This is a genomic window from Nitrosopumilus piranensis (genome assembly GCF_000875775.1).
Classification (GTDB): Archaea; Thermoproteota; Nitrososphaeria; order Nitrososphaerales; family Nitrosopumilaceae; genus Nitrosopumilus; species Nitrosopumilus piranensis.
Genome location: NZ_CP010868.1, coordinates 57,672 through 115,342 on the forward strand (window position 1 = coordinate 57,672; position 57,671 = coordinate 115,342).

Here is a 57,671-nt window from a genome sequence, read left to right on the forward strand (position 1 = left end):
AAGCATAGATTTTGGATAAAAAATTGCGGCATTGTTAATGATTATATCAACTGTGCCAAAGTCGTGTCTGATTTTTTTGATGAGTTTTTGTATATCAGAGTTTTTTGTGAAATCAGCAACAAATGATGAAGTGCGCACATTAGAGAAATTTTGAATTTTTTTTTCTAATTTTATAAGAGACGATTTTCGAGTTGATGTCAAAAATAGATTGAACCCCATTTTTGCCAATAACAGAGATAATTCTGTACCTAAACCACCTGTGGCACCAGTTATAAGACAATTTTTTCCTTTAAAGTTCATATTTTTTTTCTGTGTCACAATATAAAAAAATGAATTAATTATATAAAATTCTAGCACATTATATCTCAGTATAAATAATCAATTTATACGCACAATAACATGATTATTGTTACTGGTTCAGAAAGTTTTGTAGGTAGAAATTTAATTAAAAAATTATTAGAAAATAATAAAAAAATAATGGGTGTTGATTTAGTTGAAGATAAATCTCAACATTATGAATATGTAAAAAAAGACATACGGGACAAAACGTTACTTGATTCAATCCCAGATAATGCAGAAGCATTAATTCACTTAGCAGCATTATCAAGTGATCCAATGTGCAAAGGGAAAAGTTATGATTGTTTTGATGTTAATGTAATGGGTACACTTAATTTAATTGATATAGGAAAAAAGAAAAATATCAAACAATTCATTTTTGCTTCAACAGAATGGGTTTATGAAGGATTCCAAGGTAATGAAGAAAAAGATGAAAATTCAAAAATCGATATTTCAGAACATACATCAGAATATGCGTTGTCAAAACTAGTTTCAGAAATTAATCTTAAACAAGAAAATCAAAATGGCCTATCTAATATTACTATTTTGAGATTTGGAATAATTTATGGTCCTAGAAAAAATAATTGGTCAGCATTTGAATCTATAGCCAGTGCGGTAAAGAATTCAGATAATGTTTCTGTAGGTTCATTAAAAACTGGAAGGAGATTTATTCATGTGAATGATATTTGTGATGGCATAATTAGTTCTTTGAATCTTACAGGTATCAATACAATAAATTTATCCGGAAATAAAATTATAACTTTAGAAGATATAATAGATACATCTCAAAAAATTTTTAAGAAAAAAGTGAAAATTAGTGAAAAAAATTCTGAGAATGTAAGCATACGTAACCCTTCAAATGAAAAAGCAAAAAAGTTGTTAAAATGGGAACCAAAAATAGGACTAGAAGAAGGAATTAAAAACATAAAGGAATTTCTCTAAAAAGATATGGAACAAAATGAAAGAAAGAAAATAGCAAAAAATGTGTTATATATTAGAATTTCACAAATGTTAATCAATGAAGATTATAAAGAAAAAAAATTTAAAATTCCGATTCATTTAGCCTTAGGACATGAATCTATTAGCATAGCAGTTTCAAAAATTATGAAAGAATCAGACAAACTGATTTTAACTCACAGAAACGTAGCTTACAATCTTGCAAGATCCGGAAAATTAAAGCCAATTTTAGATGAATACTATTTAAAATCAAGTGGACTAATGCAAGGGAAAACTGGATCTATGAATTTAACAAATCCTAAAGAGGGAATAATTTATTCTTCAAGTATCTTGGGAAATAATTTTGCAGTAGCAACTGGAATTTCATTTGCTGAAAAAATGAAAGATGGAGGAATAACAATAGTGTTGGGAGGAGATGGATCATTAGAAGAAGGTACATTTCATGAAAGTTTGCTTATGTTCAAAAGTTTGGATTTGAGTACATTAATGATAATTGAAAATAATGAATGGTCTATGTCTACACGAATACATGAACGTAGACATCCAATAAATTTAGAAAAATTTGCTGAGGCATATGACATAAAATTTGTACGAATTTCAGGTAATGATCCTTTTGACTATATTGAAAAATTAGAAAAACTAAGAGATATTTCATTGAAAACAAAATCACCTATATTAATTGAGGTTATGGTTAATACGTTAGGGGATTGGATTTTAAAAACTCCAGAAATTCCAGATGGAAAATTTGTAAACTATCATGCAGGACCAACTCCAAGTATTGATCTGAAAAAATGTCAAATAAAAATTAAAAATAATGTAGATGATCCAATATTTGTATTAGAAAAATATTTTGATGAAAATGAAATATCAAAAATTGCTGAAGAAACACTCAGAGAATTGAAGGAAGAGATTAAATGAAATATATTGAAACTGTAAATGATCAAATAAAAAATATTGTTTCCAAGGAAGATAATTTAGTATTATTTGGACAGAATATTAGTGCAGGTTCTTGCATAGGGGGATTAACAAGAGGAATGAATGTCAAGACAACAAGTAAAGTGATTAATTCTACAAATTCAGAAAATACATTATGTGGTTTTGGATTCGGATTGATGCTAAATGAGGTTTCATCAGTTTTTTTTATGAAACAATTAGATTTTTTACTTCTAGGCATAGATCAATTAGTAAATACATTCAACAACATAAGAAACACAAATTCCGATCTTAAATCATCATTCACCATTATGCCTGTAATAGTCGATAATGGATTTCAAGGGCCTCAATCTAGTTTAAACAATTTTGCAGATTTTTGCTCCATAGCTAGAATTCCAGGATATGCTATTTCTACAAAATATGAAACAGAAAAAATTATTGGAACTAAATTGGTTTCCAAAGGATTCAGAATTCTAGGAATAAGTCAAAGATTAGTAAATACTGAAATTATAGACATAAATCCAATAAAAGAAAATTCAGATTTTTCAGTAGTTAAATATACAGATGGATGTGATGTTACAATTGTTTGTTTCAATTTTTCATTTGAAAAAGGAATAGTAATTCAAAAAGAATTAGAAAAAAATGGAATATCATCAAGTATATTTAATGTTACATCAATGACTCCATGTAATTGGAAACACATAATAGATAATGTGAAAATTACAAATAAAATAATAGTAATTGATGATAGTAAAAGTGAAAATTTACTTTGTTATAATTTAATTTCAGAGATACATGATAAATGTCATTTAAAAAAGAAGATTATCTTAACAAAAGAAATTTTATCAAATTGGTTATGTCCCATTCCAGATGAAATGAAAGTAGATGTAAAAGAGATCGTAAACATATTAAAAGAAAAATGATAACTGAGATAGAAAAAAAAATTCTTGAAAAACAAAATAATCTTAATAGTAGATCATTAATAAAAATGGGATTTAATAATCCAAAAATAGCAACAAAATTACTTTTTGAGAGATTAAGATATAGATATTCAAAATTTCCAAAAAAAGTAGAAATTAGTCTTTTTTCAAATGATAAAATGATAGTAGTGTTACCAGAAAGAGTTTCAGAATTTTTGTATTATTTTAAATTTTTTGAATATGGATTAACACGTATTTTATTAGAATATTTAAAACCTGGAATGATTTTTTGTGATGTAGGAGCTCATTTTGGTTATTTTTCAATTTTAGCCTCAAATATTGTAGGAAAATCTGGTCAAGTACATTCTTTCGAACCAACAAAAAGTAGTTTTGATATTCTTAGAACTAATCTAAAACAAGAAAATAATTTTGTTAATAACATAGCATGTTGGTCAAAAAATTCAGAATTAGAATTTAATGATTTTGGAATAGTTCATTCAGCATTCAATAGCTTTACAAAGCCAAAACTAAAAAATAATGACATAAAAGAAAATAAAAATAAAATAAAATCTGTCAGATTAGATAGTTATTTTGAAAATCAAGTACCAGATTTTGTTAAAATTGATGCAGAATCTGCAGAATTAGAAATTTTAAAAGGAATGGAAAAAATTTTTGTAAAAAAACTACCATTAATCACAATTGAGGTTGGGGATTCATTTTCAGAAATTCCAGAAAGTAAAAAAACTATTGAGTTTCTATTGGAAAAAAATTATAATTGTTTTGAATTTAAAAATGGAAGGTTTTCCAAACATAAAATTAAAGAGACGTATGGTTATGATAATTTGTTATTCACACCACAAATGAAATAATTATTTAACAAATTGTAATTGTTTATCTTTTTCAGAAATTATAGTTGGAGTAAGAGGCCAACAAATATTTAATTTTGGATCATTCCATCTAATCCCATTACTTGATTGGGGAACATATTCATGAGACATTTGATAAAATAATTCAGTATTATCCTCTAATGTTTGAAATCCTAAAGCAAAACCTTCCGGGACATATAACATTTTGAGATTTTCTGATGACAAAGTAATTCCAAACCATTGTAAATAAGTTTTTGAATCAACACGTAAATCGACTGCAACTTCATATACACTGCCTTTCACACATCTAACTAGTTTTGATTCCTCATGAGGTGCTTTCTGAAAATGCATGCCTCGGATAGTGCCTTTTTTAGCATTAAATGAAATATTGCATTGGACAAGATTTGAATTAAGTTTGTTTTGTTCAAATATTTTTTTATCCCAAGATCTAGCAAAAAATCCTCGTTCGTCAGTCAGTTTTTTAATTTCTATAACAAATACATCTTTAAGCGGGGTTTCAGTAAAAATCATGAGATTATTTCAACCTCAGGAATCAGTACAATAAATTTTCCACCCCAATTTCGAATAAATTGCAATTGTTCAATAATTTCATCTTTTAAATTCCATGCTAAAATAACTACATAATCAGGGTTTGTTTCTGAAATTTTTTCAGGTGAAAAAATTGGAATTCCCGTTCCAGGTAAAAACAACCCTTGTTTATATGGATCTAAATCAACAGTATAATCTAGAAAATCAGTTCCAATTCCACAATAATTCAACAAAGTATTTGCTTTTGCAGGAGCGCCATAACCAACAATAGTTTTAGATTCATTTTTAATTTGTTTAAAAAATGTCCAAATATTCTGTTTAATATTAATAATATGGTCCTGATAATTCTCATATGTAATTAATTTTGGAATACCAAATTTTTCTTCTAACTTTAATTGCTTTGAAACAGATGTCTTTAAAGAAATTGTTTGGTTATTTTTATGCTTGATAAATAGTCGTAAAGATCCCCCATGAATAGTAAATTCTTCAACATCAAAAATGTCCAAATCACAATGTGAGAAAATTTTTTGTAATGTGAATAATGAAAAATATGAGAAATGTTCATGATAAATCATGTCAAATTCTGTTTTTTCAATCATTTGTGACAAATAAGCAGAAAATTGAATTATCAAAACACCATTATCGTTTAATAATTTTTTTAATCCTTTAACAAAATCTAACAAATTAGGAACATGAGGTAATACATTAAATGCAATCAAAATATCAGCTTTCTGTTTTACAGAAATTACTTCAGAAGCAGTTTGTTCACCAAAGAATTTTGAGATAGTGGGAATACCTTTTTCTTCTGCAATTTTTGCAATATTTTTTGCAGGTTCTATTCCTAAAACAGGTATACCATTATTTTTGAAAAATTGCAACATATACCCATCATTACTTGCAATCTCTATAACATGATTTTTTTCATCTAGTTTAAATCTTTTAATTGTATTCATGACAAATTCTTGAATGTGATGGATCCATGTTTTTGAAAATGATGAGTGATATGCATATTCTTCAAAAATGTTTTGAGGTTTTTCAAATTCATCAGTTTGAACCAAAAAACAGTTTTCGCACACATATGCTTTAAGAGGATAAAATGTTTCAGGTTTTTCTAAATTATCTGAGTTAAGATAAGAATTTGCAAGAGGGGTTTTCCCTAGATCAGCAAAAATATGTTTTAATGAAGAATTACAAAAACGACAATTCAATTCCACAATCTCCATTTTGCATTGTTTGAGTCCCATAATTTATTCAAATAATTTTTATCACTTAATGTGTCCATAGGTTGATAAAAATCAACATGTTTAAACGCAGAGAGATTTTCTTCACAAGCCAATTTTTCTAAAGGAGTTTTTTCCCAAACAGTATTATCCCCTTCTATATAATCAAAAATATCAGGTTCTAAAACAAAATAACCACCATTAACCCAAACATTTTCTAAAGGCGGTTTTTCTCTAAACTCAACAACAAGGTTTTCTTTTAATTGTAAAATTCCATATTTTTCATTAGGATGACATGCAGTTACTGTAGCAAGTAATTGATGTTTTTTATGAAAATTTATCAAATCAGAAATATTTACGTTGTTTAATGTATCACCATAAGTAAAACAAAAGGTATTTTGATCAACATATTTTTGAACTCTCTTTAATCTTCCACCAGTCATTGTTTCAAGTCCGGTGTCAATAGCAATAACATTCCAAGACTCATCAAAAGATTTTACATATTCTTGAATCATATTTGATTTATAACCACAACATATCACAAAATCATTTATTCCATAAAACGAATAAGATTTCATAATATGCCAAAGAATAGGTTTTCCACCAATTTCTACCAGAGGTTTTGGTTTTGTCCTAGTTTCTTCAAAAATACGAGTTCCAAAGCCTCCGGCAAGTATAACACATTTCATAGGTACAGTTTTTTTAAACAATATTTAGGTTATATTGATATTGATATGAAGAAATCAAAATAATGAAAGATAAAATATTATCATTTTACATTTAAAGATTCAAAAAATGATAATCATTTATTTTAATTAACATCAGATTTTTGAATTGCGTTTTTATAAATTTCTAAATATTTTTTGGATGTTGTTAATTTTGAAGTTTTTTCTGAAACTTTAATCATTTTTTGTTTGAATTTCTCTCTGAGATCAGAATTTGTTGCCAATTCAAAAATAGAATTTGAAAGTTGATTTTCATCTCCATGTTCTACAAACAATGCATCATCATAATCAAGAATTTCTGTAAAAGTTTCACTATTAGAAACAATACAAGGAGTTCCATGATAAATTGCATAAAATAAAGCTCCTGAAGAATCAGGATAAGGACGATAAATGTATAATGCAATTTCTGCCATATCAAACAAATCTTCAGATTCATCATCATTAACATAGCCAACAAAAAATACACGGTTTTCTAAATTCAGTTTTTGTACCAAATTTTTCAACATTTTCTCATAAGGTTTTGCATCATCATCTGCCAAACCTGCAATAACTAATACATGATCTGGTATTTTATGATGGATTTTACTAAAACTTTTGATAATTATATCATAAGATTTTCTTGAAGTAATAACACCAAAACATAAAATTATTTTTTTGTCAGAAAATTTTGTGCTAATTCGTGTTTTTTCTAAATTAGTAGATTTTTTTTGTGGTGGAAGAATTAATGTATTAACTTCAATTTTATTTGATTCAATTCTATAAAAATCAATTAAACCATCTTTGTTGCCTGGAGCATCCACAATAATTTTATGGCTAAATCCACAAATCATTTTAATAAAAATTTTCATGAATAATTCTATTACAGGCTTGGGAAGTTTTACAGGAATAATATCATTCATTATTTCCCATTTTCCTGATTGTTTAGAAACTAATGGGGCTCGTAAATCTACAATAATTTTTGATTTTGTTTGTGTTTTTAATAGAAATAACAAAAGTGGAAGTTTTAATGATGCAAAAATAGGTCCAAACATTCTCCATTCAAATGAAAAATGAACGATAAGGGGTTTTTCTTTTTTAATATAAGAGAATAAACTTCTAACAAAATGACCATAATGCCATATTCGTTTAGAATCTTTTACATTTTGATCAGATAACCATGTACGTAGATTTTTTTTTTGTGGACCTACGAAAAAAATTTCATAATCATGTCCTTTGTTTATTATTTCTTGTAAACCCTCAAAGATTTGAGCAGTCCAATTTGTGAATCTATCAATATAAAATATTTTCTTTTTAATTTTATTTTCTTTTATAGTTTTAATAATTTGTAGAGCAGCTCGTTCAGAATTTTTGCCATCAAATCTTCCAATATATTTTTCAATATAATCATCACAATCTTTTTGAAGGATTGTTTTTTGGTATGCAGTTTCAATAGAAGATTTCAATGATTTTAAGTTATAGCAGGAAACAACTATGTCTTTATGAGTAAACAAATTTTCTCCAGTAGAATCATTTTGAAAATCTAAATTTACTATAGGTTTTTTTAGAAAAGCTGCATAGTGAATTGCTCCTGTTCCACCATATGTTAACATCACATCATATTGATTAACAAGTTCTGCCAAATCTTCATTTTTGTATAAATTGATTTTATGAGATAATTTTGGTAAAATTTCATTTTCATATTCGCTCCATGAAGCACTTGAGGGATGAATTTTTATTGCTATTTCAAAATTATCAAACTTTAAAATTTCATTTACTGAGTTGATAATCATTTCTTGTTCGGAATGTTTTGAACATAATCCATGTTCGTGTCGTGCAGAGGGACAAAATAAAATTTTGATCTTTGAATTTTGTGGGGTATTTTTTGCTTCTTGTTTATTTAGATTAAAAAACATAGTATCATAATATGGATCTCCAACAACAAATATAGATGAAGAATCAAACCCTGCAGAAATTAATTTTTCAGGCCAATTTGAGGTAGTGCATAAATTTGCATTTCCGCTTATCATCTTATCTATGGGACTATAGGAAAACAATCCCAGCTTAGTATATTTTAAAAGAAATAGAATAGTATGAGGAAAACTGTAATTTATAGATCTTAATGTTCTAAATAAGTAAGAATATTGTTTTAGAAAAAAGATTGTAGAGCTGGTAGTGGTAGTTTTAGTAGAAATACTTTTTATACCTTGATTTTTGAATGCATTTCTAACACGTGATCTAAATGTTTCAAATGTAGAATGAGCATTTAGGCGTAGATAACTTCTAAAAAACAGTACAATTAAAGGAATTTTTTTAAATTTTGAGGACAATGCGAATTCAATATTATGAAAATCTAATGAGCTGTTTACCATCACGCAATCAGGATTTATTTCATTCAAAATTTCTAATGCATTATTATATTTTGTAGAATCAATAATTTTTGGATCATTCATCTCAGAGGTTTTTAATTCATCTGTAGGAAATTTAACCCAAATAACTTCTAGTTGGGTATTTTTGCTTAATTCAGCGCATATGTTTTTACATTGTTGTGTTAATAAGTCATGGAGATGTGGTGATTTGTTATGAGGTATCAACACAGTGAATTTCTTCATAAAATGCCTTCCAAATTTTTATTCTTAAAGTTAATGTTTGAACATAATCGTAGGTAGTTTTTTAAAAATAAAAAAATCATCTACATTCTAAAAATCTAATAATTAATTTTTAACACATTAGAAAAAATTTGCATTATTTATTCAAGTTGGTTTATAATATGATGCAGTAATTTTCAATCCCTGATCTAGTGTAACACTTGGTTTCCATTTTAAAAGCTTGATAGCTTTAGAATTAGACATTTGCAATTTTGGAATCTCCATTGCCCTTTTAGGAAAGCTGTTCCATTGAATTTTACCTTTGTAACCGGTAATTCTTGCAAGTTTCAATGCTAGTTCTTTTATTGTTACTGCTCTTCCAGTAGAAATATTGATGGACTCACCATGTAATTTGTTATTTTTACTTTCTGCTGCTAAAATATATGCAGCAAGTAAATCAGGTTCAAAAACAAAATCTCGTGAAGGTCTAGGATCACCTAGTTTAATCAATGATTTGTTATTATACATTTGATGAATAATACTTTCAATTACAAATTGATGGTTATGTTTTCTACCATAAGAATTCGCATTTCTAAAAATTATTGCAGGGAACCCATATGCATCATACAAATACTTGAGAAATTTTTCAGAAGCAATCTTTGCTACAGCATAAGGACTTGCTGCTTGTAATTCAACATTTTCTGGAATTGGGAATTTGGTTTGTACACCATATTCTTCAGCAGAACCAGAAAAGATGAAATGTTTTAATTTTGGGAGTGTACGTCTGGCTGCTTCAGCCATATTTACAACACCCATGAAATTTACGTTAAGTACTTCAGTTACATGTGTGAAACTGTATGCAACAGATGTTTGAGCACCTAAATGAATTATAACATCAGGTTTGAAACTAGATAATGCATCTTGAATCGTAAGATAGTCTGTTAAGTCACCATAAAAGTATGAAATGCCTTTTTTCTTGTCACCTCTAATCATAGATTCAGTATTTGGGGCTAATGCACGATCAGAGGAAGATACATTTCTAACTAAGGTTCCAAGAGTATGGCCTTTTTGAAGTAATTTTGAACCAAGTTGATCCCCAAGAAAACCAGTCATACCAGTGACGAATATTTTCATAAATAACGCAACTTTTACAGTTTTATAAGTTTGTCTGACTTTAAAATTCTCAGTTAAGAAAGAAATTGATTTCTTAATTCTTAAAACAATTAAAAATAAAAAAATTTAAAAAATGAAATTATATGAAAATTAAAGAATTAATTATTTTTAATATAATTTACAAAACTATCAATAACAGTATTAGTTGCATGATTTAGATTGGAATCAGGAAGATATGCAAAAGGTATGAGTAATCCAGTTAAATGCATTTCAGATTTTATTGATACTTTTGTACCATAATCAACATCTTCAAAAATAATTGTGATTTTTGTTCCTTTAGCATCACCATCAAGAATTTCTAAAACATGATTTTCATATGGTGTTACTATATGTTTTACAGTTAATGTTGCAGTAATACCATTTTCATATATAGTTTCTTTAGCAACTAAAACATTAGAATTTTGTTCAATAATTTCTACATCTAAGAAATTTTCTCGAAGAACAGAAGGATAGTTTGAAACATCTGCCATTAAGTCAAATAATTGTTTTTTTTCTATATTTACAATTTTAACAAAATTCTTTTCTGTAGTAATTTCTCGATATTCTGTAGGCAAAGTCACATAAATTACTAGAGATATGAATATTGCAGAATATATGCATAATAGAAGAGTTTGTTGTTTAGAAATCAATTTTTCAAATTCCGAATCTCAAGAGAGTTTTTTATCATTTCTTCTACCCAGGTTATGGATCTACCTTCATCAAGTATAGCATTTTTCCAATGTTCTAATCCTTGAGGATCAGGTTCTCTAAACAATATTTGATTATAAACTTCAGTAATTTGTTTTGTTGCTATTCCCTCAGGAGAAACCAATAATTCTTCTTTAACATCATCAATGGTTTTTGTATTATTTAGAATAATATTTTTTAAATGTTCTATCTCATTTTGAGAAGGTTCTCGTTTAAGTATTAATTCATATAAGTGGTTCAGTTCAGATTCAATTTGAAATTCATTAATTTGTGTATGAGATTGCATAATAAATAATATCAAAACAGAACAAAGTATTGAAAGTATAATTATTTTATAAAATATATTTGATTTATTCCAAAATTTTTTGGCATGATTGTATAATAAAAATAGAGTAAAAAGTGAAATTAAAACGGATACAAAAATCCAAAAGAAGGGGTTTTCGTTAGGCCAAATGTTAATAACATATCTTACGCCTACATCTGGAAATATTTCAGCCATTCCAAAATATACTTGGTTTGCTATGTCTGCTCTACCATCTCTAAAAAAATGAGCATATATGGTTCTTGCAAAGATTAAATTGAAACTTACTCCAATGTAAGTTGAAAAAATTAATAATAAATGAAAAATTTTATTCCTCGAATATTTTTCCAACAATACTGCAAAAGGGAATATAGCCAAAGGTAAAATGGGTAGCATATATCTACTTGGAAGAGACCAACCAGCAGCATTTCCGATTAGAATACTATGACTAGTCAAAAACAATACAACAATACTTACAATAGAAATTGTTAATATTCTATCTTTAGCCCAAAGAAATTTCAGACCAAAAAAAGATAAAAGAACTATTGGTGAAAATAAGAAAAGACCATAACTTTGCCCAAATAATAAATTACTTAATCCAGAAAATGATTTTAAGATTAAACCATGAATACTATCTGAAATTCCTTGAATGAAAAAAACGTTATAATCACCTCCAAGACCTGGATCTCCGCCTTCTACTGGAGCCCCAACTGAATGTAATAATAAAAATAGAGTAAAGAAAATTGAAAACATTCCAACTAACTGAAAAATTCTATTAAATTTTCTGTGTTGAATCAAAATCATTGCCATTACAGGCAATAGTATTAATGGAAAAATCAAAAATGGGATTTTAAAAAATGGCATGAAACCTAAGATGGCACCAATTAAAGAAATATGAAGAAATGTTTTTTCAGTTTTAAAAAATAAATAGATTGCAGTAAGTACAAAAAATCCAGTTAGTAAATCAGGATACATACGTGGAGAAAAAACTAATTCAATCGTAGCAAAACTAAACAATAAAGTTCCAAGAAATGCAATATTTTTTTTCGTATAATTAAGTAAAATTTTATAATACAAGACACCTTGAAGTGCAAAAATAATATTCATAGTAATCATGGAACCTAAAATACCACCTAAGAAGTATCCAGGTGCAATAATTATCGAAGAACCAGGTTGCAAAAAATAACAATGCCCATCTCTAGCAGTTAAAGAATGATGTAATCTACAGCTGTCAACAGCATAATAAAGATCAGGAAATAATAATTTTTCATCTTTATTTGGATCTTTATAAAAATCATCTGGATGAAGTGAAAAATGTCGAGTTATTGTAGAAGCAGTTTGAAGATAAAATGGCTCATCTCCAGAAAATAGTGCAAATGATTTATGGATAATGCGTTCATTACTGGTTTCCCAAGTAGAATATTGATATACAGTAATGGAAAAAGATACAAAAAAAACTATTAAAAAAATACTTAATTCAGTTTTTGTAATTGGACTATTAGAGTAAATTTTTTGAATTAAGGAGTAAAAGGAGTTTTTCATAGACATTTTTCATCATTGTTCAAAAAACTCATTAATTTTCCGACATACATATCTCAATTGAGATTTGGTGAGAGTAGTAGATGACGGTAAAAACAAACCTCGTTTAGAAATTGATGAAGATACTTTGAATAAATCATCTTTCATTTTATAAGGGGGAAGAGTATGAAGAGGTGGAAAAAAGGGCCTAGTTTGAATATTTTTTTGTTCAAGAAATTTCATAAGTTTTAATTTTAATTTTTCAGTTTTTAAAAGAATGTCTACAAACCAAATTGTTTGTTCTTTTAAATTCGTTTCAACAAATTCAATTTCAGGAATGTGTGACAAATGTTTTTTATAAAATTTGTATAGTTCTTTTTTCTTTTTTATATTTGAAGATAATTTATTCATTTGTGCAACTCCCATTGCAGCTTGGAATTCTGTAAATTTGAAATTATAACCTATAGTATCATGAACAAACACCTTGTTCATTTTTTGTTTATCTTCAAAAGATCTTCCAAAATCTTTTAGGGTAAGCAATTTTTTATAAATATTTTTTTTATTTGTAATAACCATTCCTCCCTGACCAGTAGTAATTATTTTAGGTATGCTAAAAGAAAATGCTGCAACATCACTTTGAGTGCCAATATGATGTTTCCCATAATAAGATCCAATTGCATGGGCAGCATCTTCAATCAAAAAAAGATTATTTTTCTTGGCAAATTTAGAAAGTTTGTTTATATTTATAGAACGACCATTGTGGGCTACAAGCATTACAGCTTTAGTTTTTTTGGTTATCAATTTCATCAGTTTATTAAAATCTAAATTCATAGCAATAGGCTCAATATCAACAAGTACAGGTTTTGCACCAGTCATCTCTACTGCATTTGGAGATGCTACAAATGTTAAATCAGGCACAATAACTTCATCACCATATCCAATTCCTAATGATTTAAGTCCAAGATACAGAGCTACAGTTCCAGATGTAACAGCACAAGCATATTTTATCCCAATAAATTCAGTAAACATTTTTTCAAATTTTCTAGTTTTTTTTGCCTCAGTATACCAACCAGATTCAATAACAGAAAGTAATTCTTGTTTTTCTTTAATGCCAATTGATGGTTCAATTTGGAAAATTTTTTTCAAAGTTTGAAATCAACTATTAAAAAATGGTACAGTTAATAAAGCTAATTTCAAAGTTTGAATGTAATGAAAAATAATTTCATTTTAGTTACAGGTGGTGCAGGATATATTGGAAGTGTTCTTACAAGAAAACTAGTAGAAAAAGGATACAAAGTTAGAATTTTAGATTCACTTATTTATGGAAAACAAGGAATTGAAGAACTTATTGATAATAGTTCAGTTGAATTTATTAAAGGTGATATTCGTGATGAAAAAATTGTTAAAGAATCGATCAAAGGAATTGATTGTATAGTACATTTATCCGCAATTGTCGGAGAGCCATTATGTAAAAAAATTCCAGAAGCTGCAAAACAAATTAATGAATTAGCTACAAAAAAATTAATTGATTTAAGTAAGCTAGAGGGAGTGAAACGTTTCATTTTTTCGTCAACATGTAGCAATTATGGAACAAGTGATGGGATTGCAAATGAAGAAAGTGATTTACACTTTCTTAGTTTATATTCAGAATGTAAAGTACATTCAGAAAAATATATTTTAGATTCAAAAACTGACAATTTTGAAACTTGTGTATTAAGATTTGCCACAGCATTTGGATTATCACCTAGAATGAGATTTGATTTACTTTTACAAGAATTTATTAGAGATGCTTTGGTTAACAAAGAAATAATTTTATTTGGTGCAAACTATTGGCGTCCACTAGTACATGTAAATGACATATCTAATGCATGTATTCTATCTATTAATGGAAAAACTGAAAAAATTTCAGGCCAAGTTTACAATGTAGGAGATGATTCTCAAAATTACACAAAACAAGATTTGGCAAAGATTATTCAAGATAAAATACCCTCAACAAAAATTTCAATTGTAGAATCAAAAAAAGATCCAAGAAATTACCAAGTTTCATTTAAAAAAATTAAAGAACAATTAGGTTTTTCAATAACAAAATCAGCAAAAGATGGAATTGACGAAATAATTAATGAAGTAAATAATAATAATTTAGATCCACAAGAGTCAGAATTTTCGAATATGTCCAAATTAACAGAGAAAGTTAATGTTTACTAGTTTAATATAATAAAATATTTGTGATTAACAATATAAATTGAAAAATAAATTGGTAAAATGGATGCTATATCCAAAATTTAGTAAAGGTAGTTTAGTAATTTCTATAGTTTTAGTAATTGTATTAACAATAACAATTCCAGAATTATTAAGTCTAAATGAGATAGATAAAATATATTTAGAAAATGAAATAAAATGTGATATTAATAAAATACAGAGTAATATAGAATATAATTCAAAAAAGAATTCTTATCTAAATTTAGATTATAGTAATTGCGATTTTGAAGGTATAGTTATTAATAAAATTGATTTAGAATTTGGAAATATGAAATTTGCCAATTTAGAAAATGCTCAAATATCTAACGCTAATTTAAAAAATACTAATTTCTTTCGTGCAAATTTATACAACGCAAATTTAGAGAATAGTGATTTAACAAATTCAAATCTAGAGCGAGTAAATATAGAAAATGCAAATTTGAAAAATTCAAAATTAAATGGAGCATATTTCTATGGAGTAAATTTCAATAATGTAACATTGTATAATGCTAGTTTCTATAAAGCACACTTAGCAGGTTCAAATTTTACTAATGTTGATTTGAATGGTGTTAATTTTACAGATGCTATATTTTATGTTGAAAATTTGGGAGAGACAATTTTTAAAAACTGTACAGGTTTTGAAAGATGTGAATAATTTTGGTTAAAAATTTACTTTCTATTGACTTAGAAGATTATTTTTGTGATCTTCCATTCAATAAATGGAAAAAATATGATAGCAGGATTGAAAAAACAACAGATAAAATTTTAGATTTGCTTGACAAATATAATCACCAAGCTACATTTTTTTCATTAGGATATATTGGAGAAAAATTTCCAGAGCTTATCGAAAAAATTATTAAAAAAGGACATGAAATTGCAAGCCACGGGTATTATCATAAAGATTTAAGGAAAATTTCAAAAGAAATTTTTGAAGAAGACTTGTTAAAATCCATTAAAACTTTAGAACAAATTTCTGGAGAAAAGATATTGGGTTTTAGAGCTCCATTTTTTTCAATTGATGAAAATAATTTTGAAGTATTTCACATCATGAAAAAATATCTAAAATATGATTCTAGTGTTTTTCCAGTAAAAACTCCATTATATGGACTTCCAAATGCGCCAAGAAAAATTTACAAAATGAATGTAGATAATCCACTAATAAAAAATGATGAAGGAGATTTTTTAGAGATTCCTTTAGCTACTATAAGAATACCAATTATTGGAAATATCCCCATTGCAGGAGGATTCCACTTGAGATTTTTACCAATTAAATTTTTGAAATTTGGAATAAATCATTTGAATAAAACAGGGAATGTAGCAATGTGTTACATTCATCCAAAAGATCTTGATCCAAAAATGCCACATATTCCAGAATATGCCTGGCATTATTATTGGGGGCTAAATTCTGCTGCAAAGAAATTCGAGTATCTTTTAAAAAATTTCAAATTTTCATCTGTGCGAGATAGTGTCTCATTCTAATTCATTAATTGGAAATAATACAAATGCTGTGGCAAATTTGTTAGTATGAGATAATGAAACAGATGCATTATGAGAAAAAGGTAATTTCAATACAGGTTTAGAATTATTCATTTGAACTTCTATTTCAAAAAGATTTAATTTTTTTTTATCAACTGCTTTAATTGTTGCTTCTTTTGCACAAAACCTTGCAGCAAAATGAGGATAAGGATTAGATTTTTTCATACAATATTTGATTTCTTCAGGTGAAAATATTTTTTCATAAAATGATTTTTTTTGTTCATAAGGCATGTTAGAAAATCGGGTGACTTCTTCAATATCTATTCCAATATTAAAAATTCTAGATTTCATACAAAAATGAAATACAAATCTCTTTAATAATATTTCAAGATATTTTTTTAACAACTCTTGCAGGATTGCCAACAACAACACAATTATCAGGAACATCTGATGCAACCACACTACCAACAGCTGTTACAGAATTTTTTCCAATAGTTACATTATTAGTAATTATGGTACCTGGCATAATCATTGCTCCGGATTTTATAGTAACATTACCTACTTTTCTAGGGTATATTTTATGAAGATGATTATTTGCACTCATGTTAGAATGGGCAAAAATCATAACATTACTACCAATTGATACATTGTCACCAATCGTAACAAGATGAGGATACAATAAATCAATTAAAACATAAGGAGACATATGACATTGTTTTCCTATTTTAACTCCTCTTACACGTTGCATTGAGATAGAAAAGTTTGGAATGGGAGACGAATATGCAAAGTAATGAAATATCCAAGATTTAAGAAATCGCAATCTAACTTTAATTCTGCCCCAAGTGCCAGAATAACCATAGTCTTTCATTAATTCTTGTTCTGCAATTCTAAAATTATCATCAGGTTGCAATGTTACTTCAACAATGAATTTCAACATATGATTATAATACTTATGGAGAAAAAATTTATTTATCTTATTTAGAGTAAACGCTAAATTTGTTGCTTTTTTATATGAATTAAATGTCTAAAAAACTCTTTGAAATCATAGCACATGTTATGTCAATTCCAGTTTCAGAAATTAACGACAAATCAGGTCCAGATACAATAGAATCATGGGATTCTTTTAATGGATTAGTATTATTAGATGAACTAGAAAGTACATTTGGTGTTAAATTTTCTTTAGAAGAGATTACAGATGTAAAAACAGTTGAGGACATTAAAAAACATCTAGTAAATCATGGAGTTAATTTAGATGAATGATGAAATAACGGTTTTAGATTTTTCTCAAATAAAAATTGGAATGGAAAAAAAATTTAGAATAGTGGTGACAGAGTATATGTTAGAAAGTTTTGCAAATTTATCAGGAGATTATAATCCATTACATATGAATGAAAACTATGCAACAAATACATCTTTTAGAAAACGCATATGTCATGGGATGTTATTATCTTCGTTTCTTTCAAGATTAGTAGGAATGTATCTTCCAGGTCAAAATGCATTATACATATCCCAATCTCTAAAATTCCATTCACCCTGTTTTGTTAATGATAAAATTACCATAATAGGCAAGGTAGTTTCAAAAAGTGAATCTACACACATTATTACATTAAAAACTATAATTGTAAATGAATCTGGAAATTGTTTGGTAGATGGAGAAGCAAAAGTTTTGTTGAGGGAATAACAATTGTTGAAAAATAAACGAGTTCTAATAACTGGTGCAAATGGTGGAATAGGTTCATCTATTACAAAAGCAATATTAGAAAACCAAGGAAAAGTGATTTTATTTTATCATAAAAATAAAGATCAAATTGATAAAATAATAGAAGATAATCTAGGACAAAAAACCAATATAGAGATATATCAAGTGGATTTATCAAAAAAGGAAGAAATTACTAATGTGTTATCTAAAACAATAAAGAATGGAATTGATATTTTTATTCATGCAGTAACATTGCCTATATCTCATAATAAAATTCAAAATATTGATTGGAATGAATATCAAAAAAACATAGATTTACAGACTAAATCATTCTTTGAAATTACAAGAATATTAATTCCCACAATGAAAGAAAAGAAAAGATCAAGGATTATTAGTATTTTATCATCATATACTATAGGAACACCACCTAAGAGTATCAGTCCATATGTTGTTGGCAAATACTCATTATTGGGTTTAGTAAAATGTATGGCAACAGAATTAGCACCCACTGGAATTACGGTGAATTGTATTTCACCTTCAATGACAAACACTCCTTTAATTGACAAATTTCCCAAAAAACTAATAGAAATAAATGCTGTTCAAAATCCTCTTGGTAGAATATTAGAACCTTCAGACATTCTTTCAACAATATTATTTCTATGCGAAGATAATTCAGACTTCATAACAGGTCAAAATATCATTATTAGTGGTGGAGAAATAATGTATTGATTTTCTTAAAAAAAAGTATTAAAAGAAATTTTGAAGGGAAAAAGATTAACGTAAATAGTGAGAAATAGTAGCTGTTATAAAATGAATGAAGATAATCTAAGTTACTATATTAAAAAATCAAAACAGATTCAAAGAATTCATTCAGAACAGAGTAAAAAAATTGCTCTTCTGGGAAATTTCACTTTGAATGGGTTAAAAGAAGTGTTAGATGTTTTATCATATGAAAAAAAACTAGATCTGAAAATTTATGATTCACCATACGCACAATTTAAACAAGAAATAGTAAACCAGGACAGTAAATGGCATAGTTTCAGACCAGATCTTACTTTTTTAATTTTAGATTTTGATGCATTAGTAGGAGATACAAGATTCGAGTATTATTCATGGAATGAAGAAAAGCGAAAACAACTAATCAATAAAACATGCGATGAATTTGAAAACTTTTTAGTAAATGCACTAAATTCTCAAAATGGAAAAATCATAGTATCAAATTTTATTGTTCCTGATTTTTCACCATTTGGGATTTATGATTGTAAAGTAAAGTACTCGTTAAGAGATTTCGTTAATGCTTTAAATCAAACTATTAAAAAAAATGTAGAGAATTATCCATCTTTATATTCTATGGAATTTGATTTATTTTTCTTAAAATTTGGTGAAAAAAACCTTAAAGATCAAAAATTAAGATTTTTAGCTGACATCATAATATCTCCATCACATATACCAGATCTTGCAAAGAAAATTATGGGATACATAAAACCACTATTTGGATTAACAAAAAAATGTCTTGTTTTAGATTTAGACAATACATTATGGGGAGGAATTTTGGGAGAAGATGGATTAAATAATATTTTGCTAGATGAAAAAGCTCCTGGAAATGCATTTTTAGAATTTCAAAAGGTTATTCTTCAATTATACAATAGAGGGATAATTTTAGCAATTAATAGTAAAAATAATTATTTAGATGTCAAGGAAGTTTTTAAAAAACATCCTAAAATGCTACTAAAAGAAAAAAATTTTGCAGATATTCAAATTAATTGGAATGATAAAGCATCTAACATGATTGAAATATCAAAAAATTTGAACATTGGAACAGATTCTTTTGTTTTTTGGGATGATGATCCAGTAAATAGAGAATTAATAAGAAGCCAATGCCCAGAAATTACAGTTATAGATGTTCCAAAAGATCCAGCTCAATTTGCCAATACATTAAGGGAAACAGATGAATTTAACTCCTATAACATAACTTTAGAGGATTCTCAAAAAGGTAAGATGTATGCAGAACAAAATTTGAGAAAAAAAGATCAAAAAAAATTTTCTAATTTAGATGAATTTTTGACTAGTTTACAAATGAAAATAAAAATAAAAAAAGCTGACAAATTTACAATTCCAAGAATATCTCAGCTAATTATGAAAACGAATCAATTTAATTTAACTACAAAAAGATATTTTCCAGAAGAAGTAGAAAAAATGGTTAACAGTAAAAATTATTTAGTTAAAACATTTTCTGTACAGGATAAATTTGGAGATAATGGTTTAACAGGTTTATATATTGTAAATAAGGAAGAACCAAAAAAATGGAAGATAGACACATTTCTTATGAGTTGCAGAATAATGGGTAGAAATATTGAGAGAGTAATGATGTCAGATTTAATAAATGAAGCAATAAAAGAAAGAGTTGAAAATATTTCAGGAGAATATATTTCTACAAAAAAAAATGAAGTGACAAGAGATCTGTATGATAAATTAGGTTTTTCAAAACTAAATGAAAATACGTATGAATTAAAAAACCTGAAAAAAAATATCATAGATGTAGACAATATAGAAATTTCTAAAAATTAATCTTAAATATCATATATATGACAAAATTTGAAGTGAGAACAATTTTAAGTTTCATTTTTACGTAAAATGTAATGAGTAAAACAGTGTTGATTACAGGAATTACAGGGCAAGATGGAGCATATCTTGCAAGATTTCTTTTAAGAAAAAACTATAAAGTTTTTGGTTCATATAGAAGATTATCCACACCAAACTTTTGGAGATTACATTACTTAGGAATATTTGATAAAATTAAATTTCTTTCATGTGACGTTACAGATTCTAGATCAATCTCTGAATGCATACAAGAATCTAACCCTGATGAAATTTTTCATTTAGCTGCACAAAGTTTTGTAGGGGCTTCCTTTCATCAACCATTATACACTACAGACATTACAGGTCTTGGCACAGTTAGAATGTTAGATGAAATAAAAAGATCAAATAAAAAAATTAAATTTTATCAAGCATCTTCAAGTGAAATGTATGGAAGTGAGTCTTCTAAAATTAAAAATGAGTTAACAGAATTTCATCCATCAAGTCCATATGCAATTGCAAAATTATATGCACACTGGACCGTGAATTTATACAGAAAAGCATATGGAGTACATGCAACATCCGGAATTTTGTTTAATCATGAATCATCCTTAAGAGGATTAGAATTTGTAACTAGAAAAATTTCTAATGGAATTGCAAAAATTTCTCTGGGGCTATCAAAAGAACTAACATTAGGAAATGTTTCAGCACAAAGAGATTGGGGATACGCACCAGAATATATAGAAGGTATGTGGATGATGTTACAACAAAAAAATCCAGATGATTATGTTTTAGCTACAAATGAAGTGCATTCAGTAAAAGAATTTGTCCAAGAAGCTTGTAAAATTGCTGGAGTCCCATGTAAAAAAATCCAAATTTCAGAAACAAATTTGAGGCCATTTGATCTTCAGTATTTATGTGGAGATTATTCTAAAGCAAAGAAAAAATTAGGTTGGAAACCAAAAACAAAGTTTAAAAAATTAGTTAAATTAATGGTTGAGGAAGATATATCAAGGTGGGAAAGGTGGTTAAAGAAAGAATATTTTCCATGGGATGCAGCAACATCAGGAGAGGATTCAAAAATAATTAATTCTTGATTTTAATTTTACTTATTCCATATAATACAACAGACATTAGAAGAAGCATCGTCCCTATCATCATAGAGCCAATAGCAGAAACAAGAAGTGGAATAGGAAAAAATCTTACTTCATTAAAAAAAGATATAGACCAAATTAGAAACCCAACTCCAATAATTAACAATAGCATTCCAGGAATTCCCAGATATTTTAGAGGATGAGAAATTGCAATGGATTCTATTAAAGATGTTATTACCTCACTAATATGCGAAATAGGATCTTTAGTAGAAGTTTTTTCACCAGTATTGTAACTAACGGTTACACCAACTTCAACAATATTTAATTTCTTTCTAGATGCATCAATTAAAATTTCTGAATCAGCACCAAACCCATTTGTCCTAAAAGAAATGACAGAAACCGCTTTTTTTGAATAAGAACGAAATCCACTTTGAGTATCTCTAAAAGGTAATTCAGATGCTAAGTTAGTCATAGAATCTAAAAATTTGTTACCAAATTTCCTATATGAAGGCATTTCATCTTTATTTGAACGAAATCCAATTACAATATCCACTCTTTCATTAATTATGGGAGAAATCAATTTAGGAATTTCTTTTGGAGAAAACTGTCCGTCACCGTCAATAGTTATCATTACATCAAAGTTTTCATTTTTTGCAAAATCAAATAGAGTTCTCATAGCTGCCCCCTTACCAAAATTTTTTTCATGTTCAATTACTGTGGCTCCTGCTTTTTTTGCTTCTGTAGATGTATTATCATTAGAGCCATCATCACAAACAATTACACGATCAACATATTGAAGTATATTTTTTACCAGTGTTCTAATTATCTTCCCCTCATTAAATGCAGGAATACACGCAATAATCATAATAATAGAATTTTTAACCTAGTCTAAAAACTATTCTAGATTAGAATCAAGATGATTTTTTACAAAATCAATAGATTTGATAGTAGAAGGGTCTATTCCAGAATAGATGGCTTTGTAAATTGTGGCATAATCAAGTCTATAAATTAAATCCATCAATTTTGATAATATATTACCATTAACTGAAAATACTTCAAAATACTCAATTTTATTTTCATTAAAGTATTTTTTTAAGATTTGCCAACGTTCTTTAGTTTTAGAATAATCATTGTTACCTTGAATAAGTATAGGTCGAAGTGATGATGATTTTTCCCATGCTACAATTCCATTATGACAAGACTCGATAACATCTTCAATAATTACATGAGATTTTGCATTTTCCTGTAATGAAGATTTGAATCTGATTGCTGCAGCCTGTAATCCATGTGGATAATAAATTAACGGAATGTTTGTAATCCATTGAGACAATAAAAGTGAAGGATTTGTTTCTGTAAGATTTTCAGAGTTTATTAATTTTTGAGTATTTTCCAACACAGATATGGATTCATCAATATCATTTTCAGTAATTGGTAAAAACGGTTTTAAAATTTTAAGCAATGAATAAACATATGTAACAAAAGATGATCTGGGAGAATGCATTTTTTTAATCATATGAAATTCTAGATTATGCTTTTTACAAAATTCCTGCATTTTACCACCTGATGAAAATGCAATAAGATTACAGTGAAGTTCTCTTGCGGTTTTTAAAACATTTAGCGTCTCAACAGTGTTCCCAGATATGCTTATTGTAATTACTAGAGTTTTAGAGTTTACTGTTTTTGGTAGTAGATATCCTTTAACCAAAGTTATATGAATATCATTTTTTGAAAAAATTGAATAGAAAAGATTCCCTATTGCACCAGAGCCACCCATACCTGCAATCACAATATGATCAATATCAGAAAAGGAAGTTACATCCAAGTCTGAAGAGTATGCATCTTTTGCCAATTTTGGCCATTGGTCATAGATTTTATGCATACCCGAAGGATCAAATTTTTCTAAATCAAATTTAGTAAGCATACTAAAATAAAATCAATTCAAATCAATATAATTATTATCAAATCAACGACATGCTATTATGAAACTAGATTAAAAGTCAAAATATTGAATATTTTACTACTCTCTCAATTCTTCTCAATTACAAAAGGAGGTGGAGAATATGTCTTCAAATTAATGGCAAAAAATCTCACAGAAAATGGCCATAAAGTATGGGTAATTACAAACAAAGTGAAAGGCGAAACATATCCAAACTTAGCTAACCTTAAAATTATCATGGTCAATCCAACGCTAGAATATAAAGGAGGACTGCCACCAACTTTTTTAGACAATATTAGATATGTCATCAATACATTTCAAGCGGGGAAAAAAATCATTAAAGAACAAAACATCGATATTATTCATTCAAATAATTTTTCGCCGTCACTTGCGGGTTCACTAATGTCATACTTTACAAAAAAACCACACATCATAACAATTTTTGACATTTTCTCTCAAAATGATAAAGACTTTTGGAGAAAATGGATAAAGCAGGTAAAAGTTTCAAAAATTAATGCAATATTAGTACCATGGTTTGAAAAAATTCTTATAAAAACAAGATATGATGCAATCTACACAATTAGTGATGCATCCAAAAACGATATCCTCAAGATGAATACAAAAAAACCAATATACAACATTCCACCAAGCATAGAAGATACAGTTCAGTTAAATGAAAAAATAATTCCATTCCAATTCATATGTATTAGCAGATTGGTATTTTACAAGAATTTAGAAATAATAATTAACGCAATGTCAGTTGTAGTAAAATCAATTCCACAATGTAAAGTAATCATAATTGGAGATGGTCCACATAAAGAATCATTACAAATACTAATTAAAAACTTAGAATTAGAAAAGAACATTATATTCAAAGGATATACAACATCGGCTGAAAAAATGAAATTAATTTCAGAATCAAACGCAATGCTATTTCCAAGTATTTTAGAAGGATTTGGTTTAGTTATTTTAGAAGCATTTTCTCAGAGTAAACCAGTATTAGTATCAGATATTCCTCCAATGTCAGATATTATTATTCACAATGAGACAGGTTTTGTTCTTGATGAAAATAATTACAAAATATGGGCAGAACACATTACAAAGTTAATTAAAAATCCACAATTATCCAAAAAAATGGGAGAGAATGGTAACAATCTACTTAAGATAAAATACAATCGAAAACAATTCTATGATAAATTAATTAAAATGTATAATGATATAGCTAGCGATTTAGGAGAATAGTATTGATTATTCAAAATAATAAGATCATCATTTGGACAGTATTTGTATTTTCAATTAGCATAGTTTTGATTAGTTTTGTTTCAGTAATATTTCCAGCTTTGATCCCACTATCAAATACAATAGATATTCCAGGAATAGAATCAGTAACACCAAATCCATATGAGATGGGAGTATGGTCAGGAGTAATAATTATTTCAAATATTATAATTTTTGGTCTACTATTTTTGTATTTTAAAAATAAATTACCTAAACCAATTTCATATGAATTAAAAAGATTATTTGCATTTGAAATTTCAAAGAAGAACACATTAATCATCTTAATTATTTTATTTGGAATATACATTTCTACAAGTGCATCAGAAATATTACAAGAAGAAGAGTATAGTGATTTTATAAAGATTAAAGAAGTATTACAGTATTGGTCTATTGAGAGAATTAATTCATTTGAACCACATGTGAATTATTTTTTATTATCAACATCAATGGCTATTTTTGGAAGTTATAAAGTAATTCCATTTTTCGGAAGTTTAGGATTATTGGTTACAACTTTTTTTATTACTTATACTATCACACAAAAAAGATTTGCAGGAATAATATCAACTATAATATTAATGCAAAGCAATTTGTTTTTGACATATGATACATCAGCCACATATACAAATTTTTGGATACTTTTTTATTTATTGTCACTATTTTTTGTTTATAGATCTTGGCCACTTTCACCAGTATCATATTTAATTTCCATTCCGTCGAAAATTTTAACCATCATGTTTTTTCCAATGTCAATTTATTTTATTTTACGGTCAGATATTTCAAAAAATAAGAAAACTATTGTAATTTCAACAATCTTGGCAGTTGTAATTATAGGTGGGATTATTGGATCAGGTATAGGTTCTGCTCAACGAAATGAAGTAACAGAAGAAAAATTTAGTTCTAAAGAGATGTTGATGGGATTTTCATCTTTTGCAACACAATTAAGATTTGATGGATTAGTTTTATTATTTATGATTCCATTAATTGTTGGATTATTTATTGTTTCAAAAAACGGAATCAAACATGGAGAATCCATGATGTTGCTAATTGCAGGTTTACTTCTAATTGCACCAATTATTACAGGTTTTACAAATCAGACAAACCAGCCATACAGATTTGTGCCATTAGTAGTATTTTTTGCAATAGGTGTCGGAGTACTATTGTCTAAGAGACAGGTCTGACAAAAGTCCAAATTGATTTCATAGTATCTCCAGATTCTACATAATATCCATCATGTGCAAATCTAGCAAGATGAATATTTTTGCTGCTGTAAGTATCAAAAAGGGAGGTACTTGAGACTAATCCTTCAGTAGTAAATGTTTCAAATTGTACTCTACGTATTACTTGAAATTTTTGTTCATCAATAGTAATGATTGGATCTGTTCCTAGTGATGCCTCATAATTTAAGAAAGAATTCAATCTATTTTTATTTAGATCAGAAAATTTTGATGATTCTAAATAAACGATTAATGTTCCATCTGAATTTCTAACAGTTGTTTGTGCCAAAATAAAGATATTATCTCCAAGTTCTGTTGAAAATGTACCATATGAAGAAGCAATTGGTAAAAATAAAAAAACCACTGAAAAGAAAATAATTTTGTTCATAATATCAACATAATTTTGAAGATTATTAATTTGCCGTTTTTATAGAAGTCCTGTTTCCAAGTAATTCTTTGTATAACAAAATTGCTTCTTGTTCATCTTTTGGTCCAACTACTACGGCCGAACCCTTTTTCATAAAACTAACTGACATATCATTTGTTCGCAGTGATAATCCAAGTTCACCCTGATTCTCGACTAGAAATCCTTTTTCTTTTGCAATGTTTGTAACAGATTCAACATCAAGATCAAGGGTATGAGTAGGAGTTATAGAGAATGTTCTCTTTCCCCTGTTTCTTCCACACAGTTCTTCTAAGAGCAGTTCCTCTTTAACAACTTCTTCTGATTTTCCAGTTCCACACACAGGACACTCTTCTGCTCTAAATGTTCTAGTGCTTGTAAAGTCCAAATTCTCAATATCAACATGAAGTATCTTATCAGAGAGACTAGGCTTTTTGCCCATAACAACTTTGACTGCTTCGGCAACCTCGATTCCGCCAACAATTGATAGAATAGATGGATGTACTCCTTCAATGCTGCATGTAGGCATGGTATCCTCATCTAATGCAGGAAACATACAGTGGTAACACGCACTAGTCCCAGGTAGAATGGTAAAAATCTGACCAGATACTCCAACTGCAGCACCAGTTACAAATGGAATACCAAACTTCACACATGCCTTATTGAGAGCATATCGTGCATTGACACTATCAAGGGCATCAACTACAACATCACAGCCTTCAACTACTTCTAGTGCAGTGTAATCATTGACTGAAACTGCTAATGCCTCTATTTTACAATCAGGATTTAGTTTTTGTAATTTCTTTGCTGCAACTTCAACTTTAACTTGACCTACATCATCTTCATCAAACATTGTCTGTCTATGTAGATTAGATAGTTCAATTATATCTCTGTCAACAATTCTCAGAGTTCCTACACCCATTGCAGCAAGTCTAGAAGTTATGGGATTTCCCAGTCCGCCAGTTCCAACTACACAGATTTTAGAGTTTTTTAGTTTGAGCTGCCCATTATATCCAATCTCTTCAAGCATTACCTGACGAGAAAATTTGTCTAGTTCTTTTTTGGATAATTCTTGAGAGCCGCCAGCTACTGCAGGTAAGATATACACCTCATCGTTGTCATTAAGTACAGTATCCATCCCACTAGAAAATTTTGCATTCTTTCCGTTAATGTAAATATTAATCAAAGAACGAGGAGTGCCATCACCTTCCAATACTCTTCTCTTAAAATCATCACCCATCACTTCAGATATTTTTGCAAACGCATCTTGGAGTGAATCAGCTGAAATCTCTGTCTTTTTCTCCCCGCCGCCTTGATTTAGCACAGATGGAATTGTAAATGTAATATTTGCCATATTAGTTTACTACCGCCGATACTTCTGAAATGTCTGCCTTGAGCACCTTAGGCTTTTGCAATACTTCCATTATAGATTCAGTTGCTTTGAGACCGTTTCCAGTAACATAACATACCACTTTGTCGTTTTTGTCAATTTTGCCCTGTTCAACCATCTTTTGCAGTACAGATACAGACACACCACCTGCAGGCTCGGTAAATATCCCCTCAGTCTTGGCTAGGAGTATAATTGCATCTAAAATCTCCTGATTATTGCATTCTTCTGCAAATCCGTCATACTGCTCCAATCTCTTTAGCACATATCGCCCATCTCCAGGATCACCTATTGCAAGACTCTTGGCAACAGTATCTGGATTTTCAACTGGAATTACATCTTTTGAATTTTTCTTAAACGCATCAACTACAGGGGCACATCCATGTGGTTGTGCTGCAATCATGTGCATGTTTGATACGTCACCTAACAGCGAAACTGTTTGAAGTTCTTCAAATCCCTTACAAATTGCATTAAGCATAGCACCACTACCCACTGGAACTATTAGTTGATCAGGTACCTGCCAGTCAAGTTGTTCTGCAACTTCAAAAGCCAAAGTTTTAGAGCCTTCAACATAGTGTGAACGCATGTTAATGTTAACTATACCAATTCCTTTGCTATCACCAATTTGTGCAGCGATTCTATTTGCATCATCATAAGTTCCATCCACTGCAACATAGTTTGCACCATAAGATAATGCTTGTGTGATCTTTGCCATCTCGATATTACTTGGAGCAAACACATGACATGGAAATCCACCTTTTGCTGCATGTGCAGCAGTAGCTGATGCCAAATTACCAGTGGAGGCACAACCAACAGCTGACAGTCCAAATTCCTTTGCTTTTGAAACTGCAACTCCGGCAGGTCTGTCTTTGAATGAAAATGTTGGGTTTACAGAATCATTTTTGATATACAAATTATTCAAACCAAGTGCCTTACCAAGATTCTCAGCTTTGGTAAGTGGTGTCATTCCAGCATCAATGGATACAATATTTGATTTGTTTTCTATTGGCAGTAGTTCAAAATATCGCCAATAAGTATGCTCACGGTTAGTGAAGGTATCTTTTGTAACTGCTGGAAAATCATACTTTACATCTAGTGGCCCAAAACAATCATCGCAGATATACTTGAAAGTAGATTCATACTCTTTTTTACACTCTCTACACTGTAATGATGTTCTTGCCAAGATCAATTTTTTGCCTTAAAAGATAGATAAAAAATCCTAATATCAAGTTAAGTAATACTTAATTTTTCGATATAAAAAATATAATAAAAATTTTATTATTATTTGCAAAAAAATAGAAGAGGATGAGGTATTTTGAGAAAAATTCATAAAAATACATTATTTTGTAAATTTTTCAAAAAGTAGCAAGGTTTTTACAGATTTTATCAAAGTAGAATTTTATGAATAAGGCTGTAGGAGGAGTCATTGGGGGGGTTATAGTTTTTGCAGTAATTTTAGGTGTTATTCTTTCATTAAATCCAGATTCAGATGTAGCAGAAGTGGAAGATACATTAGATAAAGAGATTCTACCAATAGATGTTCCAGAGATTGAAGAGAAATTAAATGAAATTGAAGAAATTGCCAACAGTACAGAATATGAAATATTAGAAAGAGAATGGCAAACATCAGGACCATTTCAAATTGACAGAAAAGAGTACGCTATTGGAGAAAAGATTTTCATAAGAATTGGAGGGTTACAGTATTTAGAAAAGGGGCAGATTGCAGTAATGATGCCATTAAATGCGACTCATCAGAAAGTATACCTTACAATTCCTTTTGATGAATCTAAAAAATCAGCATTCAATTATTATCTAGAGCCACAATTATCAGCAACTAGAGATATTTGTTCTGTTAATGATCTTATTGGAAAGTGGACACTAGTTTTTAGAGGAACAGAATACCAAAACCTATATTTCAAAATAATAGATAAAGTTGTACCTGGAACAAATGTTGAACCAGTTTGTTAGACTATTTTTCTAAGTTGTGATGAAAGCAAACTTTTTCACCTGTATGACATGCAGGTCCTGATGGCTCTACAAGATAAATAATTGCATCTGAATCACAATCAACTAGAATTTCGCTAACTTTTTGAGTATTACCAGACTCTTCGCCTTTCATCCACAGTTTGTTTCGTGAACGACTCCAAAACCAGGAATTTCCAGTTTTTTTTGTCAATTCAAGAGATTCTTTATTAGAGTATGCTAGAGTCAAAACATCTTTCGTATTTGCATCCTGAACAATAACTGGAACTAGCCCATCGCCTTTGGCAAAATCAATTTCTTCAACTGTTTTATCCATGATTCATTATCACAAAATTTCCTTATAATCGTACAGAAATGTTTTTACCTCTAAGAATTTCTTTAACTCTATTAACTGATTGCTCTTCATAGTGAAAAATAGATGCTGCCAAAGCAGCATCAACATCGGATTTTTCAAATATTTCATACATATCTTCAGGCTTGCCACATCCACCAGAAGCAATAACAGGTACAGAAACAGCATCCACTACATTTTTGGTAAGTAAAATATCATACCCATCTTTAGTTCCATCTTTATCTATACTAGTTAGTAGCACTTCTCCAGCACCAAGATCTGTTGCTTTTTTTGCCCATTGAATTGCATCAAAATTGGTTCCTTGTTTTCCACCATAAATGAAAACTTCAAACCAGAATTTTTTTCCATTTTCCTCAAACATTGTTTTTGTAGAGTCTTCTGAATAGTTTCGTTTTGCATCTATGGCTATTACAATACATTGTTTTCCAAATATCGTCATCAGATCAGTTAGTAGTGAGGGATTCTTTACAGCACCTGTATTTATTCCAACTTTATCTGCGCCACTAAGCAAAATATTTCTTGCATCCTCCATGCTATTTACTCCACCACCCACAGTAAATGGAATATCAATTACTTTGGCAACACTAGATACTAGTTCTTTGATTGTTTTTCTTTTTTCTTGAGATGCAGTTATGTCTAAAAAGACCAATTCATCTGCTCCACCTTCACTATATTTTGCTGCAAGTTCTACTGGATCTCCTGCATCTTTGATTGATTCAAAGTTTAATCCCTTTACTACTCGTCCGTTGTCGACATCTAAACAAGGGATTATTCGTTTAGTTAACAAGTTGTTTTGCCTCCTTAATTGAAACCTTATTTTCATACAATGCTTTACCCAAAATTACTGCAAATGCATTTTTTGTTTGTACATTGGACACATCATCAATTTTTGATATTCCACCACTTGCAATAATATTTGCATTTTGTATTGCACATGCTTTTTCTAAATATTCCAGATCTGGGCCCTCCATTGTTCCATCTTTACTTACATTTGTGAGTAGAAATTCGGTGAATCCCATGCTTACAAATTCATTTATTGCATCAAGTAATGGTGTTTTTGTACTCTCTTGCCAGCCATGTGTAACAATAAAGCCATCTATATGATCAACTGAAATTACAATTTTTGAAAATCCATATTTTTTGGCAAGACGCTGTAACAGTTCTCTGTCTTTGAATGCCAAAGTACCAATAACAATTCTAGTAGCAAAAGAGATTGCTCTATCAATGACTGCCTCATTACGTAAACCACCAGCTACCTCAACAGGTATTGATAAGGATTTGGTGATTTTTTCAATTAAATCTAAATTGTTACCAATTCCAATTGTTGCATCCAAATCAACAATGTGTAACATGTCTGCTCCTGCTTCTTGCCATTTTTGGGCAACTGACATAGGATCATCGCTGTACACTGTTTTCTGTTTAGGATCACCTTTGTACAGCCGAACTACTTGTCCTTCCATCAGATCAATTGCTGGAATTATTTTCATTTGGAACACTCTCGTAAGAAATTCTTTAGCATTAGTGCACCAACATCACCTGACTTTTCTGGGTGGAATTGAGTTCCAAAATAATTATCTTTTTGAACGATAGCTGGAACTTTGATATCATAATCAGATTCAGCAACTACAACATCTTGTGTTGCAGGATTTACTCTGTACGAGTGTACAAAGTAAACCCAAGAATTGTTTTCTACCCCTTCAAGAATTTTACTTTCTTTTTTTATCTCAAGTGCATTCCATCCCATATGTGGAACTTTTAGAGTATCAGGCAGAACAACAACATCACCACTAATTATTCCAAGACCTCTTTCTTTTCCCTCTTGGCTTTTCTCAAAGAACATCTCCATGCCTAGGCATATTCCAAATACAGGGGTTTCACCAACAACTTTAAGAAAATCTACAGAATTACGATTTATGCTTTGTATTGCAGGATCAAAATTTCCGACCCCTGGCAAAAAGATTCCATCGTATCCTGTTAGAGTGTCAGCTTGAGTTTGTACCTCAACTGTTGCGTTTTGTTTTTCTAATGCATTTTTAAGGCTGAAAATATTTCCAGCCCCATAATCAAATATTGCAATTTTTGTCATTACATTGCGCCTTTTGTACTGGGAATTCCTTTTTGTTTTGAGTCTTTAGAACATGCAATTCTAAATGCTACTGCCAGAGATTTTATTGCTGCCTCTACCTTGTGATGATCATTATCTCCATACTTTACAGTAAGGTGGATACAGCTGTTTAGGTTCTGTAGTAAAGATTGGAAAAAGTGTTCAAGATCTTCTTTTGATACATCTTCAATCTTTGTTCTCTTTATAGACAAAGTTAATTTGTAAAATGGTCTTTTCACCAAATCCACTGAAGCTTCAGCTAGTGATTCATCCATTGGTACTGATGCATAGCTAAATCTTGTAACACCTGCTCTATTTCCCAGTGCTTTATCAATTGCATTTCCAATTGTAATTGCAGTGTCTTCAATTAAATGGTGTACAATATTGTCTTTTGATTTTGCTTTCACTGTTAAATCCAACATTGCATGTTTCCCAAATGCAGTGATTAGGTGATCAACAAAGTTTACACCAGTAAATACACTAGTTTTTCCATTACCATCAATGCTAACTGTAACTGAAACGTCTGTTTCTTTAGTTTCGCGTTTGATTTTACTTGAGCGTTTTTTCATCTTATCACCTAAGAATACTGATATTTTATCAAACTAAATTTAATACCTTCGGAATATCGTCAATTGATTCCAGAATCATATCCACGCCTGACTCAGCAAACATTTTACGCCTGTCTTCAGGACTTGTACTTGTGCCTACAATTGCACAAAATGTGGTTGGATTTCCTGTTGCTGTTGCGTCTTTTGCCATCATATAATCTTCCATAGAGTCACCTACATAAAGACAGTTTTTTGATTTCATAGACTGGATGGCACGAATTAGTGTTACAGGGTTTGGTTTTGCAAGTTCTCTTGGTTCATCTTCTAAAAATGCTGAACTTTGAGTATCAAAGTAATCAAGCATATCTTTTAGTGAATAACGAATAGATTCAATTCCTCTGCCTGTAACAATTGCTAGTTTTTTTCCAAACTCTTTTTGTAATGTTTGTAATAAAGATATAGACAAGATTACTTTATCATTTGAGATCATTCCCTCTTTAGAAAACCTTGATTGTTTTCCAAATAATTTTTTGTATAATTCTGGTCCAAAAAAAAGCTGATCAAATACAGAATACAAAGGATTGTTGTGGCGATCATTTAATGAACCTAATTTAGATAAAATTTCAGAAAGATCACAAATTGATTCAAGATAAGATTGAACAGAAAGTATTCCAGTCTTATCAGCATTTGAAATAACTTTGTAGATAAATTCAGATGGTTCTTTGTTTAGTTTGTTAGCCGCATACAATGACAGCACTGCAGCATATGTTAGATCAACTTCATCATTAAATCCCCCTGATGCTTTGAATCCATCAATTATTTTGTGATCAATAACTATTGAATCAATGCCTGCAAATTCTTTGAGTACATATCTGCAAGTCTCATCAATTGTTTTGTCATAAGATTGTGTAATATCAACTAGTACTCCATCACAATCAAAGATTATAGAATCAAACTTTTGGGCGGTCAATTTTATCCTAAAAGATCACGTATTGCTAAAAGAAATTTAGAATTCATTTCTTTGGTTCCAACTGTAACACGTAAACATCCTAGATGAGAACCAATCTTCCCTAGTTTACGTATGGAAATTCCTTGTTCGACTAGTGCAGCAAAAACACGCTTATCTGCGCCTTTTGCATCAAATAACACAAAATTAGCGTTGGAATCAAAGACAGTAAATGCATCATATTTACGTAGATTCACAATGATTTTCTTACGCTCACTTTTGATGATTTCTGCTGCCTCCCTCATTTGATCCACTTTTTCTAGAGAAGCAATTCCGGCCTCAATTGCAAGGGTGTTTAGAGGATAAGGGTATTGTAACACTTGATTGAAAACTTCAACTATTTTCTTGTTTGCAACAAAATATCCTAGGCGTAAACCTGCAAGACCAAATGCTTTGGAGAATGTTTTGACAACAATAAGATTATCATATTTTTTGGTTAATGAGACAGTTGATGAATCACCAAACTCACCATATGCTTCATCGATAATTACTAATCCATCGAATTTTTTGATCAAAGATTCTAGTTTATTTTTTGAGAATTGAAATCCAGTTGGATTATTTGGAGAGTCCAAGTAAAGGATTTGACATTTTTTCAAGTTAGCATTGAATTTTTCAATATCTAGTTTCATATCTGATGAGAATGGGATCTTGGTACAAGGAATTCCATATAGTTTACATCTTTCTTCAAAGAATCCAAATGTTGGATCTGATGTTAGAATCCTAGTTTTTTTGGATGCTAAGTTTGCTAAAAATAAATCCAAGATTTGATCAGAACCATTTCCAACACCAATCATTTTTTCAGGAACTTTAAGATATTTTGATAGTTTAGATACTAGTTTTTCAACTCCACCTAAGGGGTATTCTCTAACATCAGAATTTGCTCTAGCATAAGAAATGACATCTTGCTGAAATTTTTTGTTTATTACAAAGTTCTCATTAGAATCCAGTTTTAATACATCATCAAATTTCTCAGGTTTTTTGTAACCACCTATCTTTGCATATTCTTCTAGTTTTTTTGCATACCACGTATTTTTCATAGCAATCTACCTCTAACTGCCTCATAGTGATTTGGCAATCCTTCTGCTAAAGTAAAATTCTCCAAAGATTTTGATATTTTCTGTAAATCTTTTTTGCTAGTTTCTATTTTAGTTAAGAGTTTTACAAAGTCTAGAACAGATAAAGAACCTCGAGTTTTACCAAATCTGTTTGTGGGCAAGATGTGATTTGAACCTAGTAAATAATCACTAGCTGAAGATGGGCTGTTTTTTCCTGACAAAATCAAGCCTGGATTTTTTATTTTATTCCACTTTTTGACATTTTTACTGATAATTTCCAAGTGTTCAGGTGCCAGTTCATTTGCAATTTCAATAATGTCAGATGTCTTGCCAACACCAATGAATCCATTTGATTCAAGACTAGACTTTACAATATTTGAACGCTGCATATTTTTGAGTTTAGAGTTTACACTGGATTGAATCCTCTTTGCAATTGAGTTTGAGGTAGTCAGTGCATAACAAAAAGTATCTGAAGAGTGTTCTGCTTGAGAAATAAGATCTAATGCTGCAAGTTCAACATCTCCTTCTGAATCAATAATAACTCCTAGTTCAGTTGGTCCTGCTATCATATCTATTGATACATTATTACTAACTAGATATTTTGCCAAGGTTACAAATGAACCACCCGGTCCAACAATCTTGTCTACCTTTTTGATAGTACGCGTTCCGTATGTTAATGCTGCAATAGATTGCGCACCACCAGTTTTATAAATTTCAGTTGCTCCACAAACATCAGCTGCTACAATTGTTAATGGATCGATATTACCTGAAGAATCAGGTGGAGATACTATAACAATTCTTTTTACACCAGCAATTTTTGCAGGAATAACTGACATTATAGCAGAACTTGGATATCTTGCTGAGCCACCTGGAACATAACATCCTACACTATCAATAGGAACAAATGACTTTGAGAGTTTTGTTCCATTGAATTTTATTGTAATGTCTTTGAATTGACGTTTTACTGCAGATTCTGCTTTTGATAATCTTGATTTTGCAAGTTTGATTGCAGAGATGTCTCTTGTTGAAACTTTAGAGTATGCATTATCAATTTCACGTTTTGAAACTCTTAATGATGAAATCTTTCCTGCACCAAATTTTTTTTCATATTTTTTTAGTGCAGTGTCTCCATTCTTTTTTACATCTTTGAGAATGGATTCCACAATTTTCTGGTATTTTGAAGAGTTTTTTGTGCCTATTTTATTTAGAAACTGCTTTTTGTTAGTAATGGAAATGATTTTCATCAATTTTCTTCATCACGTTTGATCTCCTCAAGTTCCAAGATTTGTCGTGGTTCATGTACTACTAATCCTTGTGCAATCTTTCGTAATTTAGGAATTATTTTGTGAAATTCAGACTTTTTGATTACAGTATTGACTCCATACCAACCATCTTCACTTAGTGGACTAATTGTTGGCTTTTTCAATGATGAGATTTGTTTTAGCATATTTGGTAAATTCTTCTCTTCAACATTTAGGTAAATGTGCAGATATTTTTTGCCATGTACTGCTCCTCGCATCAAAGTTACAATATCAAAAATCTTTTCTCGTTTTGCTTTGTCTTTAAGTGATTTTTTGTTTACTATCAAGTGTGCAGTTGAAGTTAGAACTTCATCTACAATTTTGAGTTTATTTTGTTGTAATGTAGTTCCAGTTTCAGTCACATCCATAATTGCATCCACATCTTCTGGGGGTTTTGCCTCTGTTGCCCCAAATGATAGATGAATTTGAACTGATTTGTTAGTTCCAATACGTAGCCAAGGAGTAACAATTTGTGGATCTTTGTTTCCAAAGTATTTCTTGTAAGACTTGCAGTTCTTGATAAAACGAGATGCAGTTGTAAGATATTCAGAAGAAATTCTAAGAGTCTTTTTCTTTTTTGCATAATCGGCAATCATAGCATCTAGATTTTTGTATCGATAATTATCAGGAAATGCAATTACAAGTCGAATCTTTCCATATTCTAAATCTAAAATTGGTTCGACATCAGCTTTTGTTTCACCAACCCAATCTTTTCCAGTAATCCCTACATCGTATAATCCTTCATTAACTAGAGTTGGGATCTCTTGAGGTCTTAGCATCTTTACAACAATTTTTGGATCGTCAAGATATACTCTGTAAGTTCTATTCTTACGATTTACCTTAGTCCATGCTCGTTCCAAGAGCTTGAATGTAGCCTCCTCTAAACTTCCCTTAGGAATTGCAAATCTTACTTCGGACATGGTATCTCCTTTCAATTTGTCTATATAATAACGTCATTAATTTTGTTCAAGCAACTCTTTTGCTCTATTTACTGAAATGTTATTTTCTTCAATCATCTTAGAAACTATCTTATCAATCTGCTCAGTGGTGGCACCTGCGGCAGATGCTAGATTTCTTGCATGCAGTCTCATGTGTCCTTTCTGAATTCCATCAGTTGCAAGTGCTCTCATTGCACTAAAGTTCTGAGCCAATCCTGTTGCAGTAATTATACATGCCATCTCTTTTGCAGATTCTACACCTAGAATTTTTGTGCATATTTTTGCAATAGGATGAACATTAATGATCCCACCAACAATTCCAACAGATAATGGAATTTCCAAAGTTCCAACAAGATTTCCATCAGAATCTTTTTGCCATTCAGACAATGAACGATATTGTCCAGAGCGTGCAGCATAGGCATTTGCTGCAGCCTCGATTGCACGACTATCTTGTCCAGTAGCATTAGATACTGCAATAATTCCATTCATGATTCCTTTGTTGTGAGTTACTGCCCTATACACATCATGTTTTGCAAATTGATATGCACGGATCATATTATCTACAACTTCTTCTCCACCAATTGATTCTTTATCAAAGATAACAGTTGCCTTTACCATACGTCTTGTAGAATAGTTAGATAATATTCTAAGAAGTGTTTTTCCCCCAGTTAATTTTTCAATTAATGGTGCAACACCTTCACACATAGTATTGGTCACATTTGCACCCATTGCATCACCTACATCAATTAATAGTTCAACTATTAACATTGGTTCAAAATCTGTATCAAGTTTTTTGCAGATGATTTCTTTTGCTCCTTTTCCCATCTTAGAAAGAGTATTGCTTTTTGAATTAGCTATTTCTAGAATCTCTTGAGTGTTTTCCATAATTTTAGAAATAGCATTATCAATATCTGTACATAAAACTTGAATCTGCCCTATACTGTAAGATTCATCAGATGTCACTGCAAATCCACCTTTGGGTCTTGCAAGCTTGGCTGCTTTTGATGCTGCTGCAATCACAGAAGGTTCTTCAATCACCATAGGAACAAGGTAATCCTTATTGTTGATTTTGAAATTAGTTGCAACACCTAATGGAAGCGAAAATATTCCAAATGCATTTTCTACCATCTTATCTGCTTTGTCAAATGTAATTCCACCATAAGGTAACTCAAGTGATTTAATGTCATCGTCTGATAGATTTGCAAAATTTTTGATAACATCTAGTCTTTCTTTTCTTGATTTTTCAAAAAATTTTGGAATTGATGAATCAGGCATTTTACTTTAATATCCTCAATAATTTATCATCATTAGCATCTGGAAAACCTTTTCCATCAGTGTTAGAGGTAATCACGTAAAGATATCCATCGGGTCCCTGAACCACATCACGAACACGTCCAATTCCACTAAGTATGGATTTTTGAGAACTTAGTCCTTCTTCAAAATCTACCTGATACAAATTTGATGCCCTCATTGATGCCATAATGAATGGAAATTCAAAATCAAATTTATCACCAGTGTAAAATAAAATTCCCCCAGGTTCTATACTTGGATCATAACAGAGAAGAGCATTTTCAAAATTAGTACCTCCTGAACATTGCTGTTCAGGCCAACCATAATTTTTACCTGCTAAAATTACATTAATTTCATCATTTTTTTCAGGTCCAAATTCTGCAACATACAAGTTTCCATTATCATCCCACGTCATTCCTTGAGGATTTCTGTGCCCTAATGAATAAACAGGGGAATTTGAAAATGGGTTATCTTCTGGAATGGTTCCATCATCATTTAGTCTTAAAATTTTTCCAGACAAGGAGTTAAGATCTTGTGGCAAATGTGAGGAATCAGATACAGTACCAGTTCCTACGTACAATTTTTCATCAGGTCCAAATTTGATAAATCCTCCATTTGTAAAAGAAGAACCAGGTATTTTGTCAAAAATTGTTTCTGCATCTTTAAGTTTATTTTCAGATTCAGTTATTCGTAAGATTTTATTCCATAAATTTCCATTTTCTTCATAAGTCAAAAATACATAGATATAATTATTATCTAAAAAATTTGGATGTAACGTAATTCCCAATAGCCCTCCATCAAAGACATTAGCTGAACGTAATGCAGCAAGAGGAGATTCTAATTGTTTATCATTTTCAATAACTCGAATGAAACCATCTTTTTCTGTTACAAAAATTCGATTATCAGATACTGCAATAGAACGAGGTTTATCCAGATTTTCTGCTAAAATTATTACTGAATCACTCTTAGAATTAGAATTGGGTTCGGGTAATGGAATAGGATCAGATGGAGATGTTAAAACAAATATTGAAAATACAACAGCAATAACAACTACTGCAGCTGAAATTTTTTTATCCATAGAAATTCAAGTTTTTCAGTTCATATTAATTACTTTCAAGAATTCAATAAAGCGTATATACGGCTCGTGTTAATTTCTGGATTAGCGGGGTGGGGAAGCCAGACTATTTAGGGCTAGGTCATCCCGGCGGGCTCATAACCCGCAGTTCAGTAGTTCAAATCTACTCCCCGCTATCTGTAAATTTAGATATTTTCTCACATAATTATTGAAGTATTGTTTTCAAATTTTACCTAAAATTAATGAAACAAGAGTAATTCAAATAATAGTTTTAGGTGTGAGTTACTGTTTAAATTTCAAGATGCGAATAAATTATCTTTGAGATTATGTATTATTTTAGAATAGGTTGATCTACTTTACAATTATCGTCATGTATTATTTAGCAATTAAAAATATTCTAGCATAAAAGGTTGTTTTTCCATTATTTTTTAAATATGTAATCAGGCGCAATAACTGGTATTCATTACTAACAACCTTAGGATAATACACATCTCAAAAAATTCAGTCTCAAATAAGACAAAAAAGAAAAAAATAAATTTTTTAGGATCATATTTTTATCTCAACATTTTTTTTATAGGTATGGAAGTTACAGTAATCGTTCCAGCTAAAAATGAAGAAAAAAATATTTTTCACTCCATTAAAAGTCTCTTAGATCAAACAATAAAACCATTAAAAATAATTATTGTATTAGATAGATGTACTGACAATACTGAAAAAATTGTTGATGAATTAATTAATAAAAATAAAGGGATAATTAAAATTATTAAAAAATCAACAAAATATCCCAAAACTATCATCAAAGCTTATTGTATAGCTGAAACAATAAATGTAGGGTTAGAAAAAGCAAAACCTTTTTCAGAATTTATAATGATTGCGAATGCAGATTCCATATTTTCTAAAGATTACCTAAAAGAATGTCTCAATATTTTTACAAATGATGAAAAATGTGGCATGGTAGGATTTGCACATTATTCAAACATTTCAGGTTCGGGATATTTGATTAGAAGTTCAATTCTTCCAAACTTGAATAATCAGATTAAGGAATGTGCTGCAGAAGATACTTACATACAATTTTCTGTGTTAAATTTAGGTTATTCAATCAAGAATTTGAAAAAATCAACAGTTACACTTTTGAGAGAAAGGGGAGGAAATTCTATTTTTGAACGGATAAAATATTCATTTTCAAAAGGATATGCATCATACACATTAGGGTATTCGTTTGGTTACGAATTAGTTAGAACAATTTATTGGATACTGAAAGGAAATTTTTCATCGTTTGCAATTATTTTGGGTTTTACTTATGCACTATTAAAAAAAATCGAAAAATTAGACATAGCATCAACAGATATTGTTAAACAATGGCAGAAAAAAAGGATTAATTTAGAATTATTCAAAAAAACATTCTAAATTAATGCATGATTTTATTTTAATTTAGATATTGATAGATAAGTGACAAAATTTGGTCAGAAGAATGCCCATCTCCATAAGGGGAATTTCGGGGCAGTTTTAGTTTAGAATTATTGGTTTTATGTATTTCACTGATTATATTTTCTTTATTGGTACCAATCACTTTTGCAAATTTTGATTTTACAGATTCAGGCCTATCAGTTGTTTTTCGTACAACTAGAGCAAACTTCTTAATTGATGGAGAAGTAACTTCTTCTTGTATTCCACCAGAATCAGTAATTATAAATTTACAGGATTTCATAAGATACAAAAAATCAAAGTAGCCAACAGGAGAAATTAAAGTTACATTTTTAGATTTTTTTAATAAATCATACAAATTTAATTTTTTTAAATTTGATTTTGTTCTAGGATGAATAGGGAATATTATTGGTATAGGTGATTTAATAATAGCATTACATAAATTGCTTAAAGTTTTTGCGTTATCAATATTTTCTGCTCTATGTAAAGTTGTTAGTATAAATTCTGAAGGTGTTTCAATTTTTGATTTTTTTAATGAAGTGGGTAAATAATTTTCAATTGCATCAATAACAGTATTTCCGGTTACAAAAATTTTTCCATGAACATTTTCATTTATTAGAGATTTTTTTGCATTGGCAGTAGCAGCAAAAAGTAAATCAGATATATGATCAACCATAATTCTATTATGTTCTTCTTGCATGCGCCAATCATGACTTCGTAATCCCGATTCCACATGTGCGATAGGAATTTTGTTCTTTAAAGCAGCCAAAGAAGAACCAAGAACAGTATTAGTATCTCCTTGAACACACAGTATTGCAGGATTTATTTTTTTTATAACATCATTAATTTTTTTTATGATTTGACTAATTTGTAATGTAGGTTCTCTTTTTGTTAATTTAAATTTAAAATCAGGAGAAGGAAGTTCTAACTCTTCAATGAATTGTAATGACATATTATAATCATAGTGTTGACCTGTATGAACAAAAATCATATCATTTTTGATTTTTTTTATAATAGGCGCTAATTTGATAATTTCGGGTCTAGTGCCAGTCACCAAAAGAATTTTTTTCATCCCGTTTTTTATAAAAATTATCTATATAAAGATCAATTTTTTAAAACAAGAAATTATTTTTAACAAATTAAGATATATTATGAGATAATCTAATTATTTCAAATTTACCCTGTGCAAATAATATAGTTGATTTTAATGACGGGGATTTTTGTATGATGGATTTTAGGGATAAACCATTTTGGTCATTTGTATCAATAATAAATGTAAAAATCTGAAATTTGTTTACTACAAAAGACAATAAATTTGGATTTGAGGGAAATCCAGTGTAGTCTTTTCCCTTCTCCCAAACCTCTGGGGAGGGATCAGCAGCAAAAATTAATTTATTTGTGTAAAATGAGGCAGGGTAAGATAATGAGAATGGTACTACAGAAATTCTTTGAATATTTTTATTATCATTCACATAATTGAAACAAGCCAAAAGGTCTTTTGAAATTAGTCTTTTAGTTTTATTTGTTTGAAAAAAATATGCTAGCCTAAAGAAACACAATATCAAAACAGAAGAAATAAGGATTATAAAAATAGAAAAATCTAATCTTAAAATCATTTCAGAAAATATTACAGACAAAGGAATGATTCCATATACGAGATAACGATAGTTATCTCCAAATTTCCATAGTATTGATATAATCAAAAAAAACATTCCCCAAATTATTAAGAATGAATTTTCTAATGTAAGATCTATAAAATCATTAAAATAAAAAACTACTGGAAATAAAATCAACCAGGGTATTCTTTGTAAAATTTGTATTGGATTACCAAATTTTTTTGTGCCTTTATAATTTCCTTGTCTGAAATGATATCTAAGTATAGAAATATGTCCACAAAATATTTTTTTATAGAATCCCTTAGAAATAATGATAGTTGATATGATTCCCAAAGGTAATGAAGATAAAATAAAGAAAGAAATTCGATAGTCAATTATAAGAAAGATTATACTGATTGAAATGGAAGTAAAGAATAGTGACTGTGCAGCCATTTTATGACTCAAAAGAATTCCAACTACTGAAAAAATAGAGATTATGAGAAGTAATATGGAAAAATGAGAAATGGAGAAAAATACAGTTAATAAAAAGACATTAAGAAAAAACCAACCCATAGGTCTAGGAGTTACCGAAAATGATTCTATAATATTGATAGGAGTTATGGCATAAACTAATGATGAGATCAATGCTACCTCATATCCAAAAGTTTGACTTATGATATAGTATAGTAATACTATTGATGAAAAATCAAAAAGTATTCCAATAAATTGAGTAGGAGGTATTTTTTGTTTTCCAACAAATGGAGAAATTATTAGATGTAGAAGTGGTGGATATGAATAAGTACCTTTGAATAAAAACGAATTAAGAGTAGAGGGGATTTTTCTCTCATTCCAAATTTGTTTTGCGGCAGTTAAATTGTAGTATGAATCTACAGTATCGAGTTTAAGTATTATTTGAGGCAACATTCTAACTAATAACCCCACAACTAGTATTGTGTAAAAAATTTCATTGTGAAATTCCATATCTCAACATATTCACCCGTATTTTGTTATTAAAATAATTCAATTTCATCAATTGTTAAAATTTTTCATAATTCTTATTTAGGAACAGTTTAAAATGAATAAATCCTCACAGTACTAGACAATATTTGTTTTTTATTCTTCTTTTGTTTTTATACCAATAACAAATTCTTGATTGTTCAAAAGTTTTATCTCAAAACCATTCATAGATAGAATATCACTAATTTTTGGAATAAGATTTTTGTTGTGTATCTCTATGATAATTTTATTACATTTTTGTAGGGTATTTTTAGATCCATATAGACAATCAAGTTCAGCGCCTTCAATATCCACCTTTATCAATCCAATTTTATCATCAATATGAGAAATTAGATTATCAAGAGTTTCAGCCTCTACAGTTATCGAATTATTAAAATCATCACGAATTTCAGTTATTAAACTTGATAATGAAGACCAGCCATTTTTTGTTGCTAAGGTCAAATTTTTTTTTTCACTATATACTGCTTTGTTGAATAAAATAATGTTTTTCAGATTATTTAATTTGATATTTCTTTTAAGAATGTTATATGTTAATGGATGTGCTTCAATAGATATAATTTGGTTTTTTGGGTTTTGGTATGACATATCTATAGTATACTTTCCAATATTTGCGCCCACATCTATGAATATTTCATCTTTGCCAATATTGAAATATGGAGATAATGATGGTTCTCTATCATCATCAACCCAAATCCCATAATCATCATATCCACGCCTTACAAAAGATTTTTTTCCATTTTTAGTAACTATAATTTCTTTGGAGAGAAAGAAACTACTCATTTTAATGTTATGCCGAATCAGAAAATCATCCCTTTTTTTCTTACCCATCACTCGTAAAGGTATCCTAATCATAACGTAGATTATTTTTGCTAGTTCTACTTGAAAATTCATTTCACTCCCCACAGGCTTAGATAAGTATCGGATAATTTATTCCATGTCTGCAATTTTGCAAATTCATATCCTTTTTCAATTTTTTTTTCAGTTTCATCAAAATTATCAACATAATAAATTATTTTTTCTGCCAATTGTTCTGATGAGTTACATGTAATTGTCATGTCTAATGAATCTAGATAATCTTGTTTTAGAGGATTATCATAAACTGAAAATACTAATCTTTTTTTTATCAGAGATTCCAATATTCCCAAATATCCAGTGCAAAATACAAATTGGTTTTTATCAATAAATTTATCAGGATTAGTGATACCATGAATTTTTATATTTAGATTATTTTCTTCATTTAGTTTTATAATGGTGTCTTTTAGACTACCATCCCCACAAATATCAACTATCAAGTTTACTCCAATTTTATCTTTGATTAGTTTGATGGCTTTTATGAATAATAAAATACCCGTATCTTTTTCTAATCTGCCAATAAATGTAAATGAATTATTCGACACTTTTGTTATTTTTGATGGAATAACACCTCCATATGATATATGATTAGTTTTTGTTTTATACCACTTTACGATGTATTTTCCAATACAGATATTTCCATTTGTTAGTAACTCACTTAATTTTCTTAGTAAAAATATTTTTCTTGGTATTGGTACAAATCCCTCAAAGCCATGATAGGTGATAAAAACATGCTTAAAAGGAAATAATATTCTAAATGGCAAATAGTAGAAAACAAAAACTCTATAATCATGGCAATGAACTATATCAGAATTTTTTATCAATGTTTTATTTTTGTATAACCACTTCCAAGTATTAAGTAGATTTTCTAACGGGAATCTAATTATATTAATTTCATTAATTGTTTCTTGATCATGTAATTTTTTTTCATATTTTCGTGTCAAGACAGTAACTTGATGTCCTTTTTTAATAATTTCATTTGTTACTTGTAAAACATGTTTTTCTACACCACCTATATTGGGATAAAAATTAGGAGTTATCATTAAAATCTTCACACATCACATCTCCTAAATATTAATTATGAAATTGTAGCGTAATAATTCTTAGGATTGTCTTTGTTGATATTTTAATACAAAATTCAATCATGTGTTCTTCTTACCTCTATATTTTCAACCATGAAATAAAATCTTCTTTTTAAAAAATCCTGAATGTATTCCAAGAAATTGCCCAAGATTTATTGTAAAAAGTATAATCGGACCTTTCCAAAGAGCAGAAATTTCAGTGGTGACAATTTTAAGACCATTTTTTCTTTTAATAAAATACAAAAAATAGTAAAAACATCCCAAACTTAACGCAGTCGGTATTAAAATAGGACTAATTATGCCTACAAAAAGTAAAGAGATGAATGCATAACCTAAAACTAGTAATTTAGCATAATGTCTTCGTCCATATTTCTTATTCATTACAAGTCCTAAAATTCCATCACCTTTGGCATACAAATACCACTGTTTAAGAACAGCTTTCAGATTGTTTCGACATCTCCAAAAAACTACAGCATCTTTTGCAAATACAAAATTAAATTTTTGTTCTACAAGTCTTAAATCAAAAAGAGTATCTTCAGCAGTAAGAGAATTTTCAGGATATCCTTGGACTTTTTCCCAACATTTTTTACGAAAACAGATAGATCTGCTAGAAGGGAGAAATTCTTTTTCATTTATTTGTTCAATTTTTGGAAAGGTTAACTCTGCAAGAATTTTTTCAAATTTTGATTTAGCATCTGGTAAATAAAATCCAGATACAACATCTATATCGTCATCTATTTTTTCCACCAATTTTTCTAACCAATCTTTTTTTGGAGTAGAACCAGCATCAGTAACGGCGATAATATCGTTTTTTGTAGATTTAATTGCTATGTTTCTACCTTTTGCAATATTAGTATTTTTTTTTGGATTAGTTTTATAACAGAAGATCTTTTTGAGTAATCTTGAATTATAGATATAGTTTTATCTGTTGAACCACCATCTACAATAATAATTTCATCAGCTAATAATGTCTGATTTAGTAATGAATCTAACAGCGTTGAAATATTATCCTCTTCGTTTTTCACTGTACAAATAATTGAAATATTTTTAGTCATTTTTTACTTATTACCTAAATTTATTTTCACAAGTTCTTTTTCTATTTGAGGGGAAATTCCATCCCAATCATATTGAGATGAAAAGTTTAATCCTTTACTAATGAAATTATCAACTAAAGACGAATCAGTTAATAATTTTTTAATGGCAAATACTATTGAATTAGTATCATTAGATTTTATAAAAAACGTTACACCCTTATAGATTTTTGATCTCTCAAAGTTATCTGTAGTAATTACAGGAATACCACACGCCATAGCTTCTATATTGACTATTTCAAAACCATCCCTTAAAACAGGATTTATGAAAATATCAGCACTTCGTAAAAATTCTGGGATTTGATTTGGATGTTTTTTTCCTAACAATATCATATTTTTGGGAAAATCATATTTATCTTTCTGTTCTCCAATCAAGTAAAAATTAATTTCAGATAATTGTCTTGCTGCTTCTATCAGATAATCAATTCCTTTAATTTTTTCAATTCTACCTATAAAAATAACTGAGGGTTTTTTGAGAAGGTTGGATTTTTTACCAGATGTACAAAATATTTTTGTATCAATTCCATTTGGAATTATTTTTATTTTTTTTGCACCTCTTTTTTTTGCAAGTTCTGCAAGATAATCACTATAAGTTATTACCAAATTACTTTTTGATAATGCTTCATTTTCAACATGCAATCTAAATTTCCAAAACCAATTCCAATATATTTTGGGTAAAAATGTTCTTAACGAATCTTGAGTGATGAAATTTTCTGTATACAAACTATGAATATGAGATACTACAGGAACACCCAACCCTATCGAAGCATATGTATCATATGGATTATGTGCATAGAGGATATCAGGTTGGAAATTTTTAATATGTTTTTTAACTAATTGTTTTTTTTTATAAAGATAATAGTAAACCCAAAAATTTGTTTTTGGAACATTAAATGATGATATTGTTACAATTGGAAATTCAGTAGTGGTATTTTCATCTTGAAATCTTTTATGTGCAATTACCTGAATTTCATGTTTTTTCCCTAAGCGTTTTGTAACTTCATAAGAAACTCTTTCAATCCCCCCAGTAAACACATTACCAAACCTTCCTGTTACAACAAGTATTTTCATAATCTAAACAAAATTTATAATAATACTGTTTCAATAATGTTTTTCACAATACTTCATTTAGTACTAAAATTATCTTTATCGGTAGATTAAACAAATCAATGATTCTAAAGTAATAAAAACGGCAATATTCATTTTTTGTAGTGGAACCCATACGTCTTAGATATTCAGGAATTGTTGTTTTTTTATCCAAATTCTTGAGTCTTTTGACAGGGCTTATTTTTACAGTAATTGTGACAAATAGACTTACAGAAGCAGATTTTGGAATATGGCAGGTTATCCAAACGACTCAAGGATATACAATTTTTTTGATACCCATAGTATCGTATTGGACTGTTAGATATTTTTCTAGAGGTACAAATGTTGGTAGAACAAGTGCTATTGGATCATTAATTGTAGCTATTCCTGCAACAGGAATTTATTTTATTGCTACATCATTTTTTATTGGAACACTTGATGTATCAATTTTTTATTTTCTATTAGGATGGTTTCAAATTCCGCTTAGTTTTATGATCGGATCACTTGAATCAACAACACAAGGTACAAAACCTCAACGTATGAGTTATGCATTCATTATTTCTGAGGTCGCAAAAATTATTTTTGCAGTTCCTCTATTAGTTGTTCTTGATCAGGGATTAGATGTTATAATAACAATAGTGATAGCTACACAAATTGTTCAGATGTTAATGCTAGTTATGTACAACCGAGATTACCTTAAAGAAGAATTTAACTATCAAATAATGAAACATTGGTTAAAAATATCTTGGATGCCCATCCTAACAGCAGTTCCTGGTTTAATTTACACTTTTGATGTTGCAATTGTTACATACATTACAAAATCTACAGAAGTAATTGCATTCTACAAAGCAGCATTTTTGATTGCTAATTTAATAACATATGCACAATTTTTGGGAATAGCACTTTATCCAAAAATTATGAAAGGAGGTACATCCGAAGATATAGAATCAATTCTAAAACTTTTATTGATGTTTTTAATTCCTCTTGCCATAGGAACGTATTTTCTATCAGAACATTTGTTATTTTTGTTAAAAAATAGTTATCTAGAATCGTTTATGGCATTACAAATTCTTATTCCAAGTTCAATAGTAATTGTATTTTATTTATTTTTTGATAATATACTAACAGGTACAGTCCATACAGAAATTGAGAAAAATGTATCATTTAAAAAATTATTTAAAAGTAGACTGTTTTTAGTTTCAAAAATTGGAATATCTTGGTCGGTAGCATATCTCATACTTTTGTATTTACTTTTATTTTTTATTTCACCAAATATAGACGATTATAGTTCAATTTCAGCAATATGGGCCATCGCAACATTGATTTCTCTACTTCCATTTACAATCTACAAAGGAATTATTTCAAGAAGAATTTTGTATTTTCATATTCCATGGAATAGTTTAGGCAAATTTGCATTATCATCTATTGCAATGATAATTTCATTGTTAATTATTATGCCTCTTATTGATTTTGGTGTGTCTAAGATTACATTTGCATTTTTTATTGGTGGAGAAATAATTGTTGCAACAGGTGTTTATTTTATTATTTTATACACCATAGATAAAGAATTTAGATCAATGATAAAATCAGCCAAGAAAGCAATAACAGAATAAAAATTATGAAAAATATTTTGTCCAAAAATAACACAAAAATTTGTACACAAATGTATCTATTTTAAAATCTAATAATGAATTTTAGTTTACATTGTTGCTTGTGCTGCGTCATGGAACATCTGACTCTTTGCACAACCAGCAGCAAGTTCATCACCTGCTCCACGTCTCATAAGACCTCTGTATAGACCGTCTTCGAGCTTCACACCTTCTCTTTCTTCCCATTCTTCAACAGTGATAGAGTATTTCTTTTGTATTCTGTCTCTATACCATTCAGGGATTACATTAAATGCACAAAATGGAACAATTCTAAGGTCAGGAGTAACATAGTGAATATCACATCTTTGTAGTCTTTCCAAGTCTTCGTTGTATTTGTCTTGGAAGTGCATCATACCAAGGAATAGTCCTTTAACATGCCAAGAACCAACTGAATCAAATGATCTCTTCATCAAGATGTTACCGAACATTTTTGCCAAGTCTAATCCGGCTGGTTGTTTCTTTGAATCAACAAATCCTTTGAGTTTTCTGACAACTTCAAGCATTGTAAAATACTTGTTTTTACCAGAACGAATCTCTTCTGCTTTATCTTCAAACAATTCCAACATTCCTTGAATGTCACAGAATTTGGTTAATGGAACAAACTTCTTTGTTTCTTCATCCTCAAAGATGTATGTTCCTGCACCACAAGCAAAGTGAATAGATAATTCGTATTTTGGTTTGCTTGAGAATGCTTCAATTACATTTGTTAGTGGCATACAACTTGGTACTGGGAACCAATCATCAATAGTTACCTCACCATTTGTTTGCTCTTCAATTCTTTGAATACAATCAGGAACTGTAATTCTGTATTTTTCACGTTCAGTCTTACCCATTCTACCAGTAAGTGATACTGGTTGGAAGTTTACAGCGTGAACCACATCCATATTCTTTTGAGCATATCGAATAATTCCACCTAGTTCATGATCATTAATTGATTTGATTACTGTTGGAACAAATACTACAGTAGTTCCAGTCTTTCTGCAACTATCAAGTGCATATGGGATTTCCCAGTGATTCTTTGGGTTTGTTCTTGCAGTTACACCATCAAATGAAAGATACAAATTGTTACATCCAGCAAGCCTTACTTCACGTGCTGCCTCTGGATCCATTGCATGTCTAATACCGTTAGTGTTCATCTGAATATGATCAACACCTTCTTCTTTCATAATTTTGATAACATCAGCAATATCATCTCTAAGCATTGGCTCACCACCAGTAATTTGCATAGAGTTTCCTGGAATTGGTCTTTCTGCTCTTAGAGTCTTCATCATTCCTCTGATTTGAGTATGATCTGGTTCATACATGTAAGCACCTTCTAGACCCTTCTTTACATAAAAGAAACAATACCAACATGTCAAGTCACATCTGTTAGTTACAATCATGTTTGCAAGTCCACTATGAGACAAATGGTTTGAACATAATCCACAGTTATTTGGACAAGAACATTTGTCAATCATTACATTTGGAGCATGAGCACCTTTGCCATCCATCCAGTAAGTACTAAATTTCTTGTATAATTCGTAAGAACCAAAGTATAATTCCTCACATTCACCATGAGTTGGACAAACTTTGGACATGAATACTTTGTTGTCTCTCTCAAAGACTTCTGCATCCAAAATCATGTTACAATCTGGACAGATACTTTGAGTGAATCTGATAGTAGATTTTTTACCTAGATTTTTAGTGGTTTGATTAGATATCTGAATTAGAGCCATGCCTACATTGGGCATTTTTCCGAAATGGTATATAATGCATTTCATACTTGGCCTCGGGTGGAATTTAGGAACCAGGCATACGTGATTTAAATATCAAAACTAATCGACTAGATCGCATGAGTATATCTGATAAGACAAGAAAGGCATTAGAAAAAATTGGTCTAACAAGTTATGAGATCAGAACATTTTCTGTATTACTAAAATCAGGGGAATTAACAGCATCAGAGCTTAGTCAAAAATCAGGAGTGCCATATTCAAAAATTTATGAAGTTCTAGGAACACTAGAGGAGAAAGGTTGGATTGGAACAGATGATTCCAGACCAACAAAGTATTTTGCAAAATCACCATCAACAGGGTTAGAAACTACAAAACAGAAAATGGAAAATGATTTTTCACAAAATCAGAGTGTTATTCTAAATGAGCTCGTTCCATTATATGAAAAAAGTGGAACTAGTGAAAAACCAGACATTTGGGTATTATCAGGTGCAGTAAACATTGCAGCAAAAATTCTAGAAATGGTTGAAACTTGTAGAAATGAAGTCATGATTGCATTACCTGAAGCTGGAGAAGAATTAGTTAAACAAGCATTACCAAAATTAAGATCACTTCATGATAAAGGAGTTGAGATCACTATTCTTACATCAGATAAAATGGATAAAGAATCCATCAAAGCAATTAAACGAGTTGCTACAGTTAAAGTCAAGAAAGGTTTGTTTGGAGGAGGTATAATTTCAGATAAAAAATATGTTGTAATTTTATTAGGTCCTGAAATTGCGGGTGAGAATTCCTCAGATGTAGTTGCAATTTGGGCAGATCATGCAGGATTAGCTGGATTTGCACGTCAATATTTTGAATATTTATTAAAAGATTCAAAGAAGGTGTAAGTATGGATGGATTAAATGATGAAGAGACTCTATTTGTAGGAACAGCTGAAGCTGAACATGTAGAGATGTATCTTAAAGCAATTTGGCATATCAAAGAAAGAGGAGAAGAAGTCAAAATTAGTACAATTGCAAAAATGCTCAATGTAAGGCAACCAAGTGTTGTTCAAATGTTAAAGAAGCTAAACAGTAAGAATTTGGTCACTTACAACAAGGCAGGAGTAAAACTTACAGGAGAGGGTCAGGCTATTGGATCTAGTATGATGAGAAATAGTAGACTACTAGAAGTTCTAATGGATAGTGCACTCAAAGTTGATATCGATGAAGAAATGGTATGTGGAATTGAACATCATATGAACAAACAATTTACAGATGCATTATGTACAATGCTTAAACATCCAAGAAAGTGTCCACATGATCACGACATTCCAGTTGGAGAATGTTGTAAATCAGATTCAGGATAATATCCCAAAAGATATATCATCTTAGAAAATATACCAATCATGGCATGTTTTTGTGGATGTGAAACATATCAAAAAAATGATGATGGTTTTAAAATTGCATGTGTAAAGTGTGGACATGGACCTCAAAATCATGATGAAGAATTCAGAGCTGCGGCAAGAAAGAACGAATCACAAAGTCAAAAACGTGATGCAGATTTTGGATAGAACTTATTTACCAATTATTTTTACTAAAACTCTTTTTGGTCGTTTTCCATCAAATTCACCATAGAATATTTGTTCCCAAGGACCAAAATCTAATTGGCCATTAGTAATTGCAATGACTACCTCTCTTCCCATCACTTGACGTTTTAGATGAGCATCTGCATTATCTTCTCCAGTGTCATTGTGTTTGTATTGATCAACTGGAGCATGAGGAGCTAATTCTTCTAACCACTTTTCATAATCATGAAGTAATCCACCTTCATTGTCATTGATAAAAACACTTGCAGTAATATGCATCGCATTAACAAGGCATAAACCTTCTTTGACCTTGCTTTCGTTAACTAATTTTCTTATGTCAGGAGTGATATTAACAAAGCCTCTACGTGATTGAACATTAAAGGTTAGATATTCAGTTAACGAATTCATAATTTTTCTAGGTTAATCATCAATTAAAATCATAGGCAGGCTCAGAACTCAAGATCCTCATCATCATTTCAAAGGGATAGGTTCATCACCACCTGCAAGGCATATTTGAGGAGATTCCTATTGAGTCTTTCAAGAAGCTTGATAAATGGCCATTAGATTATTCATTCAAAATGGTTGCAATTGACACTCCAGCATCAGTGGAAAGTTTTAGAAGATTTATCATCTCAAGTACATGCAAATCTTATGCCCCAAGAAGTTATTTAGAAGACTCTGAAGTATTTGCTGAAAGAGAAGATAGTCTAGGTGCAATTTATGTAGAAGCAGCTGATAAAGTAACTTTAAAAAAAATTAGAGACATTACATTTGTTAATGCTAGAGATATTCTAGGAATTATTTATAATTCAAAAAGTGGCAATACATCTCTAAAATGGCGTCAATTAAAGAGAAATCACGGCAAGGTTACTGGAGAGGCATCTGCAAATTCATTAACAAATTTAGCCGAGTCAGGAGTTCTAACTTTGGATTGGGTTGAAAGTTATCTAAAGAAAAAATCTGAAGAAAAAACTAACGAAGTAACAAACTAAACTCTTTTCTCTTTGTAGACTAGAATAACAATATGATTACAAAGAAAATTGATGAGAATTTAATTTCTGTCATTCCAGAAGATTCAGATGATCTTTTGAATCTACGTAGGATAATTAAAGAAAATGACAAAATTATTGGTGATACAACCAGAGTACTAAAGCAAGATAAAGACTATTCAAGACCTGACAAAGGAGAGAGAATTAAAGTTAGAATTGCATTAACCGTAGAAAAGATTTCATTAGATAATGTGTTAGATAGATTAAGAGTTGGAGGAACGATTTCTGAATCAAGTAATGAGTCAGTACCTCATGGGAGTCATCATTCATTTATTTTAAAAATTAATGATGGAATTACGATATCAAAGAAAAAGTGGTTACCATTTGAAAAAAATCTTTTAGAATCAAGTAATAATCAAATTGGTTTTGTGCTTGTAGCAATAGACACAGGAGATAGTGGAATTGCAAGACTAAGAGGAACACATTTGGAATTTATGCCAAATATCTATTCAGGCTCAGGTGGAAAGAGATACAAAACTAATTTCAACATTGAAAAATTCTTTGAGCAAGTACAACAAGCAGTTTCAACTATTCTAAAAGAAAGAGATACAATAGTGGTTTTTGGACCAGGTGAAACGAAGAAAAGATTTGCAAATTTTATTCAAAAATCTCAAAATCTACAAAAATTCAAAGTACATGTTGTAGAAGGGATAGATTCTGGAGGAGAAGATGGAATTTACACATTTACAAAATCCAATATAATGAAAGAGATCATGTCAGATAGTAAACTAGCAAAAGTATCTTCAATTATTGATAAAGTCATGCTCCTTGCAAATAAAAAAAGTAAGAAATTCACTATGGGTTTTGATGAGACATTTAATGCAAATCAAATGGGCGCAGTTGAATCCCTTGTTTTTTCAGATAAAGCAATTCAAGATGATGAACAGAAAATGATAGATTTTCTAAACGATGTTGAAAGTAAGGGAGTGAAAATGTATAGTGTCGACTCATCTACAGATATTGGTCTAAGAGTAACGGGATTAGGAGGAATTATTTCCTTATTACGATATTCAATAGAATCTTAATTTGTTGATTCTATCAGCCAATCAAGATAGGGCTTGTTTATTGAAGTTACATCAATTTCAGCAATTTCAGGAACATCATATGGATGAGTTTCCTTAATTTTTTCTTTGAGTAATTTTTTGTTTTTTGATGTAGTTTTAAAGATAGCAATGTATTCAGAGGCATTTTCAATTTTTTGATTCCAAGAATAGATCGAAGAAATTTTAGAAATATTAACACATGCCACTATCTTATTTTTTACAAACACTTTTGCAATTTTTGTAATTGATTTTTTATCAGGATATGTTGAGATTATCACTGCTGGTTTCATAGTAACCGATAAATGTACGTACCTTAAAAAAATTACAATTAGTTTGGAACTTGATTTTATTACTCAAAATTCGATTATTTATGTATTAATGGCATGGGTCATTATTGTAATTGTTGCAAAGGGATTAAAATTAGAAAAACATGGTTTTGAAATAAAGGCGTACAGTTTAACTTACAAAAATAAACAAGTTAATTCAGTACTGTTAAAACTTCTTAGTCGTACAAGAAGAGGAATTAGAGTTTTTGCAGATGTAAGTGTAATTTCAGGTTTTATCATGATGGGTTTTGCATTTTGGTTTTTGCTAAATAATGTTGCAAACTTTTTTGTTGCACAAACAGAATTCGCAGAATTAACAGTTCTTATTCCAGGAGTTACACTAACTTCAGCGGCATCAATTACATACTTTTTACTATCAATTCCAGTTGTACTCGTAATTCATGAAGGAGCACACGGTATTGTTGCAGCTTTAGAAAAAATTAAGATCAAAACAGGAGGTTTTGCCATATTTATCGCAATGTTTGCAGGTTTCGTAGAGCCCGATGAAGAAGAGTTCAACAAAGCAAAGAAGATTTCAAAACTCAGGGTAATTGGCGCAGGAGCTACATCAAATGTAATTTTTGCATTTGTGTTAGGAGCAATTTTGCTTACAAATCCATTTTTTGCAATGGTTTTACCTGAACCGCTATTGAGTGCATTTTATGAATTACCGGAAGGAGTTCTAATTCTTTCAATCATTGAGAATTCAGGGGCTGAACAAGCAGGATTGCTTGCAAATGACATCATTACATCAATCAACGATAAGCCGATTTTGAGTCCAGTTGATTTTCCCAGTTTGAATCCTGGAGATATGGCAAGTGTGTCAGTACTTAGAGATGGGCAACCTTTAGAATTTAATCTTGAAGTAATGCCAGCACCTGATGATCCAGAAAGAGGATTAATTGGAATTATGAGAGATAATTCATTTGCATACAAACCTGTAATGAATTTCATTGAATGGAATGATCCAAATGTTTCAATGTTTCTCTTATGGCTTTGGATGATATCATTTTTTATTGGAATAATCAACATGCTTCCATTACCAATTTTAGATGGCGGAAAATTCATTCATACAATAATTGATAAAAGAATTTCTGAAAAATCTGTAAATGGCGTAATGTGGGGAATCTATGCATTCACCTTTGTATTATTTGGCCTAAATATTGCCCTATCATATGTAAAGTCAGGTTGGTTCACAATATAGAAAATACCTAAAGAATCATTAATGAAAAAAAATATTTAAACTCATGAAATGTGACGGGTGTGAAAATTCAGCAGTTTACACTAGAAAATATTCTGGACAAAAACTCTGTTCAGAATGTTTCTCAAATTCCATTGTAAGAAAAACTGCAAAGACTATTTCCAAGCACAAAATGATTCAAAATGATGAACTGGTAGCAGTTGCAGTTTCAGGAGGAAAAGACTCCTTAGCACTCTTAAAAATCATTCATGAAATGTCATCTACTCATAATTTTAGAATCAAAGCAATTACTATTGATGAAGGAATTCCAGGATATAGAAATGAGGCATTAGAAATTGTAGAGAAGTTTTGTGGAGAATTGGGTGTAGAACACAAAATTTACTCTTACAAAGATCTCTTTGAATTAACACTTGATGAAGCATTAGATTTGAGGGAAAATGAAAAAACATCATCATGTTCAATTTGTGGAACTTTAAGAAGGAGGGCAATTGATCATGCTGCAAAAGATATTGGCGCAGATGTTATTGCAACTGGACATAATCTGGATGACATATTACAAACATTTGTCATAAATATGCTTTCAGGAGATACCAATAAGATTGGATGGATGGATCCTGATACATCTTCAAATTCATTACGAAAAATAAAACCATTTTGTGAAATATACGAATCAGAAATAGTATTTTATGCATTTACAAACGACATACCATTTCAATCAGAACCTTGTCCTCACATGAATGAGGGAATAAGAACTGAAATTCGTGAATTTCTAAATTCATTAGAAAAGCAACATAGTGGAATTAAAAATAATTTGTATAAATCAGTTCTAAGAGTATCTAATATTGTAAAAGAATCAAACTATAAAGAAAAAATGAGTTGTAAGAAATGTGGTAGTGACTGTACTGGAAATGTATGCGCAGTTTGCAACATGGTTTTGAAACTAAAAGAAAACCAAACCTAATGCAAATATAACATACTTTGTTTTAGGAAAAATGGTAGTAGGTAGGATTAGGGTGCCAGCCGTGCCCTGTTCTGAAACCGGCTATATGCAGAGATCAGTAACTGTTGGGTAAATCTCTAGATGGGTAATTCCCGCTTGGTGTGCGGAAATGAAATCACGCCGAGGCGGGTGGTTGCAGGACTAGAATTATCCGAAGGGATGACTTCTAAGACCGAACCATCGAAAGGGATGAGGTCCGGGAGGGAGCAATCCTAAGGTGGAGCATCCACGCTTCCTCGTCAACGTGGCGGATCTTGTATGCCTTGAAATGGG

The 57,671-nt window shown here is 29.9% G+C and carries 60 protein-coding genes, 1 tRNA gene, 1 other RNA gene and 1 pseudogene (2 of these 63 cut by a window edge); 26 read left to right on the forward strand and 37 right to left on the reverse strand.

What is annotated here, in order from left to right; all coding sequences use genetic code 11:
• Positions 1-318: the beginning of an SDR family NAD(P)-dependent oxidoreductase gene (locus NPIRD3C_RS00260; protein ID WP_148702305.1), read on the reverse strand. The gene continues 423 nt to the left of window position 1, outside the view; the window shows 318 of its 741 coding nt (coding positions 1-318); it begins with the start codon at positions 316-318; the stop codon falls past the left edge of the window.
• A gap of 81 nt (positions 319-399) precedes the next feature.
• Between NPIRD3C_RS00260 and NPIRD3C_RS00265 the strand changes: the two genes are divergently transcribed.
• The 4 genes from NPIRD3C_RS00265 (at position 400) to NPIRD3C_RS00280 (ending at position 4,015) form a co-directional block, all read left to right on the forward strand.
• Positions 400-1,278 (forward strand): NAD-dependent epimerase/dehydratase family protein, encoded by an 879-nt coding sequence (locus tag NPIRD3C_RS00265; RefSeq protein ID WP_148702306.1) that lies wholly within the window; start codon positions 400-402, stop codon positions 1,276-1,278.
• A gap of 6 nt (positions 1,279-1,284) precedes the next feature.
• Positions 1,285-2,211, forward strand: a complete 927-nt coding sequence (locus NPIRD3C_RS00270) for a thiamine pyrophosphate-dependent enzyme (RefSeq protein WP_148702307.1) — start codon at positions 1,285-1,287, stop codon at positions 2,209-2,211.
• Positions 2,208-3,149 (forward strand): transketolase C-terminal domain-containing protein, encoded by a 942-nt coding sequence (locus NPIRD3C_RS00275; RefSeq protein WP_148702308.1) that lies wholly within the window; start codon positions 2,208-2,210, stop codon positions 3,147-3,149. Before NPIRD3C_RS00270 ends, NPIRD3C_RS00275 begins: the two co-directional genes overlap by 4 nt.
• Before the next feature lie 65 nt (positions 3,150-3,214).
• Entirely contained in the window at positions 3,215-4,015 is an 801-nt protein-coding gene (locus NPIRD3C_RS00280; RefSeq protein WP_160272825.1) for an FkbM family methyltransferase, read from the forward strand.
• Here the strand turns inward: NPIRD3C_RS00280 and rfbC are convergent, their stop codons facing one another.
• From rfbC to NPIRD3C_RS00320, 8 genes are all read right to left on the reverse strand, one after another.
• Positions 4,016-4,543, reverse strand: coding sequence for a dTDP-4-dehydrorhamnose 3,5-epimerase (gene rfbC / locus NPIRD3C_RS00285; protein ID WP_148702310.1), 528 nt, complete (start codon positions 4,541-4,543; stop codon positions 4,016-4,018). It lies immediately after the preceding gene.
• Positions 4,540-5,775 carry a class I SAM-dependent methyltransferase gene (locus NPIRD3C_RS00290; RefSeq protein ID WP_237087761.1) on the reverse strand — a complete coding sequence of 412 codons (1,236 nt, stop codon included), beginning with the start codon at positions 5,773-5,775 and terminating at the stop codon, positions 4,540-4,542. Before NPIRD3C_RS00290 ends, rfbC begins: the two co-directional genes overlap by 4 nt.
• Entirely contained in the window at positions 5,766-6,470 is a 705-nt protein-coding gene (locus NPIRD3C_RS00295; protein ID WP_148702312.1) for a sugar phosphate nucleotidyltransferase, read from the reverse strand. The genes NPIRD3C_RS00290 and NPIRD3C_RS00295 overlap by 10 nt, the downstream gene beginning before the upstream one ends.
• 122 nt (positions 6,471-6,592) lie before the next feature.
• Entirely contained in the window at positions 6,593-9,094 is a 2,502-nt protein-coding gene (locus NPIRD3C_RS00300; protein WP_148702313.1) for a glycosyltransferase, read from the reverse strand.
• Positions 9,095-9,235: 141 nt separating this feature from the next.
• Positions 9,236-10,204: an NAD-dependent epimerase/dehydratase family protein gene (locus tag NPIRD3C_RS00305; RefSeq protein WP_148702314.1), complete on the reverse strand. Its 969-nt coding sequence runs from the start codon at positions 10,202-10,204 to the stop codon at positions 9,236-9,238.
• A 137-nt stretch (positions 10,205-10,341) separates the two neighbouring features.
• A complete protein-coding gene (locus NPIRD3C_RS00310) occupies positions 10,342-10,872 on the reverse strand; it encodes a type II toxin-antitoxin system RatA family toxin (RefSeq protein ID WP_148702315.1) in 531 nt (176 codons plus the stop codon).
• The gene (locus NPIRD3C_RS00315) at positions 10,869-12,773 is read right to left on the reverse strand and encodes a hypothetical protein (RefSeq protein WP_148702316.1); all 1,905 of its coding nucleotides are present in this window, start codon (positions 12,771-12,773) and stop codon (positions 10,869-10,871) included. The genes NPIRD3C_RS00310 and NPIRD3C_RS00315 overlap by 4 nt, the downstream gene beginning before the upstream one ends.
• Positions 12,774-12,785: 12 nt before the next feature.
• On the reverse strand, positions 12,786-13,895 hold the full coding sequence (locus NPIRD3C_RS00320) for a DegT/DnrJ/EryC1/StrS family aminotransferase (RefSeq protein WP_148702317.1): 1,110 nt from the start codon (positions 13,893-13,895) through the stop codon (positions 12,786-12,788).
• Positions 13,896-13,958: 63 nt separating this feature from the next.
• On the opposite strand from NPIRD3C_RS00320, the gene NPIRD3C_RS00325 reads away from it, so the two are divergent.
• The 3 genes from NPIRD3C_RS00325 to NPIRD3C_RS00335 are packed head-to-tail and all read left to right on the forward strand — an operon-like array spanning position 13,959 to position 16,466.
• Complete coding sequence (locus NPIRD3C_RS00325; protein WP_148702318.1) at positions 13,959-14,954, forward strand: NAD-dependent epimerase/dehydratase family protein; 996 nt, start codon at positions 13,959-13,961, stop codon at positions 14,952-14,954.
• A 37-nt stretch (positions 14,955-14,991) separates the two neighbouring features.
• Complete coding sequence (locus NPIRD3C_RS00330) at positions 14,992-15,642, forward strand: pentapeptide repeat-containing protein (protein ID WP_148702319.1); 651 nt, start codon at positions 14,992-14,994, stop codon at positions 15,640-15,642.
• A gap of 2 nt (positions 15,643-15,644) precedes the next feature.
• Positions 15,645-16,466, forward strand: coding sequence for a polysaccharide deacetylase family protein (locus NPIRD3C_RS00335; RefSeq protein WP_148702320.1), 822 nt, complete (start codon positions 15,645-15,647; stop codon positions 16,464-16,466).
• Here the strand turns inward: NPIRD3C_RS00335 and NPIRD3C_RS00340 are convergent.
• Together NPIRD3C_RS00340 and NPIRD3C_RS00345 are read right to left on the reverse strand one after the other, a co-directional pair.
• On the reverse strand, positions 16,458-16,814 hold the full coding sequence (locus NPIRD3C_RS00340) for a holo-ACP synthase (RefSeq protein WP_148702321.1): 357 nt from the start codon (positions 16,812-16,814) through the stop codon (positions 16,458-16,460). The two genes, NPIRD3C_RS00335 and NPIRD3C_RS00340, sit on opposite strands and share 9 nt — an antisense overlap.
• A 34-nt stretch (positions 16,815-16,848) precedes the next feature.
• The gene (locus tag NPIRD3C_RS00345) at positions 16,849-17,400 is read right to left on the reverse strand and encodes an acyltransferase (protein WP_148702322.1); all 552 of its coding nucleotides are present in this window, start codon (positions 17,398-17,400) and stop codon (positions 16,849-16,851) included.
• 83 nt (positions 17,401-17,483) lie between these two features.
• Between NPIRD3C_RS00345 and NPIRD3C_RS00350 the strand changes: the two genes are divergently transcribed.
• The 5 genes from NPIRD3C_RS00350 (at position 17,484) to NPIRD3C_RS00370 (ending at position 21,836) form a co-directional block, all read left to right on the forward strand.
• Positions 17,484-17,723 (forward strand): acyl carrier protein, encoded by a 240-nt coding sequence (locus NPIRD3C_RS00350; RefSeq protein ID WP_148702323.1) that lies wholly within the window; start codon positions 17,484-17,486, stop codon positions 17,721-17,723.
• Entirely contained in the window at positions 17,716-18,144 is a 429-nt protein-coding gene (locus tag NPIRD3C_RS00355; protein ID WP_237087675.1) for a MaoC family dehydratase, read from the forward strand. Before NPIRD3C_RS00350 ends, NPIRD3C_RS00355 begins: the two co-directional genes overlap by 8 nt.
• 6 nt (positions 18,145-18,150) lie before the next feature.
• Positions 18,151-18,891, forward strand: a complete 741-nt coding sequence (locus NPIRD3C_RS00360) for an SDR family NAD(P)-dependent oxidoreductase (protein ID WP_160272827.1) — start codon at positions 18,151-18,153, stop codon at positions 18,889-18,891.
• 81 nt (positions 18,892-18,972) lie between these two features.
• Positions 18,973-20,730: an HAD-IIIC family phosphatase gene (locus NPIRD3C_RS00365; protein WP_148702325.1), complete on the forward strand. Its 1,758-nt coding sequence runs from the start codon at positions 18,973-18,975 to the stop codon at positions 20,728-20,730.
• 71 nt (positions 20,731-20,801) lie between these two features.
• The gene (locus NPIRD3C_RS00370; RefSeq protein WP_148702326.1) at positions 20,802-21,836 is read left to right on the forward strand and encodes a GDP-mannose 4,6-dehydratase; all 1,035 of its coding nucleotides are present in this window, start codon (positions 20,802-20,804) and stop codon (positions 21,834-21,836) included.
• Here the strand turns inward: NPIRD3C_RS00370 and NPIRD3C_RS00375 are convergent.
• Both NPIRD3C_RS00375 and NPIRD3C_RS00380 read right to left on the reverse strand, forming a co-directional pair.
• On the reverse strand, positions 21,826-22,698 hold the full coding sequence (locus tag NPIRD3C_RS00375) for a glycosyltransferase family 2 protein (RefSeq protein ID WP_237087676.1): 873 nt from the start codon (positions 22,696-22,698) through the stop codon (positions 21,826-21,828). The two genes, NPIRD3C_RS00370 and NPIRD3C_RS00375, sit on opposite strands and share 11 nt — an antisense overlap.
• A 30-nt stretch (positions 22,699-22,728) precedes the next feature.
• A complete protein-coding gene (locus tag NPIRD3C_RS00380) occupies positions 22,729-23,754 on the reverse strand; it encodes an SIS domain-containing protein (RefSeq protein WP_237087677.1) in 1,026 nt (341 codons plus the stop codon).
• 84 nt (positions 23,755-23,838) lie between these two features.
• On the opposite strand from NPIRD3C_RS00380, the gene NPIRD3C_RS00385 reads away from it, so the two are divergent.
• Complete coding sequence (locus NPIRD3C_RS00385; RefSeq protein WP_148702328.1) at positions 23,839-25,011, forward strand: glycosyltransferase family 4 protein; 1,173 nt, start codon at positions 23,839-23,841, stop codon at positions 25,009-25,011.
• 10 nt (positions 25,012-25,021) lie between these two features.
• On the opposite strand, the gene NPIRD3C_RS00390 is transcribed toward NPIRD3C_RS00385, so the two are convergent.
• Positions 25,022-25,354, reverse strand: a complete 333-nt coding sequence (locus NPIRD3C_RS00390) for a hypothetical protein (protein WP_148702329.1) — start codon at positions 25,352-25,354, stop codon at positions 25,022-25,024.
• A gap of 436 nt (positions 25,355-25,790) precedes the next feature.
• On the opposite strand from NPIRD3C_RS00390, the gene NPIRD3C_RS00395 reads away from it, so the two are divergent.
• The gene (locus NPIRD3C_RS00395; protein WP_148702330.1) at positions 25,791-26,225 is read left to right on the forward strand and encodes a hypothetical protein; all 435 of its coding nucleotides are present in this window, start codon (positions 25,791-25,793) and stop codon (positions 26,223-26,225) included.
• On the opposite strand, the gene NPIRD3C_RS00400 is transcribed toward NPIRD3C_RS00395, so the two are convergent.
• The 3 genes from NPIRD3C_RS00400 to NPIRD3C_RS00410 are packed head-to-tail and all read right to left on the reverse strand — an operon-like array spanning position 26,209 to position 29,234.
• Entirely contained in the window at positions 26,209-26,649 is a 441-nt protein-coding gene (locus tag NPIRD3C_RS00400; protein ID WP_237087678.1) for a hypothetical protein, read from the reverse strand. The two genes, NPIRD3C_RS00395 and NPIRD3C_RS00400, sit on opposite strands and share 17 nt — an antisense overlap.
• A gap of 25 nt (positions 26,650-26,674) precedes the next feature.
• On the reverse strand, positions 26,675-28,018 hold the full coding sequence (locus NPIRD3C_RS00405; RefSeq protein WP_148702331.1) for a ThiF family adenylyltransferase: 1,344 nt from the start codon (positions 28,016-28,018) through the stop codon (positions 26,675-26,677).
• Position 28,019: 1 nt separating this feature from the next.
• On the reverse strand, positions 28,020-29,234 hold the full coding sequence (locus NPIRD3C_RS00410; protein ID WP_148704070.1) for a threonine synthase: 1,215 nt from the start codon (positions 29,232-29,234) through the stop codon (positions 28,020-28,022).
• 218 nt (positions 29,235-29,452) lie between these two features.
• Between NPIRD3C_RS00410 and NPIRD3C_RS00415 the strand changes: the two genes are divergently transcribed.
• Positions 29,453-30,019, forward strand: coding sequence for a hypothetical protein (locus NPIRD3C_RS00415; protein WP_148702332.1), 567 nt, complete (start codon positions 29,453-29,455; stop codon positions 30,017-30,019).
• A gap of 1 nt (position 30,020) precedes the next feature.
• On the opposite strand, the gene hisI is transcribed toward NPIRD3C_RS00415, so the two are convergent.
• From hisI to NPIRD3C_RS00470, 11 genes are read right to left on the reverse strand one after another with little or no spacing between them, the layout of a single operon-like run.
• The gene (gene hisI, locus NPIRD3C_RS00420) at positions 30,021-30,350 is read right to left on the reverse strand and encodes a phosphoribosyl-AMP cyclohydrolase (RefSeq protein WP_148702333.1); all 330 of its coding nucleotides are present in this window, start codon (positions 30,348-30,350) and stop codon (positions 30,021-30,023) included.
• A gap of 22 nt (positions 30,351-30,372) precedes the next feature.
• A complete protein-coding gene (gene hisF, locus NPIRD3C_RS00425; RefSeq protein ID WP_192827854.1) occupies positions 30,373-31,173 on the reverse strand; it encodes an imidazole glycerol phosphate synthase subunit HisF in 801 nt (266 codons plus the stop codon).
• On the reverse strand, positions 31,163-31,873 hold the full coding sequence (gene hisA / locus NPIRD3C_RS00430) for a 1-(5-phosphoribosyl)-5-[(5-phosphoribosylamino)methylideneamino]imidazole-4-carboxamide isomerase (protein ID WP_148702335.1): 711 nt from the start codon (positions 31,871-31,873) through the stop codon (positions 31,163-31,165). Before hisA ends, hisF begins: the two co-directional genes overlap by 11 nt.
• A complete protein-coding gene (gene hisH, locus NPIRD3C_RS00435; protein WP_148702336.1) occupies positions 31,870-32,472 on the reverse strand; it encodes an imidazole glycerol phosphate synthase subunit HisH in 603 nt (200 codons plus the stop codon). The genes hisA and hisH overlap by 4 nt, the downstream gene beginning before the upstream one ends.
• Positions 32,472-33,059, reverse strand: coding sequence for an imidazoleglycerol-phosphate dehydratase (locus tag NPIRD3C_RS00440; RefSeq protein ID WP_148702337.1), 588 nt, complete (start codon positions 33,057-33,059; stop codon positions 32,472-32,474). The genes hisH and NPIRD3C_RS00440 overlap by 1 nt, the downstream gene beginning before the upstream one ends.
• A gap of 28 nt (positions 33,060-33,087) precedes the next feature.
• Positions 33,088-34,008 carry an HAD-IA family hydrolase gene (locus NPIRD3C_RS00445; protein WP_148702338.1) on the reverse strand — a complete coding sequence of 307 codons (921 nt, stop codon included), beginning with the start codon at positions 34,006-34,008 and terminating at the stop codon, positions 33,088-33,090.
• A gap of 2 nt (positions 34,009-34,010) precedes the next feature.
• On the reverse strand, positions 34,011-35,081 hold the full coding sequence (gene hisC, locus NPIRD3C_RS00450; protein ID WP_148702339.1) for a histidinol-phosphate transaminase: 1,071 nt from the start codon (positions 35,079-35,081) through the stop codon (positions 34,011-34,013).
• A complete protein-coding gene (gene hisD, locus NPIRD3C_RS00455) occupies positions 35,078-36,343 on the reverse strand; it encodes a histidinol dehydrogenase (protein ID WP_148702340.1) in 1,266 nt (421 codons plus the stop codon). The genes hisC and hisD overlap by 4 nt, the downstream gene beginning before the upstream one ends.
• Positions 36,343-37,320 carry an ATP phosphoribosyltransferase gene (gene hisG, locus NPIRD3C_RS00460; protein WP_148702341.1) on the reverse strand — a complete coding sequence of 326 codons (978 nt, stop codon included), beginning with the start codon at positions 37,318-37,320 and terminating at the stop codon, positions 36,343-36,345. Before hisG ends, hisD begins: the two co-directional genes overlap by 1 nt.
• Before the next feature lie 36 nt (positions 37,321-37,356).
• Positions 37,357-38,613: a hydroxymethylglutaryl-CoA reductase, degradative gene (locus tag NPIRD3C_RS00465; protein ID WP_148702342.1), complete on the reverse strand. Its 1,257-nt coding sequence runs from the start codon at positions 38,611-38,613 to the stop codon at positions 37,357-37,359.
• A gap of 1 nt (position 38,614) precedes the next feature.
• Positions 38,615-39,706: a PQQ-dependent sugar dehydrogenase gene (locus NPIRD3C_RS00470; protein WP_148702343.1), complete on the reverse strand. Its 1,092-nt coding sequence runs from the start codon at positions 39,704-39,706 to the stop codon at positions 38,615-38,617.
• A gap of 83 nt (positions 39,707-39,789) precedes the next feature.
• Here NPIRD3C_RS00470 and NPIRD3C_RS00475 point away from each other — a divergent pair.
• Together NPIRD3C_RS00475 and NPIRD3C_RS00480 are read left to right on the forward strand one after the other, a co-directional pair.
• Positions 39,790-39,879: transfer RNA gene (locus NPIRD3C_RS00475), tRNA-Met, on the forward strand.
• A 403-nt stretch (positions 39,880-40,282) separates the two neighbouring features.
• Positions 40,283-41,110, forward strand: a complete 828-nt coding sequence (locus NPIRD3C_RS00480; protein WP_148702344.1) for a glycosyltransferase family 2 protein — start codon at positions 40,283-40,285, stop codon at positions 41,108-41,110.
• Between the two features lie 19 nt (positions 41,111-41,129).
• Here NPIRD3C_RS00480 and wecB read toward each other — a convergent pair whose 3' ends face one another.
• The 6 genes and pseudogenes from wecB to NPIRD3C_RS00515 all read right to left on the reverse strand — a co-directional run bounded on the left by wecB (position 41,130) and on the right by NPIRD3C_RS00515 (position 47,836).
• Positions 41,130-42,200, reverse strand: a complete 1,071-nt coding sequence (wecB, locus tag NPIRD3C_RS00485) for a non-hydrolyzing UDP-N-acetylglucosamine 2-epimerase (protein ID WP_148702345.1) — start codon at positions 42,198-42,200, stop codon at positions 41,130-41,132.
• A 67-nt stretch (positions 42,201-42,267) separates the two neighbouring features.
• Entirely contained in the window at positions 42,268-43,176 is a 909-nt protein-coding gene (locus NPIRD3C_RS10810; protein WP_148702346.1) for a hypothetical protein, read from the reverse strand.
• A 660-nt stretch (positions 43,177-43,836) separates the two neighbouring features.
• Positions 43,837-44,631, reverse strand: a complete 795-nt coding sequence (locus tag NPIRD3C_RS00495) for an FkbM family methyltransferase (protein ID WP_148702347.1) — start codon at positions 44,629-44,631, stop codon at positions 43,837-43,839.
• A complete protein-coding gene (locus NPIRD3C_RS00500; RefSeq protein ID WP_148702348.1) occupies positions 44,628-45,647 on the reverse strand; it encodes a glycosyltransferase family 4 protein in 1,020 nt (339 codons plus the stop codon). Before NPIRD3C_RS00500 ends, NPIRD3C_RS00495 begins: the two co-directional genes overlap by 4 nt.
• 114 nt (positions 45,648-45,761) lie before the next feature.
• Positions 45,762-46,729, reverse strand: a pseudogene (locus tag NPIRD3C_RS00505) (glycosyltransferase).
• A 3-nt stretch (positions 46,730-46,732) separates the two neighbouring features.
• On the reverse strand, positions 46,733-47,836 hold the full coding sequence (locus tag NPIRD3C_RS00515) for a glycosyltransferase family 4 protein (protein WP_148702351.1): 1,104 nt from the start codon (positions 47,834-47,836) through the stop codon (positions 46,733-46,735).
• 230 nt (positions 47,837-48,066) lie between these two features.
• On the opposite strand from NPIRD3C_RS00515, the gene NPIRD3C_RS00520 reads away from it, so the two are divergent.
• Positions 48,067-49,464, forward strand: a complete 1,398-nt coding sequence (locus tag NPIRD3C_RS00520; RefSeq protein ID WP_160272834.1) for an MATE family efflux transporter — start codon at positions 48,067-48,069, stop codon at positions 49,462-49,464.
• A gap of 86 nt (positions 49,465-49,550) precedes the next feature.
• On the opposite strand, the gene tes is transcribed toward NPIRD3C_RS00520, so the two are convergent.
• Positions 49,551-51,230 (reverse strand): tetraether lipid synthase Tes, encoded by a 1,680-nt coding sequence (tes, locus tag NPIRD3C_RS00525; protein WP_237087680.1) that lies wholly within the window; start codon positions 51,228-51,230, stop codon positions 49,551-49,553.
• 101 nt (positions 51,231-51,331) lie between these two features.
• Between tes and NPIRD3C_RS00530 the strand changes: the two genes are divergently transcribed.
• Genes NPIRD3C_RS00530 through NPIRD3C_RS10540 form a run of 3 tightly spaced genes read left to right on the forward strand, consistent with a single transcriptional unit; the run spans position 51,332 to position 52,764 of the window.
• Positions 51,332-52,099, forward strand: a complete 768-nt coding sequence (locus tag NPIRD3C_RS00530; RefSeq protein WP_148702353.1) for a TrmB family transcriptional regulator — start codon at positions 51,332-51,334, stop codon at positions 52,097-52,099.
• 2 nt (positions 52,100-52,101) lie between these two features.
• Positions 52,102-52,560, forward strand: coding sequence for a metal-dependent transcriptional regulator (locus tag NPIRD3C_RS00535; RefSeq protein ID WP_148702354.1), 459 nt, complete (start codon positions 52,102-52,104; stop codon positions 52,558-52,560).
• Between the two features lie 39 nt (positions 52,561-52,599).
• Positions 52,600-52,764 (forward strand): hypothetical protein, encoded by a 165-nt coding sequence (locus tag NPIRD3C_RS10540; protein ID WP_182126180.1) that lies wholly within the window; start codon positions 52,600-52,602, stop codon positions 52,762-52,764.
• Between the two features lie 3 nt (positions 52,765-52,767).
• Here NPIRD3C_RS10540 and NPIRD3C_RS00540 read toward each other — a convergent pair whose 3' ends face one another.
• Complete coding sequence (locus tag NPIRD3C_RS00540; protein ID WP_148702355.1) at positions 52,768-53,187, reverse strand: secondary thiamine-phosphate synthase enzyme YjbQ; 420 nt, start codon at positions 53,185-53,187, stop codon at positions 52,768-52,770.
• 170 nt (positions 53,188-53,357) lie between these two features.
• Between NPIRD3C_RS00540 and NPIRD3C_RS00545 the strand changes: the two genes are divergently transcribed.
• Positions 53,358-53,771, forward strand: coding sequence for a hypothetical protein (locus NPIRD3C_RS00545; protein WP_148702356.1), 414 nt, complete (start codon positions 53,358-53,360; stop codon positions 53,769-53,771).
• 32 nt (positions 53,772-53,803) lie between these two features.
• Positions 53,804-54,853 (forward strand): mRNA surveillance protein pelota, encoded by a 1,050-nt coding sequence (locus NPIRD3C_RS00550; RefSeq protein WP_148702357.1) that lies wholly within the window; start codon positions 53,804-53,806, stop codon positions 54,851-54,853.
• On the opposite strand, the gene cutA is transcribed toward NPIRD3C_RS00550, so the two are convergent.
• Positions 54,850-55,161, reverse strand: a complete 312-nt coding sequence (gene cutA, locus NPIRD3C_RS00555) for a divalent cation tolerance protein CutA (RefSeq protein WP_148702358.1) — start codon at positions 55,159-55,161, stop codon at positions 54,850-54,852. The two genes, NPIRD3C_RS00550 and cutA, sit on opposite strands and share 4 nt — an antisense overlap.
• An 88-nt stretch (positions 55,162-55,249) precedes the next feature.
• On the opposite strand from cutA, the gene NPIRD3C_RS00560 reads away from it, so the two are divergent.
• From NPIRD3C_RS00560 to ffs, 3 genes are all read left to right on the forward strand, one after another.
• Positions 55,250-56,401, forward strand: a complete 1,152-nt coding sequence (locus NPIRD3C_RS00560) for a site-2 protease family protein (protein ID WP_148702359.1) — start codon at positions 55,250-55,252, stop codon at positions 56,399-56,401.
• Positions 56,402-56,444: 43 nt separating this feature from the next.
• Positions 56,445-57,359 carry a TIGR00269 family protein gene (locus tag NPIRD3C_RS00565; protein ID WP_148702360.1) on the forward strand — a complete coding sequence of 305 codons (915 nt, stop codon included), beginning with the start codon at positions 56,445-56,447 and terminating at the stop codon, positions 57,357-57,359.
• Positions 57,360-57,394: 35 nt separating this feature from the next.
• An RNA gene (ffs, locus tag NPIRD3C_RS00570) (signal recognition particle sRNA) lies at positions 57,395-57,671 on the forward strand; it runs 35 nt beyond the window's last position.

Coding starts and splice junctions, on each gene's coding strand:
- NPIRD3C_RS00265 (WP_148702306.1), top strand. CDS start 400: ATGATTATTGTTACTGGTTCAGAAAGTTTTGTAGGTAGAAATTTAATT.
- NPIRD3C_RS00270 (WP_148702307.1), top strand. CDS start 1,285: ATGGAACAAAATGAAAGAAAGAAAATAGCAAAAAATGTGTTATATATT.
- NPIRD3C_RS00275 (WP_148702308.1), top strand. CDS start 2,208: ATGAAATATATTGAAACTGTAAATGATCAAATAAAAAATATTGTTTCC.
- NPIRD3C_RS00280 (WP_160272825.1), top strand. CDS start 3,215: ATGGGATTTAATAATCCAAAAATAGCAACAAAATTACTTTTTGAGAGA.
- rfbC (WP_148702310.1), bottom strand. CDS start 4,543: ATGATTTTTACTGAAACCCCGCTTAAAGATGTATTTGTTATAGAAATT.
- NPIRD3C_RS00295 (WP_148702312.1), bottom strand. CDS start 6,470: ATGAAATGTGTTATACTTGCCGGAGGCTTTGGAACTCGTATTTTTGAA.
- NPIRD3C_RS00300 (WP_148702313.1), bottom strand. CDS start 9,094: ATGAAGAAATTCACTGTGTTGATACCTCATAACAAATCACCACATCTC.
- NPIRD3C_RS00305 (WP_148702314.1), bottom strand. CDS start 10,204: ATGAAAATATTCGTCACTGGTATGACTGGTTTTCTTGGGGATCAACTT.
- NPIRD3C_RS00315 (WP_148702316.1), bottom strand. CDS start 12,773: ATGAAAAACTCCTTTTACTCCTTAATTCAAAAAATTTACTCTAATAGT.
- NPIRD3C_RS00325 (WP_148702318.1), top strand. CDS start 13,959: ATGAAAAATAATTTCATTTTAGTTACAGGTGGTGCAGGATATATTGGA.
- NPIRD3C_RS00340 (WP_148702321.1), bottom strand. CDS start 16,814: ATGAAATCTAGAATTTTTAATATTGGAATAGATATTGAAGAAGTCACC.
- NPIRD3C_RS00345 (WP_148702322.1), bottom strand. CDS start 17,400: ATGTTGAAATTCATTGTTGAAGTAACATTGCAACCTGATGATAATTTT.
- NPIRD3C_RS00350 (WP_148702323.1), top strand. CDS start 17,484: ATGTCTAAAAAACTCTTTGAAATCATAGCACATGTTATGTCAATTCCA.
- NPIRD3C_RS00355 (WP_237087675.1), top strand. CDS start 17,716: ATGAATGATGAAATAACGGTTTTAGATTTTTCTCAAATAAAAATTGGA.
- NPIRD3C_RS00365 (WP_148702325.1), top strand. CDS start 18,973: ATGAATGAAGATAATCTAAGTTACTATATTAAAAAATCAAAACAGATT.
- NPIRD3C_RS00370 (WP_148702326.1), top strand. CDS start 20,802: ATGAGTAAAACAGTGTTGATTACAGGAATTACAGGGCAAGATGGAGCA.
- NPIRD3C_RS00375 (WP_237087676.1), bottom strand. CDS start 22,698: ATGATTATTGCGTGTATTCCTGCATTTAATGAGGGGAAGATAATTAGA.
- NPIRD3C_RS00380 (WP_237087677.1), bottom strand. CDS start 23,754: ATGCTTACTAAATTTGATTTAGAAAAATTTGATCCTTCGGGTATGCAT.
- NPIRD3C_RS00390 (WP_148702329.1), bottom strand. CDS start 25,354: ATGTATATTCCAAATAAAATAATTAAGATGATTAATGTGTTCTTCTTT.
- NPIRD3C_RS00395 (WP_148702330.1), top strand. CDS start 25,791: ATGTCAATTTATTTTATTTTACGGTCAGATATTTCAAAAAATAAGAAA.
- NPIRD3C_RS00400 (WP_237087678.1), bottom strand. CDS start 26,649: ATGAACAAAATTATTTTCTTTTCAGTGGTTTTTTTATTTTTACCAATT.
- NPIRD3C_RS00405 (WP_148702331.1), bottom strand. CDS start 28,018: ATGGCAAATATTACATTTACAATTCCATCTGTGCTAAATCAAGGCGGC.
- NPIRD3C_RS00415 (WP_148702332.1), top strand. CDS start 29,453: ATGAATAAGGCTGTAGGAGGAGTCATTGGGGGGGTTATAGTTTTTGCA.
- hisI (WP_148702333.1), bottom strand. CDS start 30,350: ATGGATAAAACAGTTGAAGAAATTGATTTTGCCAAAGGCGATGGGCTA.
- hisA (WP_148702335.1), bottom strand. CDS start 31,873: ATGAAAATAATTCCAGCAATTGATCTGATGGAAGGACAAGTAGTTCGG.
- hisH (WP_148702336.1), bottom strand. CDS start 32,472: ATGACAAAAATTGCAATATTTGATTATGGGGCTGGAAATATTTTCAGC.
- NPIRD3C_RS00440 (WP_148702337.1), bottom strand. CDS start 33,059: ATGAAAAAACGCTCAAGTAAAATCAAACGCGAAACTAAAGAAACAGAC.
- hisC (WP_148702339.1), bottom strand. CDS start 35,081: ATGAAAAATACGTGGTATGCAAAAAAACTAGAAGAATATGCAAAGATA.
- hisD (WP_148702340.1), bottom strand. CDS start 36,343: ATGAAAATCATTTCCATTACTAACAAAAAGCAGTTTCTAAATAAAATA.
- hisG (WP_148702341.1), bottom strand. CDS start 37,320: ATGTCCGAAGTAAGATTTGCAATTCCTAAGGGAAGTTTAGAGGAGGCT.
- NPIRD3C_RS00465 (WP_148702342.1), bottom strand. CDS start 38,613: ATGCCTGATTCATCAATTCCAAAATTTTTTGAAAAATCAAGAAAAGAA.
- NPIRD3C_RS00470 (WP_148702343.1), bottom strand. CDS start 39,706: ATGGATAAAAAAATTTCAGCTGCAGTAGTTGTTATTGCTGTTGTATTT.
- NPIRD3C_RS00480 (WP_148702344.1), top strand. CDS start 40,283: ATGGAAGTTACAGTAATCGTTCCAGCTAAAAATGAAGAAAAAAATATT.
- wecB (WP_148702345.1), bottom strand. CDS start 42,200: ATGAAAAAAATTCTTTTGGTGACTGGCACTAGACCCGAAATTATCAAA.
- NPIRD3C_RS10810 (WP_148702346.1), bottom strand. CDS start 43,176: ATGGCTGCACAGTCACTATTCTTTACTTCCATTTCAATCAGTATAATC.
- NPIRD3C_RS00495 (WP_148702347.1), bottom strand. CDS start 44,631: ATGAATTTTCAAGTAGAACTAGCAAAAATAATCTACGTTATGATTAGG.
- NPIRD3C_RS00515 (WP_148702351.1), bottom strand. CDS start 47,836: ATGAAAATACTTGTTGTAACAGGAAGGTTTGGTAATGTGTTTACTGGG.
- tes (WP_237087680.1), bottom strand. CDS start 51,230: ATGCCCAATGTAGGCATGGCTCTAATTCAGATATCTAATCAAACCACT.
- NPIRD3C_RS00530 (WP_148702353.1), top strand. CDS start 51,332: ATGAGTATATCTGATAAGACAAGAAAGGCATTAGAAAAAATTGGTCTA.
- NPIRD3C_RS00535 (WP_148702354.1), top strand. CDS start 52,102: ATGGATGGATTAAATGATGAAGAGACTCTATTTGTAGGAACAGCTGAA.
- NPIRD3C_RS10540 (WP_182126180.1), top strand. CDS start 52,600: ATGGCATGTTTTTGTGGATGTGAAACATATCAAAAAAATGATGATGGT.
- NPIRD3C_RS00540 (WP_148702355.1), bottom strand. CDS start 53,187: ATGAATTCGTTAACTGAATATCTAACCTTTAATGTTCAATCACGTAGA.
- NPIRD3C_RS00545 (WP_148702356.1), top strand. CDS start 53,358: ATGGTTGCAATTGACACTCCAGCATCAGTGGAAAGTTTTAGAAGATTT.
- NPIRD3C_RS00550 (WP_148702357.1), top strand. CDS start 53,804: ATGATTACAAAGAAAATTGATGAGAATTTAATTTCTGTCATTCCAGAA.
- cutA (WP_148702358.1), bottom strand. CDS start 55,161: ATGAAACCAGCAGTGATAATCTCAACATATCCTGATAAAAAATCAATT.
- NPIRD3C_RS00560 (WP_148702359.1), top strand. CDS start 55,250: ATGGCATGGGTCATTATTGTAATTGTTGCAAAGGGATTAAAATTAGAA.
- NPIRD3C_RS00565 (WP_148702360.1), top strand. CDS start 56,445: ATGAAATGTGACGGGTGTGAAAATTCAGCAGTTTACACTAGAAAATAT.